Source organism: Bacteroides faecis (genome assembly GCF_020091505.1).
GTDB classification, from domain to species: Bacteria; Bacteroidota; Bacteroidia; order Bacteroidales; family Bacteroidaceae; genus Bacteroides; species Bacteroides faecis.
This window is the reverse complement of sequence record NZ_CP081916.1, coordinates 1,614,801-1,672,471: the sequence shown is the minus strand read 5'-3', so window position 1 is coordinate 1,672,471 and position 57,671 is coordinate 1,614,801. Positions and strand designations below refer to the sequence as shown.

Genomic DNA, 57,671 nt, shown 5'->3' with positions numbered 1-57,671 from the left:
AAGGGAAATTAAGAGATTTGAAGCAACTGGCACTTTACGAGGAATTCACTTCGGCTGATTTCGAACGAATCATGCCTTATATTTGTTATGACTGATATGCACCCACGTTATTTACGGTTGGCAGAAACACATTTGTTGTGATATATAAAAAAAGATGCATTCCTATCACACCAGACAAGAATGCATCACACACAAACAAAACAAACACTCTACTGACATCTTCACAGACTTACGTAGAGAAGCGACTATAAATATATAGCTAAAAGATTGAACTCACACAACCTTCTAGTGATTTGGTATCCATTTTTAGAAATTTGGTTCCCTTATTAATCTTTTTTAATTGTGCCATCCACCATATGTACCGTTCTATCGGTGATTTTAGCCAATCCCTCATCATGAGTGACTATCACGAAAGTCTGTCCCAGACGGTCCCTCAGGTCGAAGAACAATTGGTGTAAATCTTCTTTATTGTGTGTATCCAGGCTTCCGGAAGGTTCGTCCGCAAGGATGACAGCGGGGTGATTGATCAACGCACGGGCTACGGCAACCCGTTGCTTCTCTCCCCCCGACAGTTCGTTCGGCTTATGAGACGCACGCTCGGTGAGTCCCATGAAAGCCAGTATTTCCATAGCACGGTCGGTAGCTTCCTTAGACGATACTCCGGCAATAAATGCAGGGATCATCACGTTCTCCAATGCGGTAAACTCCGGCAGAAGCTGATGAAACTGAAACACAAAGCCGATATTCTTATTGCGGAAGGCCGAAAGTTCTTTCTCCTTCATCCGGCTGACGACAGTTCCGTCAATCGCTACCGTACCCGCATCCGGCTCGTCGAGCGTTCCCATAATCTGCAACAGGGTGGTTTTTCCGGCACCGCTGGGACCGACAATACTGACGATCTCTCCTTTATTTATTTCCAGATCAATGCCTTTCAGCACCTGCAAAGAGCCAAAACTCTTGGTTATTCCTTCTAATTTGATCATAATAGCTTCTTAGATTCGTTTAATGACATATTCCGCCAGATAGCAGCCGAAAACCGCCGGCATATAGCTGACCGTTCCACAGGTAGATTTCTTATTCCGTTCGTCGTCGGTGAGCAATACCGCTTTCGGGTCCGCCTGCTCGGTACTGAATACGACAGGCAGTTTACGCTTTACTCCCATCTTCTGCAAACGCTTCCGCACTGCTTTGCTGAGCCCGCAATGATAGGTATCCCAAAGATCAGCAAAACGTATCTGCGTTATATCGCTCTTCGCACCGGCTCCCATACTGGAAACAATCTTTATATGACGCTTCATCGCCTCATAAATCAGAAAACATTTAGGACTGATCGTGTCGATGGCATCCACTATAAAATCGAATCTGGCAGAGTCCAGCAATTCGGGAATATTCTCGTCTTTCAGGTAAACGGGTAAGACGGTGAGTTCAATATCCGGATTGATATCCTTATATCGTGCCGCCAGCACTTCCGCCTTCGGCATCCCCAGAGTAGAGTGCATGGCAGGAAGCTGGCGATTCATATTGGTAGGCTGCACGGTATCGGCGTCTACAATCGTCATCCGCCCGACCCCTGCCCGGCAAAGCATTTCGGCAGCATACGCCCCTACGCCTCCCAGACCGACGACCAGTACATGCGAAGCCCGGATACGCTTCATTTTATCTTCTCCCAGCAGGAGTTCCGTCCGTTGTTGCCAGTTCTCTTCCATCAGCTTTTCTTAAACCATTTATAAAACCATTTGCCCACCTTTTCATAATGCTGCGATTCGTTGTAGCCACGCGGGTCGGAGAAAGATACAATCTCCTGCGGATCACCGAACTGGTCGGGATACAGGATAATCAGACTGTTGTTCGAGAAGTATTTGCTCAACTGTGCCGGCAGACGTTCGAAAGAAGGATCATACGAGATAGAACCCCGGCGGGCCGAGATAACGACGAATAAATGATCGTAGTTCACCTGTCCGGTCAACAGCAAAAGATCGCCCCACTCTTCGAGCATGGAAAACTCGGTCGGAGTGCCGCTGAATTTCTTCTTTACCAGTTGTTGCAGGCGCATCAGTGTACGTTCGTTGGCGAAGAAATGTACGCGACAGCCAAGAATACTTCCCATCCGGCAGAAATGCTCTACCCATTTGGAGAAGCCTGTTTCAAATTCGGCTTTAGGCGGAACAGCGATGATAATACGGCGGAGCGTATTGACCGGCATCAGGAATTTGGCTATCATCACTTCGCGGTGAGTACCTTTCAGCAGACTTTCGGCAAGGTTTCCGAAAAAAGAATCGACAATATTGGCCTTGCGGTGCAGACCGATCACTACATCCGTAGCTTCATATTCCTTGATGGTATGTATAATTCCCGAAGCAATGTTCAAATCATAACGGCTCACCATCGTCACCGGGACATCGGCGGCAGCGGCAATCATCGCCGCTTTTTCCAGATTCCGCTTGCCTTGCAGTTCTTTATTCTCCGAGCTGTTATTGTCATTAATCACATTCAGGGCAATCATGCCATTCTTCTGCTTGGTATCTTTGATGACTAGCGCAAGATTGACAAGGTTCTCAATCGTTTCCGGATTGGCTACCGGAATCAAAATCTGTTCCATCGTTTTCTTCACGCCCTTATCTTCCGGCTGCGTATCTTCATTCAGTGCAAAACGACGGGCGGAGCGTTCCGTTACCAGCGAACTGATCACACAGGTGAAAAGAATCATCACGACCGTACCGTTCAGCACATCATCATTGAGCAGCCGCTCGCCGTTCTCCATGATGATTTCGTGTCCGATCAGCACCGCTGCCAGTGTGGCTGCCGCCTGCGCATTACTCAATCCGAAGATCATGCTGCGTTCATTGGACTGCATACGGTAAATCTTCTGCGTGAGCCATGCTGCCAGCCATTTGCTGAAAGTAGCTACCACCGTCATGACTATCGCCACTTTCAGCGCTTCGCCACCTGTAAACAGACTGCGGACATCAATAATCATGCCGACACCGATCAGGAAATAAGGAATGAACAGGGCATTTCCTACAAATTCCAGCCGGTTCATCAATGGAGAAACATGAGGAATCAAACGGTTCAAGACCAAGCCTGCCAGGAAAGCTCCCAAAATACCTTCCATCCCAACAAACTCCATCAGTCCGCCGCCGAGGAAGACCATAGCCAGCACGAACACGAACTGCATCACACTGTCGTCATACTTCCGGAAAAACCAACGTCCGATACGGGGGAAGAAAAAGATGATGAGAAAACCCAGAAAGGCTACTTTCGCCACAAGGAATACCCAGAACAGACCGTCGACAGTGCCTTTGAACATTCCGCCTATGACAGCAAGGATGATCAGGGCAAGAGTGACCGTAATCGCCGTACCGCCAATCGTAATATTGACACTGCGCAAACGGGACAACCCGTAACGGCTGATAATAGGATAAGCAATCAAGGTATGGGAAGCATACATACTGGCAAGCAATACGGCAGTAAGAAAACCATACCCCAGCATGCTCATACTGCTCCATATACCCAACGCCATAGGAATCAGGAAGGTAAGCAAGCCGAAGACAACACTTTTCATCCGGTTTTTCTTGAAGTCTTCCATGTCCATTTCAAGTCCGGCAAGGAACATGATATAGTAAAGTCCGACTTTACCGAACAATTCGAAACTGCTGTCACGATCGAGCACATGGAATCCGTGTTCGCCGATCAGCACACCCGCCAGAATCATACCGATAATATGAGGTATATGAAGGCGCCCCAGAATCATCGGAGCAAACAGAATTATAATTAGTACCAAAAAAAACACCCACGTCGGATCAGTTATTGGTAACGCTAAATTGAATTCAAACAGGTTCATAGGTCCGTGGTTTTAGGATTTCAATGCAAAGGAACAAAAAAGTTCGCATACCTCCAATTCATAGGTAGATAGATTGAAATAATAATTCTTCGACAAAAATGCGGTTTATATGGCAAAATGTTATAATTTTGCAGCCAAATCTATCCTATTCGTCAGAACTGGAAGATAAATACAGTATTCACATTTAACAAAAGAAAAAGATGAAAGTAGCTATTGTTGGCGTAAGCGGAGCCGTAGGACAGGAATTCCTGCGCGTGCTCGATGAGAGAAACTTCCCGATGGACGAGTTAGTTTTGTTCGGTTCTAAACGTAGTGCCGGAACAACTTATACTTTCCGCGGTAAACAGATCGAGGTCAAACTCTTACAACACAACGATGACTTTAAAGGAGTAGACATTGCTTTCACTTCTGCCGGTGCAGGAACATCCAAGGAGTTCGAGAAAACAATCACCAAGTATGGTGCTGTGATGATCGACAACTCCAGCGCTTTCCGTATGGACGCTGATGTACCTCTGGTAGTGCCCGAAGTAAATGCCGCAGACGCGTTGGAGCGTCCGCGTGGCGTCATTGCCAATCCTAACTGTACAACTATCCAGATGGTAGTTGCACTGAAAGCCATCGAACAGCTTTCTCATATAAAAACCGTGCATGTTTCTACTTATCAGGCTGCCAGCGGTGCCGGTGCTGCCGCTATGGACGAGCTGTACGAACAATACCGTCAGGTATTGGCCAACGAGCCTGTGACTGTAGAGAAGTTTGCTTATCAGCTGGCATTCAACCTGATTCCGCAAATCGACGTGTTTACAGAAAACGGTTATACCAAAGAAGAAATGAAAATGTATAACGAAACACGCAAAATCATGCACTCTGACGTGAAAGTCAGCGCAACTTGTGTACGTGTTCCTGCATTACGTGCTCACTCTGAAAGCATTTGGGTGGAAACAGAACGTCCGATCTCTGTGGAAGAAGCCCGCGAAGCATTTGCCAAAGGCGAAGGACTGGTGCTTCAGGACAACCCGGCAGAAAAGGATTATCCGATGCCGTTGTTCCTTGCAGGCAAAGATCCTGTCTACGTAGGACGTATCCGTAAAGACCTGACCAACGATAACGGACTGACATTCTGGATTGTAGGTGACCAGATCAAGAAAGGTGCCGCGCTGAATGCCGTGCAGATCGCTGAATACCTGATCAAGGTAAAGAACGTATAAGATATATAGATAAGACCAGAATAAAGGTCGGCTTGCACTGTGACGATTGTCGCGTAGCAAGCCGGCCTTCTTTGTTTGCTTTGAAGCTACACACACTTTCTTTCCACATCTTCCAGTATCATCAGGCTATTCCCTATTCCCCTGTAGTTCCAAATTCAGTTCCAACCGTTGAAACAGCGTGTTTCATGCCTTGGAACAAAGTGTTTCAAGCAATGAAACAAACTGTTTCAAGTAATGAAACAAAGTGTTTCAAGCGGTGGAACAAAGTGTTTCAAGCGCTTGAAACTTTTTGAAACACCTGTCGATAGAGTTGAATGAACCGCACCATCCGGTCAGGTTGACCGGATCTGTTGCTCCAATTCACCTGTTCTTTCAGAAGGCTTGAACCATTTATCGGCCAATAATGCATGACGTCTCAGCTATTAACGTCTGATTTATCAGTTATTAACAGCCGGGACATCAAGCATTAATAGTTAACATATCAAGCATTAACACACTAGAAATCAACAAATAACATCAGGAAAACAATATACTACAGGACAAAAACAGAGTGAGAGCAAACGCTTGCTCTCACTCTGCTACCACAGTTGCTACCATAGCTGAAACACCGATGAACAAAGGGATACAGACAGACAGTGAGAGCATGGGAGCAAAACCTATGTTTAATTCACTTGGAGAGAAAAAGCAGGAAACGGAATCAAGCTATACCTATTTATGGGTACTCATATACCTAAAATTAACCATTATTTGCGATTGTACCATTGGCGATATAGAGCGAAATTTGCACAAAATTTGTTCTATGAGATCTTCTGCACTTAAAATAATGCTTTGCTTGCTTCTTTCTTTCACTGTTTTCAGAATTGAAGCCAGCCCCAACATTTATTCTATCTCCGGTCGTATCTCCGACGAAAGGGCGGGTTCTCCATTACCCGGTGCATCCATCCTGATCAAAGGTACCTATTTGTGGGCAATATCCGATCAAAAGGGAGAATTCACGATACAAGGAGTACAGGAAGGCAAGTATAATCTGGAAGTTTCCTTCCTCGGCTATGTTCCGGCCACAGTTCAAGTGGATGTGAACCATCCTATAAAAGGATTAAAAATACTGTTGAAAGAAAATACGCTCGCATTGGATGATGTGGTGATTACCGCACAGGCTCCCAAAAGCGAACTGAATACAACTCTTTTCATCGGAAGTAATGCGTTGGAACACTTGCAGGTATCTAATGTAAGCGATATCTCTTCCCTTCTTCCGGGAGGGAAAACGAAAGTTCCGAACCTGACCAACAACAATGTATTTTCATTAAGAGACGGAGGTTCGTCTGCAGGTAACGCGGCATTCGGTACGGCAGTAGAAGTGGATGGCGTACGCATTGGCAACAATTCCTCTTTTGGTAACATGAGCGGAATAGACACCCGCAACATTAGTGTAGCAGATATCGAGTCGGTCGAAGTCGTTACAGGAGTACCTTCGGCAGAATATGGAGACCTGAACAGCGGTATGGTGAAGATACATACCAAAAAAGGCAAGACCCCGTGGAATATTCTCCTGTCTGTCAATCCCCGTACAGAACAGGTTTCCTTTTCTAAAGGACTGGATTTAGGGAATGACAAAGGTACTGTCAACATCAGCGGCGAATGGACCAAAGCCACTCAGAAATTAACTTCACCCTATACATCTTACACACGAAGAGGATTCTCTGCCGGCTATAGCAATACATTCCGCAAGGTGCTTAGATTCGATGTCGGATTCACCGGCAACATTGGAGGTATGAACACCAAGGACGATCCTGATGCATACACCGGAGAATACACGAAAGTAAGAGACAATGTATTTCGGGCAAACACCTCATTGACATGGTTGCTCAACAAGTCATGGGTTACCAACCTCAAACTTGACGCATCCGTATACTTCAATGACAATCACTCGCACGCGCATACCTTCTATTCTTACGCGTCCGAACAGCCTGCCGTTCACACCGAACAAGAAGGCTATTTCATTGCCAACAAATTACCATATACCTTTTTTGCCGACCAGATCATCGATTCCAAAGAACTGGATTACGCCGCATCACTGAAATATGAATGGAACCGACGGTTCAACCATGTGAACAGCAATCTGAAGGCCGGTGTTCAATGGAAAGGGACAGGAAACGCAGGAGAGGGAGAATACTATCAGGACCCTTCGTTAGCTCCTAACGGATATCGTCCGCGTCCGTACACATCTTATCCGTACATGCACAATGTTTCGCTTTATGCAGAAGAAAACTTATCATTCCCTGTCGGCAACACAATGGTAAGACTCATGGCAGGCGTACGTTGGGAGAATCTGTTCATCAGCGGTACACAGTATGAGAAGTTGAATACGGTATCTCCCCGTTTCAATGCCCAATGGCAGTTGAACAGCCACATTTCCATCCGGGGCGGATGGGGAATTACCGAAAAGCTGCCGTCGTACTATGTATTGTATCCCAGACAGGAATACCGGGACATCCAGACATTCGGGCTTTCTTATAATAATAATGAGTCATCCTACATCTATTACAGTCAGCCATACACGTTGCTACACAACGAAAAGCTGCGCTGGCAGCGGAATCAGAATGCGGAACTAGGTATTGACATGAACATGGGCCGGACAAAAGTTTCATTGGTCGGATATTTCAACCGAACGAAACTGCCTTATAAATATACCAACAGCTATACTCCGTTTTCATACAATGTGCTTCAGTTGCCGGACGGATTCAGCATGCCCGCCAATCCGCAGATCAATGTGGACAACCAGACGGGAATGGTCTATATACGGGAAAACGAATCCAGCTATTGGACACCGATGGACGTAAAAGTAACAGATCAGACATTTGTCAAGTCTGCTTCACCGGATAATGGAACGGATGTAGTCCGCAGAGGAGCCGAAATGATTGTCGACTTTCCGGAAATAACTCCTATCCGTACACAAATCCGGGTAGATGCCGCCTATACGTATAGCAAATACATTGACAATTCGCTATCTTACTATTATCAGAACGGATGGTCGCACACCAGCCTTGCCAACCGTTCGTACCAATATGTAGGTATTTATGCCAATGGCGACAATCCATCAGCAACAGCCAACGGCAAACGCACACACTCACTGGATGCAAATATCACAGCGATTACCCGTATCCCCAAAGCCAGACTGATTATATCATGCAGGCTGGAAGCTTCTTTGGTGAAGCGGTCGCAAAACATATCCGAGTACAACGGCAGAGAATATGCTTTCAATGTCAGTCAGGACAATCATACAAAAACAGGAGGAAGTATTTATGACGGCAATTCTTATACGGCCATCTATCCGGTGGCATATCTCGACCTGAACAATGAGGTGCATCCTTTTACCGAGGCCGAAGCCGGAAATCCGGAATTTGCCCATCTGATACGCAAGTCGGGCAACGCCTATACATTTGCCGCAGATGGATATGATCCTTATTTCTCCGCCAATATTAATATCACCAAAGAGATCGGTGACCATGTATCTCTGTCTCTCAATGCTATTAACTTTACCAACTCACGACCGTATGTGAAATCGTATGCAACCGGTGTCAGTGCCGTTTTCACTCCGGATTTCTATTACGGACTCACTTGCCGCGTTAAATTTTAAACTTATGAAGCGATCTATATACATATTATTAGTAACTGTTGTTTATGCCGTAGCCGGATGCACGGACATCGACAAGGCCAATCCTTATGATGACCAGCTGCATACGCTGCAAGTCACCGCCGTTTATCCGGATGAATACGCTGAATATCTCCGGGAGGGAGTGACTGTGAAAATAGAGGATGTGGACCGTGGCAACTCTTACCGGACAAAGACCGACAAGAAGGGAACGGCACAATTCTCACTGACCAATGGTATATACCGCATACAGGTCAGCGACAAGAATGGAACGCATATCTTCAACGGACTGGCAGACAATGTGAAACTGGCCAACAGCGACATGACCTTCAGCCTTCCATTGACTCATTCCAGAGCCGGAACAATCATTATCAAAGAAATCTATTGCGGAGGATGCAAAAAGCTGCCACTGGAAGGAGATTATCAGTCCGACAAATACATCATCCTGCACAACAACGATTCGGAAGTACAGTACCTCGACAGCTTGTGCTTTGGAGCACTCGATCCTTATAATTCACACTCTACCAATGTATGGGTGACACAAGACGAGATGACCGGAGCAACGATCTTCCCCGATTTCGCCCCCGTTATCCAGTGCATCTGGCAGTTTGGCGGTACCGGCAAATCGTTCCCCCTCCAACCGGGTGAAGATGCAGTCATTGCCATCAACGGAGCGATCGATCATGCGGCGCAATACCCGCAATCTGTCAACCTGAACAAACCCGGGTACTTTGTATGCTATAACAATGTTTATTTCCCGAATACGCTGTACCATCCGGCTCCGGGTGATCAAATCACATCGGACCACCACCTGAATGTAGTCATAAAGACAGGACAGGCCAATGCGTATTCTTACTCGATTTTTTCTCCCGCCACCATCATCTTCAAGGCTAAAGGGACTACCATACAGGACTATGTTCTTGGAGCGGGCAACGTCATACAAAAGCCCGGAAGCACAGTGGACCAGGTCATAAAGATTCCTCTGGACTGGGTGATTGACGGAGCGGAAGTATATTATGGCGGTTCTTCAAGCAACAAAAAGAGAATCTCCCCTTCTATTGATGCCGGCTACGTCACCCAAAGTGCAACGTACAGCGGACGCAGCCTATATCGCCATATAGACGAAGAGGCCACGCAGGAGGCAGGCTATGAGGTAATGGCAGATACGAACAACTCTTCTACCGATTTTTATGAACGGGATAAACCATCATTGCATGAGTAATATGAAAAGAATCTATATAGAATGTCTGCTGCTGTGTATCGTGTCCGGAATATCGGCACAGACTTATGACATAGTAGAACGACGCAACTCATGGAACGCCGGAGCCAATGTCACAGGTATCATGATGGAGAACACGAACGCCTCCTATGCCGAATTGTATGGCAGCAATAATCAGGGTGACTTCCGCAACTCTTACGAGGCAAGCAAGACGTGGAGTGCCGGAACGACAGCGAAGTCCATTACGCATCTGAAAGATTACTCTTTAATCGGATCATTCTCGTTCGACCACACTTCCGGCAAGGATATGAGCGGTTCTATGTTTATCCATCCCGGATTTTATCCTGTAGATATTCTGGAGTTCACACCCGGACGCAAAGACCTGCAAACTTACTCCTTTATGGGAGGTATAGCCACCAATTTGAACCCGAACTGGCGTCTGGGAGGAAAGATAGACTTTGCTTCTGCCAACTACTCCAAACGAAAAGATGTGCGTCATACCAATTACCGACTGGATCTGCAAGTGGCTCCCGGCATCATGTATCATTCGGGAGAACTGGCCATCGGGCTTTCCTACATTTTCGGTAAAAACAGCGAATCAGTCAAAGCGGAAGTAATCGGTACGGCAGAAAGTCTGTACAATGCTTTTCTGGACAAAGGATTGATGTACGGAGCCTACGAAACATGGAATGGCAGTGGCATTCACCTGAGCGAATCGGGCATCAACGGTTTCCCTATCAAGGAGTTATCACACGGAGGAGCACTGCAGTTTCAATGGAAGGGTTTCTATGGTGATATTGAATACACCCATTCTTCCGGCTCTGCCGGTGAAAGAGAAACCATCTGGTTCAAATTTCCCACTGACCGGCTCACTTCCCATATCAGCTATCGTTTCAGGCAAGGCAGTAACGAGCATTTTATCCGATTCAATCTGCAATGGTCTCATCTGGTCAACAATGAGAATGTGCTGAGCAAAGAGACTGTCAACGGAGTGACAAATACTCATATTCATGGTTCGAACCGTATCTTCGAAAAAGAAGTTTTCACGGCCAATCCCGAATATGAACTAATGAGCCGTCGGGGAGAAGTGCGTTTGGGAACGCATCTTTCCACCTTCAAACAACTCACTACCCAGATGTATCCTTATGTAGCTTCACAAAAGATGTTTTGCAGCCGGACGTATGTTTCCGGAGTGCTCCATACGGGAAAGTTAGATTTGAAAGCAGCCGTCTCTTTCTCGACAGGAAACTCCAGCGAGAAAAACAGGACTGCCGAAACGAATACGGAACCCGGTGATCCTCCGTATCGTCTGACAGATTACTACAATCTGCAAAACGAATATGCAACGGCTTCCCAAGCAACTTTCAATCTCGGATTACGCTATAACTTCAACCGGGGAATTTATGCGGAAGTTCAGGGTAGCTATACACACGACTTCAATCTCCGGTATATAGAAGGTTCGAGCCGCTGGAACGAAACGATTAAGTTAGGTTATACTTTTTAAATTTATTCTTTTACATAATATAAAACTATCTAATGATGAAAAAGGGGATATTATTTGTGCTGGCAGCAGCGTTTCTGGCATCCTGCCAACAAGAAGAAGAGAACGGAGTTGTATCATCGGTCGACCGGGTGACTATCACTCCTATTATTACGCGTGCCACAGAAGTCAACTTCGAGAATCAGGACCAGATTGGTCTGAGTATCACTAAAGAAGACGGTACGGAATATGCCAAGAATGAGCTTATGACTTTCAATGACGGTGCTTTTGCCGGAAGTCTGAAATGGTATCCCGAAGGGACCGACAAGTCTTCATTCGTGGCTTATTATCCGTATACCTCAGCCGGTGTACCGACTTCATTCACCGTGCATGCAGACCAGAGCGCCAAGTACGGAATCTCCGACTTTATGGCGGCAAGCAAATCCGAAGTACTTCCTTCGGCTAACTCAATCAGCATGGTCTTCAAACACATGCTTACCAAAATGGTCATTAATGTGACAAACGAAACTCATTTAGATATTTCGTCGGTAGTTCTCAGAGGGGCTGTTCCCACTGCCAATATCGATCTGGCTACCATGAAGGTAACCGCAAGCGAGAGTGCCGCGGCAGCAAACGTCACAACACAACAGGTGACAAAAAACACCACTTACCGTGCTATCGTAGTTCCACAGACGGTTGCATTCACTCTTGCTGTAACAACCTCAGACAATAAGACTTTGACGCAAAGACTCGCATCTACAACGTTAGTTCAAGGTGGTCAATATAGTGTCAATGTCCGTGTATTGTCCGATGATATCATTGTGACGCTCAGTGGTGAGATAGAAAACTGGACGGAGGAAGGAGAAATCGGAGCAGATAATACGGTTCCTTTTGAAGAGCATCTGGACGAAAACTATTTCTTATATGACGAAGTAAAGTATAATACCGTAACTCTTGCCAACGGTACAATATGGATGGCTGAACCACTTTGCTATCTGCCTAAAGGATATACTCCATCCAGTGACCCGACAGCAGATTCTCATATTTGGTATCCATACGAAATCGTAGACGGTGCAACAACCGCACTAACAGACAATGCTTCTGTAAAAGAGCTGGGCTATCTATACGATATGGAAGCCGCACTTGGTAAAACTATAACCGAAAGCAATTATAATACTTTTGAAGGAGCACAAGGAATTTGTCCGAAAGGCTGGCATATACCGACACGTATCGAATACTTCAATCTTGTTGGTAAAACTACAGCTGATGCCGATGGTAAAACACCGGATAATAGTCAAGATGCCCTCTTCTATGATAGCGGCTATGACGGAGCCAAAATTCAATCCCTGATTGATGCCGGACTCAATTACAAATTCTCCGGAACTCGTATGATGGCAAATTTCACTGCCACTCCCAGTTATCAGAAGACTGTAATATCCAGTGCTACCAGTACAAAGACAGAATGGTATAATAAACCTGCCTTGAATCATTATATGACTTCAACTGCCTATAAGCCAGTGTACAATGCATCAAACGTACTCACGAACATCCAGTTCTTTGGATTGATGAGTACATTTACATCCGCCAGATATCCGGAAGGCAGATTGTCATTAAGTTACATCAGCATGAAGTCCGGTCAGCAACTCCGTTGCGTAAGAGACAAAGCAGCAGAATAAAATTTTAAACTATATATAAAACAAGCTATAACAATGAAAACAAAAAGACTAAACATCGCAATCGCCCTACTGGCGGTTGCCCTCATCGGAACCTCTTGTGGAAACAAACAACAGAAAAGTTCCTCGGACACAACAACAGAACAGGCTACATCGTCTGCTTTAGAAATTGACTCTCTTCTTGCCAATGCCGAAAGTCTGGCAGGGCAAGAAGTAACCATCGAAGGTGTTTGCACACATACCTGCAAGCATGGTGCCAGGAAAATCTTCCTGATGGGTAGTGACGACACACAAGTGATCCGCGTAGAAGCCGGCACACTGGGAGCATTCGACCCGAAATGTGTGAACTCCATTGTCCGCGTCACCGGAACACTGAAAGAACAGCGCATTGACGAAGCTTACCTCCAGAACTGGGAAGCACAGCTCAAAGCACAAGCTGCCGAAAAGCATGGCGACGGAGAAGCCGGATGCGACTCTGAAAAGAAAGCACGCGGTGAAACTGCCAGCACTCCCGAAGCCCGCATAGCCGACTTCCGTGCCAAGATAGCAGACCGGAAAGCGAACAGCGGTAAAGAATATCTGTCTTTCTATTTCATGGAAGCTAATTCGTATGAAGTGGAGTAGCAGCATCCGTAAATGGAGTCGACTGATACACCGTGATTTATCATTTTTCTTTGCCGGAATGGTCTTGATTTATGCCATTTCCGGCATTGTAATGAATCATCGTGACACTGTCAATCCCAACTTCTCCATCGAACGGAAAGAATATAAGATTACCGGGAAGCTACCGGGCAAAGAGGGAATGAAAAAGGAAAAAGTACTTACCCTGCTACAACCATTAGGAGAGGAAGGCAACTATACCAAACACTATTTCCCGAAAGCGGACATCATGAAAGTATTTCTGAAAGGAGGGTCCAACTTGCAGGTAAACGTCAGTACGGGAGAGGCTGTCTACGAGTCAGTCACCCGCCGGCCACTCATCGGAGCAATGGCACGTTTGCACTACAACCCCGGACAATGGTGGACTTACTTTGCGGATATCTTCGCAGTCGGCCTCATCATCATCACCCTTTCCGGAGTCATCATGCTGAAAGGCAATAAAGGTATTATCGGCAGAGGAGGAATAGAAATGATTGTCGGAATTATCATTCCCGTCCTTTTTCTTCTCTTCTTTTGAACAGAATAACTGATATAATAAAATGGAACAAATTATAGAATGTAACAACCTGACGCACTATTACGGCAAACGGTTGATTTACGAGAATCTCAGTTTCACAGTCCCCAAAGGACGCATCCTCGGACTACTGGGCAAGAATGGTACCGGAAAAACCACAACCATCAACATCCTGAGCGGCTATCTGAAACCACGCTCCGGAGAATGCCGTATCTTCGGGCAGGAGATACAGACGATGGCTCCGGCATTGCGCCGCAACATCGGACTGCTGATCGAAGGGCACGTACAGTATCAATTCATGACCATCACGCAGATAGAGAAGTTCTACGCAGCCTTTTACCCGGGCCAATGGAAAAAAGAGGCTTACTATGAGCTGATGAACAAGCTGAAAGTAGCTCCCGGACAGCGTATCTCACGCATGTCTTGCGGCCAACGTTCACAAGTGGCTCTCGGACTGATCCTGGCGCAGAATCCCGAACTTCTTGTATTAGATGATTTCTCACTCGGACTCGATCCCGGCTATCGCCGCCTGTTTGTGGATTATCTTCGTGATTACGCTCGCTCCGAAGGCAAAACCGTCTTCCTGACCTCGCATATTATTCAGGATATGGAGCGACTGGTAGACGACTGTATCATGATGGACTACGGAAAGATTCTGATTCAGAAACCGATTGATGAATTACTGAAAGAAGGACGTCGCTACACATGTACTGTTCCCGAAGGTTACGAACTTCCCGCATCCGATGATTTCTATCATCCTTCCGTTATGAGGAATACGCTGGAAACATTCTCCTTCCTTCCGCCTGCAGAGGCAGAAGCGAAACTGAAATCAATGTCAGTGCCTTATACGGACTTGCATAGCGAGCATGTGAATCTGGAAGACGCCTTCATCGGTCTGACCGGTAAATACTAAGGTTTCCATCATTCACAAATCAAAATTCACCAATCAAAATTCCAAAAGAATGTACGCTATATTTTATAAAGAATGGATAAAGACCCGGTGGTATTTTCTACTTGCCGTGATCACGACACTCGGTTTTACAGGCTACTGTATGCTTCGTATCAACCGGGTAGTAGAAATGAAAGGCGCTGCGCATGTATGGGAAGTCATGATGCAACGGGACGCCATATTCATCGAGATGTTACAATACATTCCCCTGATTGCCGGAGTACTGATGGCTGTCGTGCAGTTCGTCCCCGAGATGCAGCGCAAATGTCTGAAGCTGACCCTGCATCTGCCTTATCCCGAACTGAAGATGACGGGCAATATGCTGTTCTCCGGTTTAGTGTTGCTGCTTGTCTGCTTTGCTTCCAACTTCCTGCTGATGGAGATTTATCTAAGCGGAGTGCTGGCTCACGAACTGAAGAATCATATATTGCTGACTGCCCTTACATGGTATCTTGCCGGTATTTCCGGATACCTGCTCGTCGCATGGATCTGTCTCGAGCCGGCATGGAAACGCAGAATCATCAATCTCATTATCGCCGTGCTATTACTGCGAATCTTCTTTCTGTCGCCCACACCGGAAGCTTACAACAAGTTCCTCCCGTATCTATTGGTTTATACTTTGCTGACCGCTTCTTTCTCATGGCTTTCCATAGTGCGGTTCAAAGCGGGAAAACAGGACTAAGAGAATGAAGAATGAAGAACTAAAAATGAAGAATTAAATAAAGATGAAACGTTTCAGTACCATACTATTATATGTCACCATCGCGTTCCTGCTTCTCTGGCAGTTGCCTTGGTGTTACAACTTCTTTGTCGTAAAACCGGAGAAGACTCCTTTTACGCTATATAGTTTCGTGATCGGCGACTTTGCCTTAATGGGACAGGAAGAAGGAAAAGGAACCGTACGTCGCGATGCTGCCGGAAATATTTATTCCGAAGCGGCCTTCGACAGTATCCTCCCCATGTTTTATTTCCGCCAACTGATGTCCGACGAACGCTTCCCGGATACAATTAACGGGATAGCCGTCACTCCGAAAATCGTACAGACGGAAAACTTCAATTTCCGCAGTGTACCTACGGATATCAATGCTCCTTCTATCGGCCTTTATCCTTTGTTGGAGTCCATGTCCGGACGTGTGGACCTGAAGATGCCGGATGATGTATTCCGCATTACGTCCAAAGGTATTGAGTTTATCGATATGGCTTCGAACAGTGTAAATGCAGAAAAAAGCCTTCAGTTCACAGAAGCGATGGCAAAGAAAGATTTTCATTTTCCTGCCATTGAGATTGTAGGAAATCCTACGGTGAAGAAGGAATACGATGAAGGATATCTTCTGCTGGATGCCGACCGTCGTCTGTTCCATCTGAAACAGGTGAAAGGACGCCCTTATGTCCGCGCTATTCCGTTACCCGAAGGACTGACATTAGAGCACCTGTATCTGACGGAATTCAGAAACAAAAAGACGCTTGCCTTTCTGACAGATGTCAATAATGCCTTTTACGTGCTGAGAAGCCGCACATACGATATAGTGAAAACAGGCATTCCTGCATTCAATCCCGAAACGGATGCACTGACTATCATAGGCAATATGTTCGACTGGACAGTTCGGGTGACCAGCCCGGCCTCTGATAATTATTATGCTTTGAATGCGGATGATTATTCACTGATAAAGAAATTGGAAAATGAATCGAATACGCATTATATGCCCGGTATTACTTTCACTTCTTATACAGATAAATATGTGATGCCGCGTTTTGAGTAATCGATAAAGGGTTGCCCCAAGTCTTGTTACAACAGATCTGCGGCAACTCTTTTCATTAAACGACATATGTATGCAAAACTAAAGTAGCTATCTTTTATTTATTCAACATTATACCTTATCTTTGCCTCATCAAACAATTATCCACACCGCAATTGCCTCTGCGTAACACACAAACAAATACGGTAAAAAAGATAACAACTATAATTATAACCGTATGAAAGTTTGTAAAGCCCTGATTCTTTTGAGTCTTTTCATGGTTGCATTCTACAATTGTGCACCTCCGCCCGATGAAGACACAAAGGAAGAAACAGGAGAAGACACCACTACAGCCGAACTTCCCTGGACAGGAGAAACGGATAAATTTACCATTAATACCAAAGAAGGAGTACATCTCAATGATCCGGAAGAAGATGCCGGCACAGCCTACATCACATTTCCGTCTTCTTCCGTCCATAATACCCGGTGGGAGTTTGGAGTACGTCTGACATTTAATCCTTCTGCCAACAATTATGCCCGTTTTTACCTTACTTCCTCTTCAAACGTCCTTTCCGGTGAATTAACCGGATATTTTATTCAGATAGGAGGAGCCAAAGACAACGTGGCACTTTACCGGCAGAACGGGGCAGAATTAAAACTGTTAGCTTCCGGCAGAGAGCTTATGAAGGGGAACAACTCACCTAAACTTTACGTCAAAGTAGAATGCGACAACAATGGATACTGGACTTTCTGGACACGGTTGCTGTCAGAGGAAGAATATACGAAAGAAAAACAGGTCAAAGACAGCAGTATACAAAATTCCGTCTGTTGTGGCATATACTGTGTTTACACAAAGACTCGCTGTGACGGCTTTACTTTCCATCATATACAATTGTCCAATGATGTGGAGACAACTACGGAACCGGGGGAAACACCGGATCATCCGGAAGAACCAGAAACACCGGAAAAGCCCGTTCTCCCCGATTACCCGGAGGAAGTAAAAAATCTACTATTGCTAAATGAAATCATGTATGATAACGCAACATATGGTGCAGAGTATATAGAGCTTTACAATCCATCCAACTCCACTGTTTCGGTCCCGTCATTAAAACTATTGAGGTACATTGACAATGGTTCCGGTACAACGCAAACCACGACAACTGCCATCTTGAAGCATCCGGACAAGAATCAAAGGCTGGACTTTCCTCCTCATGGGTATATCTGTCTGACAAAATCTGCTGCCACTCTTATCAACAAGCACAAAGCTGACAAAAATAATATCATACAAATATCCACTTTCCCACGAATAAACAATGATGGAGGCTATCTGGCCATAACCACCAATGAAGAAAAACCAAGAATCATAGACAAATGCATTTACTCCGACAAGATGCATAACGAAGGAGTAAGAAACCAGGGTGTATCTCTTGAAAAGAAATCACCGGAGCTAAAGTCGGCTCTAAAATCGAACTGGAGTTCCTCAAAAAACGCAACAGGAGGCACTCCGGGAAGAAAAAACGAACAAGAATAAAAGTTTATAGATTAAAATCCCTACATTTGTCAGCAAAGAAGTAAAAAGAGTTTCGGATGATTTCATCCACAAACGAATTTAAACAGCAGCTATGAGTCCAATCATCTTATCTGTTACGATTATAGCCTATTTTGTGATCTTGTTTACCATCTCCTACATAGCAGGACACAAAGCAGACAATGAAGGATTCTTTGTCGGGAATCGTAAATCAGCATGGTATATCGTTGCTTTTGCCATGATTGGTTCTACTATTTCGGGAGTCACCTTTGTATCGGTGCCGGGTATGGTACAAGCCAGCAGCTTTTCCTATTTACAGATGGTGTTGGGATTCATCGTCGGACAGTTCATCATTGCCTTTGTACTTGTCCCTTTATTCTATCGGATGAAATTGGTTTCCATCTATGAATATCTGGAGAACCGATTCGGAACTTCCTCCTACAAAACCGGTGCGTGGTTCTTTTTCATCTCCAAAATGTTAGGAGCAGCCGTACGGTTATTTCTGGTATGCCTGACCTTACAACTGCTTATTTTCGAACCCTTCGGCATTCCTTTCCTGGCAAATGTGATTCTTACCGTATTTATCGTCTGGCTTTACACATTCCGGGGAGGAGTAAAATCATTGATCTGGACTGATGTGCTGAAAACATTTTGCCTGGTCGTCTCTGTTGTACTTTGTATTTATTATATTTCTTCGAGCCTGCATTTGAATTTCGGCGGTTTAATCAGTACCATTTCGGATAGCGATTTATCCAAAATGTTTTTCTTCGACGATGTAAATGATAAACGATATTTCTTCAAACAGTTTCTGGCAGGCGTATTCACAGTGATTGCCATGAATGGGCTCGATCAGGACATGATGCAACGAAACCTTAGTTGCAAGAACTTTCGGGATTCGCAAAAGAATATGATCACCAGTGGCATTTCACAGTTTTTCGTGATATTGCTTTTCCTGATGTTGGGAGTATTGCTTTATACATTCACAGCCCGGCAAGGCATAGAAAATCCGGCTAAAAGCGACGAATTATTTCCCATGATTGCTACCGGAAACTATTTTCCCGGAATGGTGGGCATCTTGTTTATTATCGGGTTAATAGCCTCTGCCTATTCTGCTGCCGGTTCGGCACTAACCGCTCTGACAACTTCTTTCACAGTAGATATCCTCAATGCCCATAAGAAAGAGGATGCGATTCTCAGCAAAATACGAAAACATGTTCATATCGGTATGGCCGTTATTATGGGAATTGTTATTTTTGTATTCAATCTCCTGAATAATACCAGTGTCATTGATGCTATTTATACATTGGCAAGCTATACGTATGGTCCTATTCTCGGGTTATTCGCTTTTGGCATATTTACCAGGAAACAAGTTTATGATAAATATATTCCGTTGGTAGCTATTCTTTCTCCTGCACTTTGCTACATATTGCAAAGTCACTCGGAAGCCTGGTTCAACGGATATCAGATTAGTTACGAGTTGCTTATACTTAATGCTCTCTTCACCTTTTCAGGACTTTGCATACTAATAAAAAGGAAAGACAAAGTAAAAGTATCTGCAAACTCTCCCGATTAAATAAAAAATTAAAGATGAAAATTACAATCAACTGTTTCCTGCCTTTTTGCAGACAGGAAGAAACGATACAGACAGTTAAAGAATTACGCACATCGGAATTGGTAGATAAAATCTATTTGCTGGTACCGGAAGCTACCGATATCTGTCTACCCGGATGTGAACTGATTTCTATAGCGAATATCCAGTCGACAGAAGCGATGAAAGCGATCGCTTCCCATTCCAATGGAACATATACCTTACTTTACACCAAGCATACTGAACTAAAGCTGGGATTATTCGCTCTCGAACGAATGGTTCAAATAATGGAAATGACGCAGGCAGGCATGGTATATGCCGACCATTATCAGCAAGTGAATGGTATACGGAAAGCGGCTCCCGTTATCGACTATCAATTCGGCAGCCTGCGTGATGACTTTGACTTCGGTTCTGTCATGCTTTTCCAAAGCGAGGTTTTCAGAAAAATGGTAAAGGCTACCAAAGAAGACTATCAGTATGCAGGATTATATGATTTACGCCTCAAAATCTCTCAAAAGAAAAAACTGGTACATATCAACGAATATCTATATACAGAAATAGAAAACGATACCCGGAAAAGCGGTGAGAAACAGTTCGACTATGTAGACCCGAAAAATCGCCGGGTGCAGATAGAAATGGAACAGGCATGCAGCGAACATCTGAAAGCTATCGGCGGATATCTGGAACCCTGTTTTCAGTCAGTCAACTTTTCAGCCTCTACTTTCGAATATGAAGCATCTGTCATTATTCCCGTACGCAACCGTATCCGTACTATCAAAGATGCGGTCCGCTCCGCTTTGAACCAGCAAACCTCTTTTCCATTCAATGTCATCGTAATCGATAATCATTCTACAGACGGAACCACGGAAGCCCTTCGGGAGTTATGTACTGATTATCGGCTGGTTCATATAATCCCCGAAAGAAATGATCTCGGTATCGGAGGATGCTGGAACACAGGTATCCATCACGAGAAATGCGGCAAGTTCGCTATCCAACTCGACAGTGACGACGTATACAAAGACGAGCATACTTTGCAAATCATGGTAAACGCTTTCTATGAACAAAACTGCGCCATGGTAATCGGTACCTATATGATGACAGACTTCAACATGAAAGAAATGGCGCCCGGCATCATAGACCACAAAGAATGGACTCCCGAGAATGGCCGCAATAACGCTTTACGCATCAACGGACTGGGAGCTCCCCGTGCCTTCTATACTCCCCTCCTCCGGGAAATCAACGTGCCGAATACCAGCTATGGAGAAGACTATGCACTCGGACTATGCATTTCAAGCAATTATCAGATAGGCAGGGTATATGATGTCGTTTATCTCTGTCGCCGCTGGGAAGGTAATTCGGACGCTGCATTAGCCATCGAAAAGGTTAACCAGAATAATGTATACAAAGACCGTATCCGCACATGGGAATTGCAACGGAGGATTCAAGTAAATAAAATAAAGCTGAAACCTCAAAAAGCAATCCTACAATTAATTGAAGAACAGACCCACTCATGGGAACTTGCCAAACAGAACTATCAGGCATTGGAAGAGTACCGAAAGCAAATGAAAAAAATGAGTCTGGCCGGAAAGGATTTCGATATGCTTGTATATACCTTTCCTAATCCCAAACGCATACTTTCGGCTACTGCGCAGACAGACACCTCCTCCATTCATGCACGCCCCTGCTTTCTATGCCAGGAAAACCGTCCGCAGGAACAAAATTTTGTCAGCTATAAAAATTATCAGATATTGGTAAATCCTTACCCCATATTCAAACAGCATCTGACAATTATCGACAGAAAACATACACCACAATCCATCGCCCAACGTTTCGATGATATGATAGATTTCTCCAGTTTGCTGCAAGAGAACTTCATTTTATACAATGGTCCCGAATGCGGAGCATCTGCTCCGGACCATGCTCATTTTCAGGCTTGCGGAAAAGAGGAGGAACTGGAAGGTGCACTAAGTGCGGATTGGCACAAAGAATTGTTGATTGAGAAGAGTAATGTAGAAATACATTCGATTGACAATCCAGTCACTGCAATTCTTATCCAGACAAAGGACAAAGCAACAATGTCACGTACATTCAAGCAGCTTTACGATATACTCGCTGCTGATAAAAACGGAAAAGAACCAATGATGAATATCCTTACCTGGTACGGTTTGGAAAAACATAAAGATTTTTTCCAAGGATACTACGAATCTGAATTGAAAGATTTGACACTGCGTTATCACTGCATGATCTTCCTGCGTAGCAAACACCGTCCGGACTGTTATTATGCAGAAGGAGATGAACAAATTCTTATCAGCCCGGCTATTGCCGAAATGAATGGCATATTTCCTGTTGTCCGGGAAGAAGATTTTCCCAAACTGACTCCCGAGAAGATATATGAAATCCGTCGGGAAGTTTCTATGCCTCAGGATGAGTTTATAAAAATTACAGAACGCATAAAGGCAGCATTATGAAAGAACCTCAGATAACAGTCGGTATCCTTTCCGGAAAAGAAATCGAGTTCTTTCTCCCGGAAAGCTTCGTTACCCCCGATGGCACGATGGCATCAGGGATACAAAAGGCTGTTTTTCAAAAAGGAAAGATATACTGGCAAGGGAAAGCATATAATGAATTATCATTCTCTCCCATACAGGATACTGATACTTTCTTTGAGCTAAAAGATGTTACCATCGGCATCAATTTCCATTGGGAACGCAAAGAAACACAAAGATTCAAAGGGAGTCTGAAAATAATCGTTGAAGAGGAGAGGCTAACAGCTATCAATGTAATTTCCATTGAAGAATATCTGACTAGTGTGATTTCATCGGAAATGAGTGCCACTGCTTCTTTAAGTCTCTTAAAAGCACATGCAGTCATTTCCAGAAGTTGGCTGGTTCATAAATTAAGAACGAGAAACATTCTAAATGAAGAATTAAGAATGAAGGATGAAACATTAGGGATGGCTACACGAAAAGAAAACACAGTCGGTTCTTCCTCCTCTACTTCTGATGCTTCACTCATCAAATGGTACGATCATGAAGCACATACACACTTTGATGTTTGTGCCGATGATCATTGTCAACGTTATCAGGGAATTACCCGTACTTCCACCCCACAAGCTATCGAAGCCGTATCTTCTACCAGGGGAGAGGTGCTTGTATACGAAGGAGAAATCTGTGACACACGTTTTTCCAAATGTTGCGGCGGCGCTTTTGAAGAGTTCCAAAATTGCTGGGAAAATGTCAGGCATCCATACCTGACCGGTCAACGTGATGCCTCTGCAATCCACCTGCCCGACCTGACGATAGAAAAAGAAGCAGAAAAATGGATACGTACATCACCTTCCGCTTTCTGCAATACGCAAGATAAAAGAGTGCTGAGCCAGGTTCTCAACAACTATGATCAGGAAACAATAGACTTCTATCGTTGGAAAGTCAGTTATACCCAACAAGAACTTTCAGCACTGGTCCATAAACGTTCGGGAATCAATTTCGGAGAAATCATAGACTTGATTCCTGTCGAACGGGGAACTTCCGGACGTCTTGTACGATTAAAGATTGTAGGTACTTTACAAACGCTTATTATCGGAAAAGAACTGGAAATACGCCGTACCTTATCCCCTTCCCATCTTTATAGTTCCGCATTCGTGGTTGACAAAGAAGGGGAAGAGGGTCAAGTACCCACCCGCTTCACTTTCACCGGAGCAGGTTGGGGGCACGGAGTAGGACTTTGCCAGATAGGTGCGGCAGTTATGGGTGAACAGGGATACAACTATAAAGACATTTTATCCCACTATTATCCTGGTAGTGTGCTTGAAAAACAATACGAATAATTCTAAGGTCAATACCATGATGACAATAAGAGATACCAATCACAGTATGTCGGTAAAGCGTAGAAATCCCTGGAACTGGATTCCTACACTCTACTTTGCGGAAGGACTGCCCTATGTAGCCGTAATGACAATCGCCGTCATTATGTATAAACGGCTGGGATTGTCAAACACAGAAATTACGCTTTATACCTCCTGGCTCTATCTGCCATGGACCATTAAACCGTTATGGAGTCCTTTCGTTGATTTGGTAAAAACAAAACGTTCCTGGATCATTGCGATGCAAGGTTTAATCGCTGCAGGATTTGCAGGCATCGCCTTTTTTATTCCGACAACACATTTTGTACAACTAACTCTGGCTTTTTTCTGGCTGATGGCATTCAGTTCGGCTACTCATGACATAGCGGCTGACGGATTCTATATGCTTGGACTAAATAACAAAGAACAATCTTTTTTCGTAGGTATCCGAAATACATTCTATCGTTTTGCCAATATCTTCGGACAAGGTATTCTCGTCATGCTCGCCGGATGGCTCGAAACCTCACAAGGCAACATTCCTTTGGCTTGGAGTATCACTTTTTATCTGATGGCAGGATTATTTCTTGCTCTCACCCTATACCACCGGTTCATTCTTCCACATCCTGATACCGATATCAAACGAGAAGGGCTCACGGCCAGTAAGTTGCTCGAAGATTTCTTAAAGACATTTATATCTTTCTTCCAAAAGAAGCATCTGGGACTCATGTTTTTCTTCTTGCTTACCTACCGGCTCGGAGAATCACAACTAGCTAAAATAGCCTCCCCCTTCTTACTGGATGATGCAGAACAGGGAGGCTTGGCGCTTTCTACCGCCACTGTCGGAATGATCTATGGCACAATCGGTGTCATCGCTCTGCTTCTCGGAGGAATTGTCAGCGGTTTTCTGGTTTCACGTGATGGCTTTAAGAAATGGATATTACCCATGGCACTGGCTATTAACCTCCCCGACCTTCTATATGTATGGATGGCAGCAGCTACACCGGATAACCCCCTATTTATCTCCATTTGTGTAGCTATCGAGCAGCTAGGATATGGATTTGGATTCACCGCCTATATGCTTTATCTGATTTACATTGCAGAAGGAGAACACAAGACAGCTCACTATGCCATAGGTACCGGTTTCATGGCACTGGGCATGATGATTCCGGGAATGCCTGCAGGATGGATACAGGAGCATATCGGATACACGAATTTCTTTATCTGGGTATGTATATGTACGATTCCCGGTATCATAGCGTCATTAATGATCCGCAATCGACTGGACGATTCATTCGGAAAAAAAATATAGAACAGAATTACTTATAACTTAACACATTAAAAAAGTAACAGTCATGAATGTAACAAGTAACAAACGCCTATTGGCACTCGATGTAATGCGAGGCATTACCATCGCCGGAATGATTTTAGTGAACACCCCCGGCTCCTGGCAACATACGTATGCCCCTCTCAAGCACGCTGAATGGATCGGCTTGACTCCTACTGACCTCGTATTTCCCTTCTTCATGTTTATCATGGGGATTTCGACGTACATCTCTTTACGGAAGTATGATTTTACCTTCAGTATACCTGCCGGTTTAAAGATACTCAAACGAACGGTCATCATCTTCTTAATCGGCATCGGTATCAGCTGGCTTTCCATTCTCTGTTTCCAGCATGATCCTTTTCCAATAGATCAGATTCGCATTCTTGGGGTCATGCAACGGCTTGCTTTGGGATATGGAATTACTGCATTGGCCGCTCTTCTTATCAAACATAAATATATTCCGTATCTGATAGCAGTTCTTCTGATCGGTTATTTCATGATTCTTGCCGTTGGTAACGGATACGTCTACGACGAAACAAATGTCCTTTCTATAGTGGATCGTGCTGTATTGGGGCAGGCGCATATTTACGGTGGTGCCATTCTGGACCCGGAGGGGTTATTAAGTACGATTTCTGCCGTCGCTCATGTGATGATCGGTTTCTGTGCAGGCAAACTATTAATGGAGGTAAAGGATATCCATGAGAAACTGGAACGTTTATTCCTGATAGGCACTATCCTCACTTTTGCTGGTTTTCTACTAAGCTACGGTTCGCCAATCTGCAAAAAGATATGGTCTCCTTCTTTTGTTCTGATCACTTGTGGTATGGGCTCCAGTTTTTTGGCACTACTTGTCTGGATCATCGACATCAAAGGCTACAAAGGCTGGAGTAGATTCTTCGAATCATTCGGAGTCAATCCACTTTTTATTTATGTACTCGCTGACATTCTGGCAATTCTTTTTGCTATGATTCCAATGACTTATGCCGGCGAACCAACTTCTTTACACGGATACATATACAGTGCCCTTTTGCAACCGGTTTTCGGAGACAAAGGAGGCTCTCTCATATTTGCCCTGCTCTTTGTCCTCCTCAACTGGGCAATCGGCTATATACTATATAAAAAGAAAATATACATTAAGATATGATACTTATTGCAGACAGTGGCTCTACTAAAACCGATTGGTGTGTCGTACTCAACGGCACGCTGATCAAACGAATCGGAACGAAAGGGATCAACCCTTTCTTCCAATCGGAAGAAGATATTCAACGAGAACTGACCATTTCTCTCCTTCCTCAGCTACCGGAAGGAAAGCTAAATGCAGTCTATTTCTACGGAGCAGGTTGTACAGCTGAAAAGGCTCCGGTTCTCCGGCGTGCCATCGCTGACAGTTTACCAGTCATCGGTAATATAAAAGCAAACTCGGATATGCTAGGGGCAGCCCGTGGATTATGCGGACATGAGAAGGGAATTGTCTGTATTCTGGGTACCGGCTCCAATTCCTGTTTTTATGATGGAGAAGAAATCGTAAGTAATGTCTCACCACTAGGTTTCATCTTAGGCGATGAAGGAAGTGGGGCGGTTTTAGGAAAGCTATTGGTCGGAGATATTTTAAAGAATCAGCTCCCTGCCCAATTAAAAGAAGAGTTTCTAAAGCAGTTTGATCTGACAGCACCTGAAATTATCGACCGGGTTTACCGTCAGCCATACCCCAATCGCTTTTTAGCAAGCCTTTCTCCTTTTCTTGCACAGCATCTGGAGGAACCGGGCATCCGCACAATAGTGCTTAACAGCTTTATCGCTTTCATCCGCAGAAATGTGATGCAATATGATTATACACAGTATCCTGTACGTTTTATCGGCTCCGTTGCTTATTGCTACAAAGAAATACTCCAGGAGGCGGCAAAAGAAACCGGTCTCGGAATAGGAAAGATACTTCAAAGTCCGATGGAGGGATTGATAGAATATCATACTTCTGCCAACTACTTGCTATAGGCTACATTTGCAGGCAGGCAGAAAAGAATGTGCTAAAATTTCAAGCACGGATCACACGGATTTCACGGTTTTAAGAGATTAGATGGACTATTAAACCGTGTTAATTCCGTGAAATCCGTGCCTATATAATAACATTATAAAATGTTACTTTTCACATCCGGCTTATCATCTTTAGAATTCCACCAATATACGGAATACTTTTCCCGGATTAGCTACCCACTCCTGCATTGCTTCCAAAGCTCCTTCAGGTTTTGCAATCTTGGTTATCAACTCTTCCACCGGACAATTTCCCGCCTTCATATAATTGATCACCGCACGGAAATCCGCAGGTAATGCATTTCTGGAACCACGAATATCCAGTTCTTTCTGCACAAAGTATTTCGTCTGAAAAGCGACTTCGCTCTTGGCATAACCAATGCAAACAACACGCCCCGTAAAACCGACTTCATCCACAGCCATCACATAAGTAACCGGACTACCGACCGCTTCAATAACCACATCAGCACCCAATCCTTCTGTAATCTCCTGCATCCGTATATGCACATCCTCTGTTTTGGAGTTAATCACATAAGAAGCTCCGACTTTCTTCGCAAGCTCCAGTTTCTCATCATCCAAATCGACAGCAATCACTGTTGCCCCCCTTAATGCAGCACGTACAATAGCACCAATACCAATCATACCGCAACCAATCACCATCACATACTCATTATCAATAACCCGGGCACGGGAAACAGCATGGAATCCTACACTCATCGGCTCTATCAAGGCACAATCCCGGGAAGAAATGTCACCGGCAGGAATAATCTTAGTCCAAGGTAAAACGGCATATTCGCACATTACCCCATTCCGCTGTACACCCAACGTTTCATTATGTTCGCAGGCATTGACACGACCGTTACGACATGAAGCACATTTACCACAGTTGGTATATGGATTCAAAGTCACATTCATACCCTTCTCGAAACCTGCCGGAACATCTGGTCCGATTTCTTCGATCACTGCTCCCACTTCATGTCCCGGTATTACGGGTAACTTTACCATCGGATTACGTCCCAGAAATGTATTCAGGTCGGAGCCGCAAAAACCGACATATTTGATTCTTACCAATACTTCACCGGTACCAGCAACCGGTTTTTCCAGTTCAACCACCTTCATTTCGAAGGGATTGACAATTTGAACTGCTTTCATCTTATATATTTGAAATAAATTTATTAATCGATTACCTTATAACCTTTCCAACCGTAATAGGCACAGAAGACGAAACAAATCATCGGTACACAGTATGCTACATAATAGATATGTTCGTGAGCGTGCATGAAATATGCCGTCAACTGAGGAAGGCAGGCATTGCCGACAATAGCCATCACCAAAAAGGCAGAGCCACTCTTTGTCTGATCTCCCAACCCTTTCAAAGCCAAAGAGAACTGAGTGGGATACATGATAGACATGAAGAAGGAAATAGCCAGCATAGCATACAACCCGATCATCCCTCCGTATATCATTACTACTCCACAAAGAAGAATATTCATCAAAGCATAGAGGAGTAACATGTCCTGCGGACGGAATTTCACCATCAAACCCGTACCGATCCAACGTCCCAGAAGGAAAGCAAGCATATACAGTCCGAAGAAAGTGGTCGCAGTATCTTCCGGAAGTCCTGCATAGGTACAGCAATAAACAAGAAACAGGCTATTGATCGCCGTTTGTCCACCATTATAGAAGAATTGCGCAATCACACCCCAACGTAAATGCGAGTGTTTCAACACTCCAAAGTCTATCAGTTTTTCCTTTTTATCAATGGGTGCTTTCTCATCCTCATCTCCGATCTTCGGCAGTTTTGAGAATATAAATACGACAGCAATGGCCAGAAGCAACAAAGCCAATATCAAATAAGGAAGTTTCATTGCATCCGTTTCCAACTGTATATAAGCCTGCCAACCACCCGGATAATCTACAGGAAGCGTCTCTCGCGTATAATGCGATCCACTCAAAATCAGTTTGCTGAGAAACATGGCGGCAATGAAAGCGCCAAGCCCGTTAAAAGACTGTGCCAGATTCAATCGCCGGGGAGCCGTTTCGGGTGCTCCCAACACTGTCACATACGGATTGGCAGCCGTCTCCAGAAAACACATGCCTGTAGCTATGATAAAGAAGATACAGAGATAAGCCCAGTACTCTTTCAAGATAGCAGCAGGAAAGAAGAGCAAGCCTCCGACTGCCGCCAGCACCAGACCAAAGATAATCCCTGCCTTATAACTATAACGTTTCATAAACATAGCAATAGGGATAGGGAAAATAAAATAAGCCAGCCAATAGGCAGTTTCTGTAAAAGAAGCTTCAAATGTGTTTAGTTCGCAGGTTTTCATCAACTGTCTGATCATGGTAGGAAGCAAATTACTGCTGATCGCCCACAAAAAGAAAAGACTGAAAACAAGTGCGAGAGGAATGGTATATGTATTTTTCTTCATTTGTACAATTATTGTTTCATGGTATAGTTATTCTTCTTACTCGGACATATTTTTGATATAGGGAAGCGTAGGAAGATCGGCAAATCCATAGAACTCCCTCGCATTTTCTCCTAGAAACAAAGTTTTCTCGCCTTCAGATAATTCCGGAGACTTCACCACAAAGTCATAAGACATCTTGTAGGTAATAGCGGTAATGGTGCGCGGATAATCCGATCCCCACATCAATTTCTCTATTCCAACCAGACCGGCAGCTTCACGAATCGCTTTCACCGCTCCCTTGAATGGATAAAACTCATCATTGAAAAGCCAGGTAATTCCACCGGCTTCAATCATTACATTCGGATGGCGTGCCAGTTTAATCTGCTCCTTCCAGTCAGGCAGCGTAACCATCCCGAAATGGCCGATAGCAATCTTCAGCCGGGGGCATTCCTGAATTATCTCTTCCATTTCGGGAACCTGTGTTGCCCCGTCCGCCAAATCGATAGACAGTATTACATTCCGCTCTTCCATATAATGAAACATTGCCATCATCTCCTCGTTGTTCAACATCACCCGTCCTTCTTTTAGCAATAAGCGTTGAGCAGGAATCTTTATGGCTTTAAAACCTTCGGCCATAAGAGCTTTGGCTTGTTCTAAGAATCCCGGTTTACGAAACTCACACATACCGCAAACAAAAAAACGGTTAGGATAACGGGAAACAACTTCTGCCAAATACTCATTCTGAATCCCATCGATAAATTCCTGCGTGATGACAGCCGCAGCTACCTGCGCATAGTCCATGTTCGAAAGGAAAACCTCTGCACTATTGACCCCATCCACCATAAAAGGAGGAACCATCTGACGGATCTCTCCCATAAATAGCGAGCGTCCGTTTTCCAGTGTCCGGATGGGAAGATCATTCACCACAGTATCCTGTCGCAGCCATAAATGGGCATGTGCATCAATAATCGTATCATTCATAAGATTGGTCTGCTTTTAAGAGTTTGCCCAACTCACACGTTTCTGATCTCCGATAATGTCCTGTACTTCACGGACGAGTTCCCAGTCAACGGGCTCTTCGATAAAAGCGATGTTCTTTTTTACATTCTCCGGATTAGTGGTGCTGAACAGTGTAGTCGCAACCTTCGGATTACTCACAGAGAACTGCATGGCAAGCTTTTCTATCGGATAGTTTTTAGCTTTACAATGTTCCATCGCTTTCCGACAAGCATCTACCAGTGGCTTAGGAGCCGGATGCCAAGCCGGAACGCCCCGTTCGCTTAATAGGCCCATCGACAAAGGGGAAGCATTGATCACACCGATTCCTTTCAATTCGAAATAATCGAGAAAATCAGCCAGTTTATCATCGCAAAGACAATAGTGACAAAAACTGAGAACAGATTCAATAGTTCCGCTTGGTGAATGATCTATCACCCATTTCAGATTTTCAAGTTGCAAGTCAGTGATTCCGACATGGCCTACCACCCCTTTCTCACGCAGCTCGACTAAAGCAGGTAATGTTTCATTCACGACCTGATTCAAATCTGCAAATTCAACATCATGCACATTAATCAAATCGATAAAATCAATGTTCAAACGCTCCATACTTTCGTATACACTCTCCGTTGCACGCTTTGCCGAGTAGTCCCACATATTGACTCCATCCTTGCCATAGCGTCCTACTTTCGTAGAAAGATAGTAACGGTCACGAGGAATATCCTTCAGTGCCTTGCCAAGAACAGTCTCCGCCTTATAATGCCCATAATAAGGGGATACATCTATAAAGTTCATTCCTGCTTCGATGGCCGTAAACACAGCTTGAATGCCTTCCTTTTCTTTTAGATCATGGAAAACTCCTCCCAAAGAGGAAGCTCCGAAACTGAGAGATGATACCTTCATCCCTGTCTTTCCGATTTCATGGTATTGCATACGTATAGGGTTTTAAATTATTTTGTTTGCGACAAAAGTAGGTCAGGAACACCTCTCAATGGACAAGAGAAGGGCGAAAAAGCAACGTAACGGTTTACGTAAAAAATCTTTCTTTAAATGCAGCTACTTATCGGGGAATATGCTTTCTTTGTAAACGAATCAAAGTTGGAAACCTTTAATAAACCGGAGACCTTTCAATGGAATACCGAAAACATACCTCACTCAAGGATCTCGCTCAAGCATTGGGTGTCTCGATTCCTACCGTATCCCGGGCACTGAAGGACAGCCCGGAAATCAGTCGCGAGCTTTGTGCTAAAGCCAAGCAACTGGCCAAAGATATGAATTATCGTCCTAATCCTTTCGCCATGAGCCTGCGCAAAAATGCGCCGCGCATTATCGGGGTAGTAGTTCCGGACATAGTCACCCACTTTTTTGCCTCTATCCTGAACGGAATAGAGAATATGGCAATTGCCAACGGATACTTTGTAATTATCACAACTTCACATGAATCCTTCGAGCATGAGAAAAGGAATATAGAAAACCTGGTTAATATGCGGGTAGAAGGAATCATTGCCTGCCTGTCTCAGGAAACAACTGACTTTGCTCATTTTGTCGCATTAAAGGAGATCAACATGCCACTAATTCTGTTCGACCGTGTTTGCCTGACTGATCAATTCTCGTCGGTAATAGCAGACGGAGTTCAATCTGCACAGATGGCTACCCAACATCTGTTGGACAACGGAAGCAGACGGATCGCTTTTATCGGAGGTGCCAATCATCTGGATATTGTAAAGAGAAGGAAGCACGGTTATCTGGAAGCCTTACGTGACAATCGGATTCCTATTGAAAAGGAATTAGTCGTTTGCCGAAAAATTGATTATGAGGAAGGTAAGATTGCTACGGAAACATTATTATCTCTCCCCCAGCCTCCCGATGCTATTCTCGCGATGAACGATACATTGGCTTTTGCCGCCATGGAGGTGATCAAAAGTCACGGGCTTAGCATTCCCGGAGATATTGCTATCATCGGATATACTGACGAACAGCATGCCAACTATGTAGAGCCCAAATTATCTGCTGTATCACATCAGACTTATAAAATGGGAGAAACTGCCTGTCAACTGTTGATTGAGCAGATTAAGGGAGACAGAACAATTAAACAAGTGATCATCCCGACACATTTACAGATAAGGGAGAGCAGCATTAAAGAAAATAATATAAAAAGCGCTGTATCTACGTAATTATAGATACAGCACCTTCCATATATAAAGAGAGTTTTATCTTATTATTTCAACTCTGCTTCAGTAGTAGCGAAATCAAGCAATGTGATATCAAAAACAAGAGCCGAATATCCCAAAATGCCAGTAGTACCACTGCTTCCATAAGCATACTCCCAAGGGATATAAACCTTCCAGCGGTCACCAACTTCCATTCTCTGAAGCACTTCACCCCAGCCGGTAATTACCCCGCTGACTTGGAAAATAGTTGTAGGAGAATCTCCTTCACTTGGATTTTCCTCATTTACAACCGGATTATCTCCTTTGAAGTTACCATCAAAATATTCTCCTAAAATATTCGTTCCTTTATAATATACCTTCACATAATCAGTATATTTAGGACTTCCCGCCTTTACTACATGATCAGTCATTGACGGCATTACTTTATAATAGATGTAATTACCGGGAGCAGTCAACATCTCTATGCGTTCCAAGCCTCCTCTACCAGAAGCCGTAGCATAGACATTCGCCAAAGAGTCAATATATGCCTCGTTCCGCGCACGCCAATTGTCATATTTACCCACTTCTTCCGTTTCACTACAAGAAACAAATGCCAAAGTCAGTAATACTAAGGAGAATAAATAGATTTTTTTACTCATTCGTTAATGGTTTATTGTAAAGTTTTCAATAATGAAGTGATGCTCACTCTGTCTGCGATAATATTATTCAGTTCAGAGATAGCTACACGTTCTTGCTGCATCGTATCACGATTACGCAATGTTACACAGTTATCTTCCAGTGTCTGATGGTCTACAGTCACGCAGAACGGAGTACCGATGGCATCCTGACGACGATAACGCTTACCAATACTGTCTTTTTCATCATACTGACAGTGGAAATGGAATTTCAGAGCATCGATGATCTCACGAGCCTTTTCAGGCAGACCGTCTTTCTTCACCAAAGGCATTACAGCCAATTTCACCGGAGCCAGAGCAGCCGGCAATTTCAATACAACGCGGCTCTCACCATTTTCCAATTGTTCTTCGCAATAAGCTGCACTCATGATACTGAGGAACATGCGGTCCACGCCAATTGAAGTCTCGATCACATACGGAGTATAAGACTCGTTCAGTTCCGGATCGAAATATTTGATGCTCTTTCCTGAGAACTTCTCATGTTGAGACAAGTCAAAGTTCGTACGTGAGTGGATACCTTCCACTTCCTTGAAGCCGAATGGCATCAGGAATTCAATATCTGTAGCAGCATTTGCATAGTGAGCCAATTTATCATGATCGTGGTAACGATAGCTGGCATCTCCAAAGCCTAATGCCTTGTGCCATTTCAGACGGATTTCTTTCCATTTCTTGAACCAATCCAATTCAGTACCCGGTTTTACGAAGAACTGCATTTCCATCTGTTCAAACTCACGCATACGGAAGATGAACTGACGGGCAACGATTTCGTTACGGAAAGCCTTACCGATCTGAGCAATACCAAAAGGAACCTTCATACGACCGGTCTTCTGCACATTCAGGTAGTTTACGAAAATACCTTGCGCTGTTTCCGGACGAAGATAGATTTTCATAGCACCGTCAGAAGTAGATCCCATCTCAGTAGAGAACATCAGGTTGAACTGACGAACTTCCGTCCAATTCTTCGTTCCGGAGATAGGACATACAATTTCTTCATCAACGATGATCTGGCGAAGCTCATCCAGATTATTGTCGTTCAGCGCTTTTGCAAAACGAGTATGAAGCGCATCGCGTTTTGTCTGATGTTCCAGCACACGTCCGTTGGTAGAACGGAATTGAGCCTCATCAAAGGTTTCACCGAATCTCTTGGCCGCTTTTGCTACTTCCTTATTGATTTTATCGTCATATTTAGCCAACTGATCTTCAATCAGTACGTCAGCACGATAACGTTTTTTAGAATCTTTATTGTCAATCAAGGGGTCATTGAATGCGTCTACGTGTCCGGAAGCCTTCCAGATGGTAGGATGCATAAAGATGGCAGAGTCGATACCGACAATGTTTTCGTGCAACAGTACCATACTGTCCCACCAATATTTTTTAATGTTGTTTTTCAATTCAACGCCCATCTGACCGTAGTCATATACAGCGCCTAGTCCGTCGTAGATATCGCTTGAAGGAAATACAAAACCGTACTCTTTGCAGTGCGATACAAGTTTCTTAAAAACGTCTTCTTGTGCCATTTTCTTATATGTATCTATTAATTTGAATTTGCTTTTTTCCAAAAAAGTGCCACAAAGATAGGCATTTATCTCATAAATAAGACAGGGAGGGTATTAATTTATCTTATTCTTCTGTTTGTTCATCGATTTCAGGAGGCCTCATACCATTGTCTATTTCCTTCTGTATTCTGTCTGCTTTCCTCATTGGGGCTGTCAATCTGCTTTCGGGCATATACATGCTAAAAGGAATACGGCTGCATTTTATTTTTTTCACCTGCCGGCTAAATTCAGGACAAGCGACAAAATAAACACGCGAAACGGACACTTTTCCAGGTGTTACCTATTCAGGCGATTCAAATCCCGAACTGGTCAACGCTGTATGAAAGGTACCTAACCCCTCACTGGTGACAGCCTGACCGATAGAAAGCAAACTGTGAATGGCATCAACCATCTCCGTCAGTATGCCGTCTATCTGTCCGCGATGAAATCCGCTTCGCTTCTCCAGATACTCAGCAAATTCTTTTTTTCGAATCGGTTCCAAGATTTTACCGGGCACACCATACCATAACTCTTTTCTTTCTCCAGATGTTAAATCCACTTTTTTTCTCACTACATAAGGTACTGACATTATCTATACTCCTTTCTTTTTTTGTTTGCATTTCCTATACCCATGACACCCGGGTGTCAGCTATCCTGAGACCCGGGTGTCAGTTACACTTTTATTGCAACAAAATTAAGTCTTTATTGTAGGAAAACAGAGGAATTCTCATATATTTGTGAATCTGAATGCTATAATAAAGATTAGATCATGATTAAGATACTCCTATTAATAGATTACTCTAGTGAATTCGACAGAAAATTGCTCCGCGGACTTGTACAATATTCCAAAGAAAACGGACCTTGGCTTTTCTATCGGCTTCCATCCTATTACAGCGGCATGTATGGAGAAAAAGGTATTCTCAAATGGGCAAAAGAATGGAAAGCTGACGCCATCATCGGACAATGGAACAATGACACCGTCAATCTACTGAAAGAACTGAATATTCCGATTGTATTGCAGAATTATCATCATAGAAGCACTACTTACTCCAATCTGACGGGCGACTACAAAGGAACGGGCAGAATGGCCGCCCAATTCTTCGCCAAGCGGATGTTCCACAACTTTGCTTATTTCGGCATAAACGGAGTTGTCTGGTCTGACGAACGTTGCGAAGGCTTCCGTCAGGAAGTTAAACGGATAGGCGGCAACTTTTATTGTTTCGAATCCGATAAGCATGAAGACGAAATCAGAATAGAAGTAAGCCAATGGCTGCAAGAGCTTCCTAAACCCATAGCGTTGTTCTGCTGCGACGACTCACACGCACTATTCATTTCGGAAACCTGCAAGATAAGTAACATACACATACCGGAAGAAATCTCCCTGTTAGGAGTCGACAATGATGACTTGATCTGCAATATTTCCGATCCTCCCATCTCCTCCATAGAACTGGAAGTAGAAAGAGGAGGATATTCCATAGGCAGGCTCATTCATCAACAAATCAAAAAGGAACATGAAGGGACCTTCAATATCGTCATCAACCCTATCCGCATAGAATTGCGGCAATCCACAGAAAAACATAATATAAAGGACCCTTACATTCTCGAAGTTGTAAAATACATAGAGAGTCATTACAATTCCGACCTGACCATAGAGTCTTTGTTGGCACAGATTCCGCTCTCACGCAGAAATTTTGAAGTGAAATTCAAAAATGCGATGCATACTTCCATCTATCAGTATATCTTAAATTGCCGGGTCAACCATCTGGCCGATTTACTTCTTACTACAGATCGTTCATTGGCAGACATTGCAACGGAAGCCGGATTCAAAGACTATAATAATATCTCCCGGATTTTCAAAAAGTTCAAAGGATGTTCCCCTTTGGAATATCGGGAGAAAAAAATCACGAACAGATAAAAAATAAATTATTCGTTTTTCGAATATAGCTTTTCGTTTTTAGTACCGGAGGCATTACTAAAGTGGCATATCTTTGTTCGGTAAATGTTAACTCTCAAAGTCAATCTACAACTTATGGAGCAAAAGAAAATCGTGCTATTCATCCTGATCATTCATCTGGCAGCATTTCTAGCAGGATGCAGCGGAAACAAAAATAGCGGAAATAATGACTCCTCTGATCTATGGAATAAGTTATCGAGCTACTTCCGCCCGCCCGCAGAATACGAAAATGTATATGGGAATTTTCGCTCTCCTTTATTATATTATAATGGGGATACAGTCAGAACCGTTGAAGACTGGCAAAGACGACGAACTGAAATCAAGGACAGATGGATGAGCCTGTTAGGACAATGGCCGCCTGTCATTACCGGACAAACATTTGAAATTCTGGATACTCTCCACCGTGAAAACTTCATGCAATACCGTGTCCGCTTCTACTGGACTCCCAACGAACAGACTGAAGGTTATTTGCTGGTTCCGGACAAAGAAGGCAAAAAGCCTGCCGTTATCACTACCTTTTATGAACCCGAAACAGCTATCGGATTGGGTGGAAAACCTTATAGAGACTTTGCATATCAATTGACGAAAAGAGGATTTGTCACATTATCAATAGGAACAACGAAGACCACAGAGAATCAGACATATTCCATTTATTACCCCACCATTGAAAATGCAACTCTCCAACCACTTTCAGCATTAGCTTATGCAGCCGCAAATGCATGGGAAGTATTAGCCAAAGTACAGGACGTCGATTCTACAAGAATAGGCATCACAGGGCATTCTTATGGTGGGAAGTGGGCAATGTTTGCCTCATGCCTATACGAAAAGTTCGCTTGTGCGGCATGGGGAGACCCCGGAATTGTATTCGACGAAACAAAAGAGGGATATATCAATTACTGGGAACCCTGGTATTTGGGATATTATCCGCCACCATGGGAAAATATATGGAGTAAAAATGGGCATGATTATGCTAAAGGCATTTATCCGAAGCTCCGCAAAGAAGGATATGATTTGCATGAATTGCATGCGCTGATGGCACCTCGCCCATTTCTTGTTTCCGGAGGATACTCTGACGGAACAGACCGGTGGATAGCGCTAAACCATACAATAGCGGTCAACCGGCTCTTAGGATACCGCAATAATGTCGCGATGAGCAACAGAGTCAATCATGACCCAACCCCTGAATCAAACGAAATTATATATGATTTTTTTAAATGGTACTTGCATTCAGCAAATAAATCTACCAAAGAGTAGAAAGATGCGTTTTTTGAATACACTTTTTCGTTTTTTTGCGCAAAAAATCAACTCTGGATGCCTAACTTTGTTCTATCAATTCATCCAAGTAACCTAAATTACTTGACTAAAATGATTAGCCTATGAAAAATATACACTAGAAAACATAAAATGCCCCATCTGCGAATGGGGCAATATTAATGCCATATTAATAAAACTAATCATAAATTATCGCCCAATTAATAAATAACACAATAATAAATTCATAATTAATAAATTAAAAGTGCTAACTCAAAGGAATTAATAAAGCTAGCAAATCATTCCGAGTTAGTAATAAATATTAAACTATTAAAAATTCAATAGGTTAAATATATACTAAAAAGAGTAGAAACTAAAAAAAGTAAACTATGGAAGCGAATAATCGCAGAGATTTCTTAAAGAAAGCCGCATTAGCGGGAGCCTCCGCCCTAATGGCTCCCACACTACTGGCCGCTGAAGGCAAAGATGGAAGTGAATTCGTTCTCTCTCCGAGCAAAAGGACGGACAGCAAATTAATTGTACCGAAGAATAATGGTCTGAAAATCACAGGCACTTTTCTAGATGAAATATCTCACGATATTCCACACCAGAACTGGGGAGAAAAAGAATGGGATCTCGACTTTCAGCACATGAAAAGGATTGGCATCGATACCGTTATTATGATCCGTTCCGGATATCGCAAGTTCATCACTTATCCGTCCAAATATCTATTAGGAAAAGGATGCTATATGCCTTCCGTGGATTTAGTAGATATGTACTTACGACTGGCTGAAAAATATAACATGAAGTTTTATTTTGGGCTGTATGACACCGGTCATTATTGGGATACACGTGATATGTCGTGGGAAGTGGAATATAATAAATATGTGATTGACGAAGTATGGAATACTTACGGTGAAAAGTATAAGAGTTTCGGAGGCTGGTATATTAGCACGGAAATCAGCCGCAATACCAAAGGAGCTATCGGTGCATTTCATACCATGGGTAAACAATGCAAAGATGTATCGAATGGCCTCCCTACTTTTATATCCCCTTGGATTGATGGTAAAAAGGCAGTCATGGGAACCGGAAAAATGACAAGGGAGGATGCTGTATCCGTAGAACAACATGAGAGAGAATGGAATGAAATTTTTGATGGTATACACGATGTAGTAGACGCTTGTGCTTTTCAAGACGGACACATTGACTACGACGAACTGGATGCTTTTTTCACTGTAAACAAGAAACTGGCAGACAAATACGGAATGCAATGTTGGACAAACGCGGAAACATTCGACCGCGATATGCCCATCCGGTTCCTGCCGATCAAATTCGACAAACTCCGCATGAAACTAGAAGCGGCAAAACGTGCCGGATATGATAAAGCAATCACTTTTGAGTTTTCTCACTTTTTAAGTCCGCAATCAGCTTATCTGCAGGCAGGACATTTATATGACAGATACAGAGAATACTTTGAAATCAAATAAACTATATGAAAACAACAATTAATCTGGGTTATATCATATTCCTTTCAGTCGTTGCTGCTTTAGGAGGCTTTCTGTTCGGTTATGACACAGCTGTCATATCCGGCACAATAGCTCAGGTGACACATCTGTTTCAGTTGGACACCTTGCAACAAGGATGGTATGTAGGATGCGCATTGATCGGATCGATTGTCGGTGTTCTCTTTTCCGGAATATTGAGCGACAGCATCGGACGTAAAAGAACAATGATACTTTCTGCCATTCTGTTTTCTACATCAGCAATCGGCTGTACTTTTTGCATTGACTTTAACCAGTTAGTTGTTTATAGAATCATAGGTGGCATCGGAATTGGTGTTGTTTCTATTGTATCTCCTCTTTACATTTCCGAAGTTTCCGTCGCACAATTCAGAGGCAGGATGGTCTCCCTGTATCAACTGGCCGTAACTGTCGGTTTTCTAGGAGCTTATCTTGTCAACTACCAGTTATTGGCATATTCAGAGAGTGGAAACCACTTACCTATCGCCTGGTTAGAAAAAATAGTAGTTACAGAAGTGTGGAGAGGCATGTTAGGCATGGAGACATTACCAGCCGTAATATTCTTTATTATTATCTTTTTCATACCCGAAAGCCCCAGATGGCTGATACTAAAAGGACAAGAAAGGAAAGCCACTTATATTCTGGAAAAGATCTACAATTCATTTAAAGAGGCTGATTTCCAACTAAGCGAGACAAAATCCGTCCTTGTTTCCGAGACCCGTTCAGAATGGTCTATCCTTCTGAAACCAGGTATTCTGAAAGCAGTCATTATCGGTGTATGTATTGCTATTCTGGGACAGTTCATGGGGGTTAATGCAGTTCTTTACTACGGGCCTTCCATTTTTGAGAATGCCGGTCTTTCAGGAGGGGATTCTCTGTTCTATCAGGTTCTTGTAGGACTTGTGAATACACTGACCACTATCTTGGCACTTCTCATCATTGACAAAGTAGGACGCAAGAAACTGATATATTATGGGGTATCCGGAATGGTCGTTTCATTGATACTCATTGGCAGTTATTTCCTCTTCGGAAATGCCTGGAATATTTCCAGCCTGTTTCTGTTAGCCTTCTTTCTGTGTTATGTTTTTTGTTGCGCCATTTCCATTTGCGCTGTGATATTCGTACTTCTCTCTGAGATGTACCCTACCAAAATACGCGGATTAGCAATGTCCATTGCCGGATTCGCTCTTTGGATCGGTACCTATCTGATCGGACAGCTAACCCCCTGGATGCTCCAGAATCTTACTCCAGCCGGAACATTCTTCCTGTTCGCCATCATGTGTGTACCGTATATGCTCATTGTCTGGAAACTCGTACCGGAAACTACCGGAAAGTCTCTGGAGGAGATTGAAAGATACTGGACCCGTTCGGAACGGTAAAATAGACCTTATTAAATAAAAAACTAACAATTATGGATTTAAAAAAATTAGCAAACCAATACAAAGACGAACTACTGAATAATGTTCTTCCATTCTGGTTAGAGCATTCTCAGGATCACGAATTCGGTGGCTATTTCACTTGTCTGGATCGTGAAGGCAACGTATTCGATACAGATAAATTTATTTGGCTGCAAGGACGCGAAGTTTGGTTATTCTCAATGCTTTACAATAAAGTTGAGAAAAAACAGGAATGGCTGGATTGCGCTATTCAAGGCGGTGAGTTTCTAAAGAAATACGGACATGATGGAAACTATCATTGGTATTTTTCTTTGGATCGGGCAGGTAATCCTCTGGTAGAACCATACAACATCTTTTCCTATACATTTGCTACAATGGCATTCGGACAACTCAGCCTGGCTACAGGCAATCAGGAATATGCTGACATTGCAAAGAAAACGTTCGATATTATTCTCTCAAAGGCAGATAATCCGAAAGGTAAATGGAACAAAATCCATCCGGGCACACGTAATCTGAAAAATTTCGCCCTCCCGATGATCCTTTGTAATCTGGCACTTGAAATAGAACACCTGTTGGACAAAGAGTATCTGAAAAAAACAATAGAGACTTGTATCCATGAAGTGATGGAAGTGTTCTATCGCCCGGAGCTCGGAGGAATTATTGTTGAAAATATAGGAGTGGACGGCAATCTCGTAGACTGTTTTGAAGGACGGCAAGTGACTCCCGGACACGACATCGAAGCGATGTGGTTTATCATGGATTTAGGAAAACGCCTGAATCGCCCTGATCTAATCGAAAAGGCAAAAAATGTAACCTTGACGATGATTAACTACGGATGGGACAAAGAATATGGTGGCATCTACTATTTTATGGACCGCAAAGGTTGCCCTCCCCAACAACTGGAATGGGACCAAAAACTTTGGTGGGTACACATTGAAACACTTATTTCCCTACTAAAAGGTTACCAATTGACAGGTGACAAACAATGTATGGAGTGGTTCGAGAAAATACATGAGTATGTATGGACGCACTTCAAAGATGCTCAATATCCTGAATGGTTCGGTTACTTAAACCGCCATGGAGAAGTACTTCTGCCACTTAAAGGAGGCAAATGGAAAGGCTGTTTCCATGTCCCCAGGGGCTTATATCAATGCTGGAAAGTACTAGAAGAATTACAATAAATCTAATACCCAAAAACTTTTTTATTAACCAATTAAATTTTATCTTATGATGGAACAATGCTTTAAGCAAAAAAGTAGTTTCCGAACAATCAGAATCATACTATTCTCATTGTCGATGCTTTTTGCGTATGCCACAAATGGCTATGCCCAGAACATGGTTAGGGGAGTCGTCACAGACGTGACCGGTGATCCGTTGCCAGGAGTCAGCGTCGTTGTCAAAGGTACGACCACAGGTACCACTACCGATATTGACGGTAGATACTCTATCAATGTACCTTCCACAGGTACATTAATCTTCTCATACATTGGTATGGCCAAACACGAAGTTAAAACACAAGGACAAACAACCATCAATGTCAGCTTGTCAGAAGATGTATCAAGTTTGAATGAAGTTGTTGTAGTAGGCTATGGAACTCAAAAGAAAGTCCACTTGACAGGTTCTGTCGCTTCCGCTTCCTCAAAGGAAATATTAAAAACCACAGCAAGTAATATTTCACAAGCCTTGGTCGGGAAATTACCAGGTTTAGTAAGCCAACAATCTACCGGGCAGCCTGGAGCTGATGATGTATCTTTCTTAGTACGAGGTTATTCATCTTACAACGGTGCTAGTACCCCATTAGTATTAGTTGATGGAGTAGAACGTGAAATGGCACGTATAGATGCGTCAGATATAGAATCTGTTACTATTTTAAAAGATGCTTCGTCTTGTGCTGTGTACGGTATGAAAGGAGCCAATGGAGTTATATTAATTACAACCAAACAGGGAACAGAAGGTAAGCCTGTAATCACTTATCGAGGCAGTGTTACTTTCAACCATGCGACTAACCTCCCTAAAATGATGAATGGTACACAATACATGCAATACTACAACTTAGCACGTCAACTAGACAATATAGCAAATGGCTTGGAACCTGGTGAGGGATTTTTCACTGATGAAGAGATTGCAGCAACCTACAATGGGGACCCGACGGACGGATATGAAAATACAGACTGGACATCGCCCATATACAAAACTACTATGATGCATCAACATAACCTTTCTGTCAGTGGAGGTACAGATAAAACTAAATACTTTATCAGTGGTGGATTCCTACGCCACAATGGTATCATCAAAGACCATAAAAATCAACGTGGTAACTTCCGGTCCAATATCACAACAGAAATCAATAGAAACCTCAATGTTCAGTTAAATATTGCTGGCAATATACAAGATTACTATCGGCCAGGAGGATATACTTATGAAAACCAAAAAGGTTACAATCTCTTCCATTTAATGTTATATTCACTACCTTATGTTCCTCAAGAATATAATGGGTATCCCACCTCCGGTTACCGTCAATCCGGTAGTGCAGCCAATGCTGTATATGGATCAGCTAACTCAGGATTTGAAAAAGCACGTAATGTCCGACTGGAAACATCTGCCAAAATAGAATACTCATTCCCCTTCTTAAAAGGTCTAAAAGCAAGTATGTTTGCAAGTTGGGACTACTATGATGGAGATGGCAAAACATTTACTTATGCCTATGATATAATGGCATTCACTCCAGCAGATAAAAACAACGCCAACAAAGGGAATGGATATTCACTGGTAAAAAGCGCAAATCTTTCACCAGAAGGAAATATGTATGTAGGGAATAACAAGAGACAAAAGGTAATGCTGCGTCCTTCTATCTCTTATAACAACAAAATTGGTTTGCATGATATAGGAGCATTATTTCTTTACGAACAAAAGAAAGAAAACTCAAGTTCATTTTCAGGAAGCCGCAAGGATTTTGATATATTTGACCTTCCTGAATTAAACTTCGGTGATGCCGCAACAGCTATCATTAACGGGTCATCTGGTAAATCTGCATATGCCGGATACGTGGGACGTTTAAATTATGCCTATGACAACAAATATCTTGTAGAAGCTTCTTTCCGCTACGATGGTTCCTACCTTTTCGCTGAAGGTCAGCGATGGGGATTCTTTCCTTCCGTCTCTTTAGGATGGGTTGCCTCTGAAGAAGACTTCTTCAAAGACTTATTTCCAAAAATCGATTACTTTAAACTTAGAGGTTCAGTCGGAATATTAGGAAATGATAATGTAGATCCTTTCTTATATCGTAAACTTTATGAACTAAACAGCAATAATGTAGCATTCGGAACCAGCCCATCTTCACAAAGCACATTATCCAATAAGGTCGCTTATCCAATGACCGACCTAACGTGGGAAAAATGTCGCACAATCAATCTCGGATTTGAAATGAATGCCTGGAATGGATTATTAGGAGTAGAATTTGATGTATTCTATAAATATACTTATGACATTCTCCAGAACATTACTTCCATCTATCCGGCATCTCTAGGAGGTCATGTACCCACCCGAATGAATGACGGAACTTTCGACAACAAAGGTTTCGAATTAATACTAAAACACCGCAATCAAATTAGTGATTTTAACTATAGCTTAACCGGAAATTTAACATATGCACATAACCGTATATTAAGCAAAAGACAAGCTGACGGTACATTACCTTGGCAAAGCACCTTGGGGAGTTCAATAGGAGATGTATGGGGGTTGAAATCGATGGGGTTATATCAAACTCAAGAGGAACTAGATAATGCTCCCAAACCTATTGGAACTAAACCACGCTTAGGTGATATCCGCTATATGGACATCAATGGAGATGGCCAGATTAATTCACAAGACCAAGTGAAGATTGCACGTAATTCACGTCCTGAACTGATGTTTGCCCTAATGGCCGATGCCAATTATAAAGGATTCGACTTATCTATTCAACTACAGGGAGCTGCCCTTTGCGACAAAATGCTGCAACAAAACTGGTATAATCTAAACGGTGTTACAGACCAAACTCCTTTAACCAAGCCTTTCTACGCAGGAGTAGACAATGCTCCACTTTATTTAGTAGAAAACAGTTGGAGACCTGACAACATTAATGCAGAATATCCACGGCTATCAATAAGTCCTGGAACCAATAACGCCCAGATTTCAGACTACTGGAAAAGAAATGGCGCATACCTACGTTTGAAAAACGTTGTGTTAGGATACACATTCCCTAAACAATGGATGAATAAACTTGGCGTTGGTAGCCTCAGAATATATGCAAGCGGTCAGAACCTACTAACTTTTACAGAATTTAAATACCTGGATCCTGAAAGTGCCAACGTAATTACCGGTTATTATCCGCAACAACGTACTTTCAGTGTAGGTGTTGATGTTTCATTCTAAACAGACTATTCATATGAAAAATATAAAAAAATACATATTAGGCATGGCTACAGCTTTATGTTTATGCCAGTCATGCGACGTATTGGATATTGATCCTACTGGAAATTACAGTGAAACTACCGCTTTTAATTCTATCAAAAATCTAGACTTATATGTAAAAGGTTTTTATAGCATATTCTACGTAAACTCACAATTATACGTAGATGCGAGTTGTTTGATGGATGACGGAGCTAGTGATTTGATCAAATATTCATGGTATGGAGTAGATGGAGGTAAAATGAATCGTTTCTTCTATCAAAGTAACTTCGTAACTCCTCAAGGCAATTTCCGTTCTAACTGGAATGATATGTATACTCGTATCCGCCAGTTGAATGAATATTTTTATGACTTAAAAAAATATGGAAACGGATTAAATCCGGAAGAAGTAGCTGCACGTACTGCAGAGGTCCGTTTCATGCGTGCTTTTGCTTATCAAGAATTAGTTATTCGACATGGAGGCGTAATTCTACGCACATCTGAGGAGTATATAGACGGCCCAGAAGAAAGAGCAAAAGCTCGTTCATCAGAAACCGAATGCTGGGATTTCATATTGGAAGAATACAAAAAAGCCGCTAATGATTTACCTGAATCATGGGCAAATAGTGACGCCGGACGTTTAACTAAAGGAGCAGCTTATGGCATGCAAGCACGTGCAGCCTTGTATGCGAAACGCTGGGATAAAGCAATTGAAGCGTGTGAGGAAGTATTAAAACTAGACTATACATTACTTCCTGGCACGAGTTATGAAAGCTATTATAAGATATTCACATCTGTCAATAACAAAGAACTAATATTGCCCGTATATTACGAAAAAGGACAAAATAAGAAACAACATAATTTTGATACATATTTTTGTCCGCCATTTGACTCTAAGCCATGGACGGGTGGAGCTAATAACGGAGCTGCAGCTACTCCTTCAGATGAATATGCATCATCTTTTGACATTAAAGTTAATGGTGTGTATCAAGCTTTTGACTGGGATAAGCTTAACGTTTATGGAAACAAACCTTTTGATAATCGCGAGCCTCGCTTTTACGCTTCTATTTTATATAACGGGGCTTCATGGAAAGGACGCACTCTACAGCTATATGTTGACGGTGATGACGGATATATGGACTTCTCCACAGCTGGACAAGACAATGTTCATAGATCAACTACGGGCTATATCTTTCGCAAATTCATGAGTAATGACCCTGAATACAACTTCACTAATGTCTTAAGTGGCCAATATTGGATAGAAATGCGATTGGCAGAAATATATCTGATCCGTTCAGAAGCATATGCTCGCAAAAATGAGTTCGAAAAAGCATATGCTGATTTAAAAACAATTCGTGACCGCGTAGGATTACCCCAATTAGAACAAAAAAATAATTGGAGTGACTACCTAACTGATTTAGCCAAAGAACGTATTTGTGAATTAGGTCTGGAAGGTCATCGTTATTTTGACTTGATCCGTTGGGGGATTGCCGTACAAACGCTTAACCAAAAACGTCTGCATGGTATCAAGATAGAGAAAAAAGGTAATGATTTCGCTTATGAAAAAGTAGAATGTGACACACAAGATCGTTTGTTCCCGGAAAGATATACTATCTTCCCTATTCCTTTTAGCGAGTTGCAAACTAACATTCTTTGCGAACAAAATGATTTGTGGAAATAATATTATTTAAAAAGAAGAATTATGAAAATGAAATATTTATTTCACGGTTTATTAGCTTCAATCCTTCTCATTACTGCATGTCAAGAGCCAGATGATTTGGTAAGAAGCGATAGTGAAAACATTAATATTCTTTCTGTTAAAGGATCTCTAATATCCGATGCAGACAAGCAATATGATGCTATTGTCGATGAAGCAAATGGTACTATCACAGTACAGGTCCCTTATTATATCTCGGATACTGAAAAAATTCAAGGAGACTTGACTCAAATGAAAGTTACTGCAAACATGCCCACAGGTGCAAGATTCGAGCCTGAAATCTCTGGCATTCATGATTTGGTTGCAGGCTTCCAATCTACATTAATCAAAGAAGATGGAACAAAAACCCTTTACACTTTCAAAGCAATTTATGCTAAATCAAAATCAGCGCTCATTACTAAAATAGTGTTACCGGATATACCAAATCCATTGATCACAATCAAATCACCTGAGAACGAAGGTGAAAATGGGATTATCGTTATTTATAAAACATCTTCCTCTATTGATGCTGCTATACGTTCGGCACAACTATTTACCTCACCATGGGCTACTATTGAATCAACAGCTATGGATTCAGAAGGTTATATTGATTTAAGCCAAATGGCAGACATCTATGTTATCGCACAAGATGGAGTTACCAAGCAGAAGTATACTGTCGAAATCCAAACTCCTTCTTTCGTTGCTCCGGGAAGAATCGGCTATAAATCCTTATTATTCGGATTCCAAACAACCCCTGCTGATCCTAGAGGTTTCGTTCCTACAAATAACCGTAGTCTAGCCATAGTTAACAATTATTTGATAGTAAGTAGTACAACCTTAGACTTTGTAGTCCTAAACCGTTATAGCGGTGAACATCTGAAAGATATACAAGTTAATACGACAGGATTGCCTACCGGACTTATCCATGCAATCACACAAGATGATGCCAATCACATGGTAGCCATAACTTTCTGTGCAGCTAATAACCCATGGAGCAAAAATCAGTTATTCGAGATTTATGTTTGGAAAAACGGCATTACCAATCCACCAACAAAAATTATGTCCGAAGATATTCTCACTAGTGATGTTTTTGCTCAGTTCCGTAGTACCAATGCTAGTGTTGCAACTACAGGAACGTGGGATATGGGACGTACCGTATCTATAAAAGGAGACATTACAAACGGAACTGCCATATTAATGTCATTAGCAAATAGTGTAATGAACCGGGTTCTTCGGGTAAAAACAGAAGATGGAAAAGTTATCTCCGTACATGGCTCAGCCAAAGGTCTCTATAGCTGGTACCTGCAAAGTAAACCTATTCCTATGACAACAGAAGACGAATGTGATTATATTATGAGCTCCAACAATGCCCGAAAGAATGTGATCTATACTCCCAAAGAAGGAAGTCAGATAATATTTGATCCTAAAGGTAATTGGTGGGGTGGTAGTCTGATTGGTACAGCATATACCGAATTTAATGGTGTAAAACTAGTGGCTGTCCAAAATTCCAACACAACTTCCAAACCTCAATATTGTCGCCTTTGCATAGGAAATATAACTTCTATGACTACGACGGCAATGGCAGACGCACAAATAATGGATTCACGCTTGGACAATTATGACCCTGCATTCGGACCAACTGGACCCAATGGGAATAACAGTTCTCTAACCGGAATGACTTCATTCTATAATGCAATCGGTGAAAATCCAAACTCAACAGGCGACATAGCTATCGGTCATAGTGCTGACGGTAACTCTATACAAGTTTACATGTTAACTACTGACCATGGTATTATAGCATATGAATTAACGAAGTATAATCTATAATCATTGTTTCAATCAAAAGTCGATATTGCCCCAAAAGCTTATCGACTTTTGATTTCCTAAAATTGGAATTGTTTATCTATATTCCTGTAAATATTATAATTGGTCATGAAAATAAAAGTTGGTCTGATAGGTTTTGGGCGCATGGGACAGTTTTATCTAAAAGAAATGCAAAAAAGCGGTCAATGGGACATTGTATACATCTGTGATGTAAATACAGATGCTCTAGAACTTGCCAAATTATTATCACCCGAATCCAAAACCATCACAGATGAACGTATTGTCTTCGCAGATAAAGATGTACAGGTAGTAGGTCTCTTTGCACTCGCTGACTCTCGAAAAAGACAAATCGAGCAAGCTATTCAAAGTGGAAAACATATCATATCAGAGAAACCAGTGTCTGATACCATTGATAAAGAATGGGAAGTAGTAAATCTCACAGAAAAGTATGATCGCTTCTCCACTGTCAATTTATATCTACGCAATTCTTGGTATCACCAGACTATCAAACAGTTTATTGAACAAGGTGAAATCGGAGAATTAGCAATTCTTCGTATTTGCCATATGACTCCCGGACTTGTTCCTGGTGAAGGCCACGAATATGAAGGTCCGGCATTCCACGATTGCGGAATGCATTATGTAGATATTGCCCGATGGTATGCTAACAGTGAATACAAAACCTGGCATGCACAAGGAGTCAACATGTGGAACTATAAAGAACCTTGGTGGATACAATGTCATGGGACCTTTCAGAACGGAGTAGTATTTGATATTACACAGGGGTTTGTATATGGCCAATTATCAAAAAACCAGACACACAATTCCTATGTTGATATTATTGGTACAAAGGGAATTGTACGCATGACGCATGATTTCCAAACTGCTGTAGTTGATCTTCACGGAGTTCACGAAACACTACACTTAGAAAGACCATTTGGCGGTAAGAACATAGATGTATTATGCAAATTATTTGCTGATTCCATCAAAACAGGAAAACGTAATCCCCGACTACCATTCATACGAGATTCCGCTATTGCCTCAGAGAATGCATGGCTCTTTCTGAAAGATGCCCACCAGCATGTTCTTCCGGCAATTGGTGAACTACAAACTCTTGAAGAAATCCGTGAACGAAGGAAACACCTGAAAAATGGATACGGATTACTACAGAGCCATAGGTATAATCTTATTAAATAAATACAATAATACTATGTCAGATTTTTCAAGAAGAAAATTCCTAAAAACTGGAGCTGCCGCATTAGCCGGTATCACAATAGCTCCTAATTCAATTCTAGGTATGAGCCATGACCATATCTCACCCAGTGATAAGTTAAACATCCTTGGCATTGGAATTGGTGGACGTGGTGCTAGTGCAATCCGCAGCATGTCCAGCCAAAATATTATTGGGCTTTGTGATGTAGACTGGAAATATAGCGGACATGTATTTGATGAATACCCTAAAGCAAAACGTTATTATGATTATCGCAAAATGTTTGATGAATTGGGCAAATCAGCGGACGCTGTAATGATAGCAACCCCTGACCATACCCATGCTCTTATTGCGGCAGAAGCCATCACAATGGGAAAACATATATATTGTGAGAAGCCATTAACACACACCGTATATGAATCACGCCTATTAACCAAACTCGCAGATAAATATAATATTGCTACCCAAATGGGAAACCAAGGCGCTTCAGGAGCTGGTGTCCGCAAGATCTGCGAATGGATATGGAACGGAGAAATTGGTGAAATCACTAAAGTAGAAGCATTTACTGATCGTCCTATCTGGCCCCAAGGACTTAGTCGACCAGACAAGGCAGAAAGAGTACCCAAGACATTAAATTGGGATTTGTTCCTCGGTCCTGCTCAGTACCGTGATTATAATCCTATTTATACTCCTTGGAACTGGCGAGGTTGGTGGGATTTTGGTACAGGTGCATTAGGTGATATGGCATGTCATGTTCTTCATCCGGTATTTAAAGGATTAAAATTAGGATATCCTACTAAAGTACAAGGTAGTTCGACATTGCTTATGACAGATTGTGCTCCCAATGCTCAAATGGTTAAATTCACATTCCCAGCTCGCGATAATATGCCGAAAGTTGCAATGCCAGAAGTGGAAGTTTATTGGTATGATGGCGGCATGAAACCAATGCGTCCAAAAGGTTTCCCTCAAAACAAAAATTTGAATGTAGATGGTGGAGGTGTCATTTTCCACGGAACAAAAGACACATTGATCTGCGGATGCTACGGAAGAAAACCTTGGTTACTCTCCGGTAGAGATCCTAAATGTCCACCAGTATTACGTGAAGTTAAAGAAACTCATGAAATGGACTTTGTACGTGCCTGCAAGGAAAATGCCTCAAGCCGTATTCAGACTACTTCTCCCTTCAAAGAAGCAGGACCTTTCAATGAGATGGTAGTAATGGGAGTACTTGCTATCAGGCTTCAATCACTAAATCAAGAATTGTTATGGGATGGTCTCAACATGAAATTCACAAACATAGACCCTAATGCTACCATCCAAACAGTCATCAAAGATGGCTTTACGATTAAAGATGGGCATCCAACCTTCAATAAACAATGGACAGACCCAATAAATGCTCAAGCATTTGCTCAGGAATTAATCAAGCATACTTACCGAGATGGATGGAAGTTACCGGATATGCCCAATAATTAACTATTAAACATTAATTTAGAATCATGAGAAATCAATTTTATCCACTAATTTATAGTCTTATAGCCGGAGTTTTGGTATCTTGCAACGGCAATAAGAAAGTTGCAGTATCACAAGATGACACCTCATCTAACTTCATAACTTTATCGTGTTCCAAATCATTAAAAGCTTCTGAGATTGACAGTATACAATTTCCCATTGACAAAGATGGCTATATCACCCTTTTTGACGGAGAAACGTTCAAAGGTTGGCGTGGATATGGTAAAGAACAAGTTCCATCTAAATGGACCATCGAAGACGGTAGTATTAAATTCAATGGGAGTGGTATTGGAGAAGCTCAAAATAGTGACGGTGGTGACCTAATCTTCGCACATAAATTTAAAAACTTTGAACTGGAATTAGAATGGAAAATATCCAAAGGCGGTAATTCCGGAATTTTCTACTTAGGACAAGAAGTCACATCTAAAGACAAAGATGGAAACGATCGATTAGAAATGCTTTTTATGTCTGCACCTGAATACCAGATATTAGATAATGCAGTTCACCCAGATGCTCAATTAGGCAAAAGCAATAATCGGCAATCAGCTTCTTTATATGACTTGATCCCTGCTATTCCACAAAATGCCAAACCTGCCGGAGAATGGAATAAAGCAAAAATTATGGTATACAAAGGTACGGTTGTTCATGGCCAAAACGATGAGAACGTTCTTGAATATCATCTATGGACACGAGAATGGACAGATTTACTGCAATCCAGTAAGTTTAGCGAGCAAGAACGTCCTTTAGCATTTCAATTATTAAATAACTGTGGTGGTGACAACAGAGAAGGATTCATTGGCTTTCAAGATCATGGTGATGACGTATGGTATCGTAACATCCGCATAAAAATCCTTGATTAATTATTATTAGCATTATCAAGAGAGGATTTCTATTACAAAAATTTATAGTGACCTCTCTTGATATAAAATATAAAACATTTATTTATACTATGCCATCTTTCTTCCAAAAAATACAAGAGCAACTGCATCATTACTTAATTCATATAAGATCCCGACATATGCTCTGAAAACAGGAGAATTATTGCATTATCAAATTTCATTAATAAGCTTGGAAGCGTTGATTATATGTATTTCGCAGTCTGAAAAAAGCTACGAAGTAATCAAACTAATAAAAAAGATACAAAGAGAAAAAACAAAAGAAGTCGTAAATCCGGTATTCTGGAGTGATAACTTCATTTCATTGTTCCCTAATGAGACCCGTACCATCACTGCGACAGTATCCATAGAGGATTTACATGGAGAAAATCCTATAATTATTATTAAATAACTAATAAAACCAAGAAACATGAAACTATTACTTACAACCTTGGCAATAGTCTATCTAAGTTTGTTCATGAGCCTGCAAGCACAAGAACAGGTACGGGTTATCCCCTATCCTGCTGAAGTCACCATGCAAGCAGAAACGTGTAAACTCAAATCGGGTCAGAAAATCCACTATCTGGATGCCAGTTTATATAAAGAAGCAGCATTCCTTGAAAAGAAACTCGCAGATTTAAACTATAAAATGAAAGTAATCCCCGGCAAAAAAGCTGCGAAAGGAATCAACTTATCATTAGACAATAGACTCCAAAACAAAGAGGGCTATCAGCTGATTATCGCCCCCAAACAGGTCCTAATCAAAGGAGGAAGTCCAGCTGGAGTTTTCTATGGTATTCAAACGCTATTACAGCAGTTAACCAACGGAGATCTAAGATGTGGAACGATAGAAGACGCCCCGCGTTATGAATGGAGAGGATATATGCTTGATGAAGCACGTCACTTTTCCGGCGAAAAAAGGGTAAAACAAATCCTTGACCTGATGGCATATTATAAGATGAATCGCTTCCATTGGCATCTGACAGACGCACAAGGATGGAGAATCGAAATTAAACAATACCCTAAACTGGCAACTATAGGAGGAGAAGGTTGCCATAGTGATCCGGATACACCGGCACAATATTATACACAAGAGCAGATCCGTGATATCATAGCATATGCCAAAGAACGTCATATTGAAATTATACCCGAAATAGACATGCCCGGACATGCCACAGCAGCCAATAAAGCTTACCCGGAATACTCAGGCGGAGGAACGGAAGAACATCCGGAATTCACTTTTAACGTTGGCAAAGAAGAAACTTATACTTATCTGACTAATATACTAAAAGAAATAGCTGCCTTATTCCCTTCTCCATATTTACATATCGGAGGCGACGAAGTAGCTTACGGAATCAAGGCATGGGAAACAGACCCACATGTACAAGCACTATTGAAACGCGAAGGGTTACAAACTGTAAAGGAAGCAGAACGCTACTTTATGCATAGAATGACAGATGTAGTAAACTCACTAAGTAAAACTTTAGTCGGTTGGGATGAACTTCTCGACTTGAATGTAAAGCAAGATAATACTATCATTATGTGGTGGAGGCATGATAAACCCGATTACCTGCGCAGATCACTGACCAAAGGATATTCGACTATCATGTGTCCGCGCAAACCGCTTTATTTTGACTTCGTACAATATAAAGACCACAAATGGGGACGAATCTGGGACGGATTCTGCCCAATAGAAGATGTATATGCTTTCCCCGACAAATGGTTTGCCGAATGGGGAGTGTCAGCCTCTGACCTCTCACATGTCAAAGGCATACAGGCCAATACATGGACGGAACTAATGCATACTAAAGATCGGGTAGATTTCATGATCTTTCCCCGCCTCTGCGCACTGGCAGAATCAGCTTGGTCCGCACCGACAGTCAAAGACTACGACAAGTTCCTGTCACGTATGGAAGATGCATTCACCTTATTTGATAAGCTGAATATTTATTACTTTGATTATCGTAATCCTCAGCACCATCCGGAACCGGCTGGTCCTGTCATCAAAAAGAAAGAAAAAATACAAATGGATTTCCGTGACTAAAAAAAGAAATGCTACATGAAGATTCTTATCTACTTTTTAATAATTGTACTGTGGAGCATCAATATGGAGGCAAAAGTCAAATTGCCTCCACTACTTAGTGACAATATGGTCTTACAGCAAAAAAGCAATGTACGAATCTGGGGAAAAGCGACTCCAAATTCTACTGTTGTAGTAACTCCTTCATGGGCAAATAAGGAAGTCAAAACCCATGCTGACGAAAAGGGGTGTTGGGAATTACAGATCACAACGCCTGCTGCCAGTTTCGAAGAATATACATTAACACTGACGGATGGAGAACAATCTGTCACTTTGCAGCACCTCCTGATCGGAGAAGTCTGGTTATGTGCCGGACAATCAAATATGGTAATGCCTTTGAACGGATTTGATTATTGTCCCATAAGCGACTCCAATAATGTCATAGCAGATGCTCCCAATCATCCGGGAATACGAATGGTAACCATAAAGCCGACAGTAAAACTATCTCCACAGGAGTATGCAGAAGGAAGCTGGCAGCAACCAACTACGGAAAATGCTCCGAAGTTTAGTGCAGCCGCCTATCATTATGCATTAACTTTACAACGGACCTTGCAGATTCCTATAGGAGTTATCACCTGTGCATGGGGAGGCTCAAGAGTAGAAGGTTGGCTACCTAAGGAAATACTACAAACCTACAAGGATGAAGACCTGACTTTAATAGGAAGTGACAAGACACCAGTCTATTTACAATCGATGTTAATGTATAATGGAATTTTATACCCCTGTCACAAATATACAATAAAAGGTTTTATCTGGTATCAAGGAGAAAGTAATGTAAGAAGTAGCAGAACATACGCCGAACGCCTAGCTACAATGGTAAAACATTGGCGATCAATATGGAAACAAGGAGACCTGCCTTTCTACTATGTTGAGACAGTCCCATTTGCCTGTGAATATAAAGAAGATGGCTACATAGGAGCATTATTGCGGGAAGCTCAACAAAAGGCGCTTTCACTCATTCCCAATAGTGGTATGATCGGAACAAACGACTTAGTAGAGACATACGAAGCTCCTCAAGTGCATCCTCACAATAAAAAAGGGATTGGAGAACGCCTCGCATATATGTCCTTAAATAAGACATACGGATATCAGGGAATAGAATCCGAATATCCATCTTATAAAAGCATGAAAATCAACGGAGAGACAATTGAAATCTCCTTTTCCCATGCAGAAAAAGGATTAAGCCCCTGGATGAATATCTCCGGATTTGAGATTGCAGGTTCAGATAAAGTCTTTTATCCGGCAGAGGCCTCTTTAAATCAGAAGGATCATACAGTAATTGTCAAATCCCCAACAGTCAAATCTCCCGTTGCCGTTCGTTACTGTTTTCGGAATTTCCTGAAAGGAAATCTGATTAATACACGCAATCTGCCGGTCAGACCATTTCGCACAGATAAGTGGTAATAAAAACATAAAATAAATGATGAAAAGAATATATTATACATATCCGGTTTTATTAGTCTGGCTTGTGTCGACATTGTTGCCACAATTTTGTATAGCTATGCCTAATGAACAGAAAGAAAACAATGATGTGGTCATAGAGAACGCGGAAATGCGTCTAATTATTAGCAATGACGGAAAAGCACGCAGCCTGATACACAAAGCTACGGGAGAGGAATGTCTGATAACAAATGCAGATGTACCTTTATGCGCTATTACCCAATACCGTCCTTACGATAATGAAAACTTCCTAATGTTTCCTGCAAAGCCACGCACCTTCCCGTCCAATAAAATTGAACGTAACGGAAATGAATTACGTATAGAATTTCAGGATACCTATGACATTGCCATCATAGAGTTAAATATCACAGATTATTATATAGGTTTCACTCTGAAGCAAATTGATTATCGTATCGAAGATTTTGGGGTAAAACGCAAAACTGAAATAGATGAAATCTCATTATTACAATTACCAGTACGTAAACGTGAGAACTTTGGTGAGTGGCTGAATGTATCATGGGATGAACAGACAGCCATATGCCTGCTAGGCACCCATCCGACCACCTATATCGATGCTTTTGCAAACAAGGAATATACTACGATGTATGCAGGACTTGATTTTCAAGTGAAACTTTTCAATTCCGGTGCAGCACTGATTACTACTTCAAAAGAAAAACTGCTAACCTGTATTGATAAAGTAGAACGTGACTATCATATGCCTTTAGGAGTAGAAAGTCGCCAACGTAAAGAATATCAGTACTCCTATTATGAGCTACGTGATGTCACGACTAAAAATATAGATGAACATATTGCATATGCTCAAAAAGGTGGTTTCAAATCCATTGTCGTCTATTATGTTGATTTCGCCAAAGCTTGCGGACATTATGAATGGAGAAAAGAATATCCGAATGGAATGAAAGATTTACAGGAAATCACTAATAAAATCAAAGCAGCAGGCATGATACCCGGCATTCATATTCATTATTCCAAAGTAGCAGTGAATGACCCATATATCAACAACGGCATACCGGACTCCCGCACCAACCATGTACGCGAATTTATTCTCTCGGAACCATTAGATGATTTAAGTACTATCATCACTATAGAAGGTAATCCGGAAGGCGTACGTATGGAGAAAGGACGACGTCTCCTGCAAATTGACAACGAGCTTGTCACTTATGAGAACTATACCACCGAACCACCATATCAATTTACGGGATGTGTACGGGGAGTATTTAACTCAAAAGCAGCCTCACATGACAAAGGACAACATTTCAGACTATTGGATGTAGATGACTGGCCCCTGTTTATCCGTGTCAACCAAAATACAGGAATCCAAAAAGAGATTGCCGAACGTTTAGGAAAAATCTACCACGAAGCAGGCTTTCGTTTTGTCTATTTTGATGGTGCGGAAGATGTACCGATGCCTTATTGGTATAATGTCTCCCGCTCTCAGATGATAGTA

43 protein-coding genes and 1 pseudogene (2 of these 44 cut by a window edge) are annotated in these 57,671 nt (G+C 42.4%); 34 read left to right on the top strand and 10 right to left on the bottom strand.

The window, feature by feature from the left end; all coding sequences use genetic code 11:
* On the top strand, positions 1-95 hold the end of the coding sequence (locus K6V30_RS06700) for a ComEA family DNA-binding protein (RefSeq protein ID WP_055269105.1). Its footprint begins 835 nt before the window's first position; the window shows 95 of its 930 coding nt (coding positions 836-930); the start codon falls outside the window, past its left edge; the stop codon is at positions 93-95.
* Between the two features lie 231 nt (positions 96-326).
* On the opposite strand, the gene K6V30_RS06695 is transcribed toward K6V30_RS06700, so the two are convergent.
* The 3 genes from K6V30_RS06695 to K6V30_RS06685 are packed head-to-tail and all read right to left on the bottom strand — an operon-like array spanning position 327 to position 3,841.
* Positions 327-983 carry an ABC transporter ATP-binding protein gene (locus K6V30_RS06695; protein ID WP_010536319.1) on the bottom strand — a complete coding sequence of 219 codons (657 nt, stop codon included), beginning with the start codon at positions 981-983 and terminating at the stop codon, positions 327-329.
* A 9-nt stretch (positions 984-992) separates the two neighbouring features.
* Positions 993-1,706 (bottom strand): tRNA threonylcarbamoyladenosine dehydratase, encoded by a 714-nt coding sequence (locus tag K6V30_RS06690; protein WP_010536318.1) that lies wholly within the window; start codon positions 1,704-1,706, stop codon positions 993-995.
* Positions 1,706-3,841 (bottom strand): cation:proton antiporter domain-containing protein, encoded by a 2,136-nt coding sequence (locus K6V30_RS06685; RefSeq protein ID WP_010536317.1) that lies wholly within the window; start codon positions 3,839-3,841, stop codon positions 1,706-1,708. The genes K6V30_RS06690 and K6V30_RS06685 overlap by 1 nt, the downstream gene beginning before the upstream one ends.
* A 200-nt stretch (positions 3,842-4,041) precedes the next feature.
* Here K6V30_RS06685 and K6V30_RS06680 point away from each other — a divergent pair, with 200 nt between their 5' ends.
* The 17 genes from K6V30_RS06680 (at position 4,042) to K6V30_RS06600 (ending at position 27,205) form a co-directional block, all read left to right on the top strand.
* Positions 4,042-5,049: an aspartate-semialdehyde dehydrogenase gene (locus tag K6V30_RS06680; RefSeq protein WP_010536316.1), complete on the top strand. Its 1,008-nt coding sequence runs from the start codon at positions 4,042-4,044 to the stop codon at positions 5,047-5,049.
* A gap of 823 nt (positions 5,050-5,872) precedes the next feature.
* The gene (locus K6V30_RS06675; RefSeq protein ID WP_055269171.1) at positions 5,873-8,686 is read left to right on the top strand and encodes a TonB-dependent receptor; all 2,814 of its coding nucleotides are present in this window, start codon (positions 5,873-5,875) and stop codon (positions 8,684-8,686) included.
* 4 nt (positions 8,687-8,690) lie between these two features.
* Complete coding sequence (locus K6V30_RS06670; RefSeq protein ID WP_055269104.1) at positions 8,691-9,923, top strand: DUF4876 domain-containing protein; 1,233 nt, start codon at positions 8,691-8,693, stop codon at positions 9,921-9,923.
* Positions 9,916-11,424, top strand: a complete 1,509-nt coding sequence (locus tag K6V30_RS06665; RefSeq protein WP_055269103.1) for a DUF6850 family outer membrane beta-barrel protein — start codon at positions 9,916-9,918, stop codon at positions 11,422-11,424. The genes K6V30_RS06670 and K6V30_RS06665 overlap by 8 nt, the downstream gene beginning before the upstream one ends.
* A 32-nt stretch (positions 11,425-11,456) precedes the next feature.
* Positions 11,457-13,076: a fimbrillin family protein gene (locus tag K6V30_RS06660; protein ID WP_224207268.1), complete on the top strand. Its 1,620-nt coding sequence runs from the start codon at positions 11,457-11,459 to the stop codon at positions 13,074-13,076.
* Between the two features lie 33 nt (positions 13,077-13,109).
* Positions 13,110-13,697 (top strand): hypothetical protein, encoded by a 588-nt coding sequence (locus tag K6V30_RS06655; protein WP_010536311.1) that lies wholly within the window; start codon positions 13,110-13,112, stop codon positions 13,695-13,697.
* The gene (locus K6V30_RS06650) at positions 13,684-14,250 is read left to right on the top strand and encodes a PepSY-associated TM helix domain-containing protein (RefSeq protein WP_055269102.1); all 567 of its coding nucleotides are present in this window, start codon (positions 13,684-13,686) and stop codon (positions 14,248-14,250) included. The genes K6V30_RS06655 and K6V30_RS06650 overlap by 14 nt, the downstream gene beginning before the upstream one ends.
* A gap of 22 nt (positions 14,251-14,272) precedes the next feature.
* Positions 14,273-15,160 (top strand): ABC transporter ATP-binding protein, encoded by an 888-nt coding sequence (locus K6V30_RS06645; RefSeq protein ID WP_055269101.1) that lies wholly within the window; start codon positions 14,273-14,275, stop codon positions 15,158-15,160.
* Between the two features lie 49 nt (positions 15,161-15,209).
* Positions 15,210-15,878: a hypothetical protein gene (locus tag K6V30_RS06640; protein WP_022301295.1), complete on the top strand. Its 669-nt coding sequence runs from the start codon at positions 15,210-15,212 to the stop codon at positions 15,876-15,878.
* Between the two features lie 43 nt (positions 15,879-15,921).
* Positions 15,922-16,956, top strand: a complete 1,035-nt coding sequence (locus tag K6V30_RS06635) for a DUF4857 domain-containing protein (protein ID WP_022301296.1) — start codon at positions 15,922-15,924, stop codon at positions 16,954-16,956.
* A 214-nt stretch (positions 16,957-17,170) separates the two neighbouring features.
* Positions 17,171-18,463 carry a lamin tail domain-containing protein gene (locus tag K6V30_RS06630; protein ID WP_022301297.1) on the top strand — a complete coding sequence of 431 codons (1,293 nt, stop codon included), beginning with the start codon at positions 17,171-17,173 and terminating at the stop codon, positions 18,461-18,463.
* 91 nt (positions 18,464-18,554) lie between these two features.
* Entirely contained in the window at positions 18,555-20,033 is a 1,479-nt protein-coding gene (locus K6V30_RS06625; RefSeq protein WP_010536305.1) for a sodium:solute symporter, read from the top strand.
* A gap of 14 nt (positions 20,034-20,047) precedes the next feature.
* Positions 20,048-22,516: a DUF4922 domain-containing protein gene (locus K6V30_RS06620; RefSeq protein ID WP_055269100.1), complete on the top strand. Its 2,469-nt coding sequence runs from the start codon at positions 20,048-20,050 to the stop codon at positions 22,514-22,516.
* On the top strand, positions 22,513-23,874 hold the full coding sequence (locus K6V30_RS06615) for a SpoIID/LytB domain-containing protein (protein ID WP_010536303.1): 1,362 nt from the start codon (positions 22,513-22,515) through the stop codon (positions 23,872-23,874). The genes K6V30_RS06620 and K6V30_RS06615 overlap by 4 nt, the downstream gene beginning before the upstream one ends.
* 16 nt (positions 23,875-23,890) lie before the next feature.
* On the top strand, positions 23,891-25,198 hold the full coding sequence (locus K6V30_RS06610; RefSeq protein ID WP_055269099.1) for an AmpG family muropeptide MFS transporter: 1,308 nt from the start codon (positions 23,891-23,893) through the stop codon (positions 25,196-25,198).
* Between the two features lie 43 nt (positions 25,199-25,241).
* Entirely contained in the window at positions 25,242-26,357 is a 1,116-nt protein-coding gene (locus tag K6V30_RS06605) for an acyltransferase family protein (protein WP_055269098.1), read from the top strand.
* Positions 26,354-27,205 carry a hypothetical protein gene (locus K6V30_RS06600; RefSeq protein WP_055269097.1) on the top strand — a complete coding sequence of 284 codons (852 nt, stop codon included), beginning with the start codon at positions 26,354-26,356 and terminating at the stop codon, positions 27,203-27,205. The genes K6V30_RS06605 and K6V30_RS06600 overlap by 4 nt, the downstream gene beginning before the upstream one ends.
* Positions 27,206-27,376: 171 nt before the next feature.
* On the opposite strand, the gene K6V30_RS06595 is transcribed toward K6V30_RS06600, so the two are convergent.
* The 4 genes from K6V30_RS06595 to K6V30_RS06580 are packed head-to-tail and all read right to left on the bottom strand — an operon-like array spanning position 27,377 to position 31,581.
* Positions 27,377-28,393, bottom strand: coding sequence for a zinc-binding alcohol dehydrogenase family protein (locus K6V30_RS06595; RefSeq protein ID WP_055269096.1), 1,017 nt, complete (start codon positions 28,391-28,393; stop codon positions 27,377-27,379).
* A 23-nt stretch (positions 28,394-28,416) separates the two neighbouring features.
* Entirely contained in the window at positions 28,417-29,673 is a 1,257-nt protein-coding gene (fucP, locus tag K6V30_RS06590) for an L-fucose:H+ symporter permease (protein WP_055269095.1), read from the bottom strand.
* Between the two features lie 36 nt (positions 29,674-29,709).
* Positions 29,710-30,633 carry an amidohydrolase family protein gene (locus tag K6V30_RS06585; protein ID WP_055269094.1) on the bottom strand — a complete coding sequence of 308 codons (924 nt, stop codon included), beginning with the start codon at positions 30,631-30,633 and terminating at the stop codon, positions 29,710-29,712.
* Positions 30,634-30,648: 15 nt separating this feature from the next.
* A complete protein-coding gene (locus K6V30_RS06580) occupies positions 30,649-31,581 on the bottom strand; it encodes an aldo/keto reductase (protein WP_055269093.1) in 933 nt (310 codons plus the stop codon).
* Between the two features lie 197 nt (positions 31,582-31,778).
* Here K6V30_RS06580 and K6V30_RS06575 point away from each other — a divergent pair, with 197 nt between their 5' ends.
* A complete protein-coding gene (locus K6V30_RS06575; RefSeq protein WP_055269092.1) occupies positions 31,779-32,822 on the top strand; it encodes a LacI family DNA-binding transcriptional regulator in 1,044 nt (347 codons plus the stop codon).
* Between the two features lie 44 nt (positions 32,823-32,866).
* Here K6V30_RS06575 and K6V30_RS06570 read toward each other — a convergent pair whose 3' ends face one another.
* From K6V30_RS06570 to K6V30_RS06560, 3 genes and pseudogenes are all read right to left on the bottom strand, one after another.
* Positions 32,867-33,457 (bottom strand): BamJ family beta-barrel-assembly machinery protein, encoded by a 591-nt coding sequence (locus K6V30_RS06570; RefSeq protein ID WP_010536294.1) that lies wholly within the window; start codon positions 33,455-33,457, stop codon positions 32,867-32,869.
* 11 nt (positions 33,458-33,468) lie between these two features.
* On the bottom strand, positions 33,469-35,010 hold the full coding sequence (locus K6V30_RS06565) for a glycine--tRNA ligase (RefSeq protein ID WP_010536293.1): 1,542 nt from the start codon (positions 35,008-35,010) through the stop codon (positions 33,469-33,471).
* 103 nt (positions 35,011-35,113) lie between these two features.
* Positions 35,114-35,617, bottom strand: a pseudogene (locus tag K6V30_RS06560) (HU family DNA-binding protein).
* A gap of 180 nt (positions 35,618-35,797) precedes the next feature.
* On the opposite strand from K6V30_RS06560, the gene K6V30_RS06555 reads away from it, so the two are divergent.
* The 15 genes from K6V30_RS06555 to K6V30_RS06485 form a co-directional block, all read left to right on the top strand.
* A complete protein-coding gene (locus tag K6V30_RS06555; protein WP_008767092.1) occupies positions 35,798-36,943 on the top strand; it encodes an AraC family transcriptional regulator in 1,146 nt (381 codons plus the stop codon).
* Positions 36,944-37,057: 114 nt separating this feature from the next.
* Positions 37,058-38,236 (top strand): prolyl oligopeptidase family serine peptidase, encoded by a 1,179-nt coding sequence (locus tag K6V30_RS06550; protein ID WP_055269091.1) that lies wholly within the window; start codon positions 37,058-37,060, stop codon positions 38,234-38,236.
* 386 nt (positions 38,237-38,622) lie between these two features.
* Positions 38,623-39,720, top strand: coding sequence for a DUF4434 domain-containing protein (locus K6V30_RS06545; protein WP_008762555.1), 1,098 nt, complete (start codon positions 38,623-38,625; stop codon positions 39,718-39,720).
* Positions 39,721-39,725: 5 nt separating this feature from the next.
* On the top strand, positions 39,726-41,132 hold the full coding sequence (locus K6V30_RS06540) for a sugar porter family MFS transporter (RefSeq protein ID WP_055269090.1): 1,407 nt from the start codon (positions 39,726-39,728) through the stop codon (positions 41,130-41,132).
* A gap of 32 nt (positions 41,133-41,164) precedes the next feature.
* The gene (locus K6V30_RS06535; protein ID WP_055269089.1) at positions 41,165-42,331 is read left to right on the top strand and encodes a n-acyl-d-glucosamine 2-epimerase; all 1,167 of its coding nucleotides are present in this window, start codon (positions 41,165-41,167) and stop codon (positions 42,329-42,331) included.
* 49 nt (positions 42,332-42,380) lie between these two features.
* The gene (locus tag K6V30_RS06530; RefSeq protein ID WP_055269169.1) at positions 42,381-45,560 is read left to right on the top strand and encodes a SusC/RagA family TonB-linked outer membrane protein; all 3,180 of its coding nucleotides are present in this window, start codon (positions 42,381-42,383) and stop codon (positions 45,558-45,560) included.
* Positions 45,561-45,573: 13 nt separating this feature from the next.
* Positions 45,574-47,256, top strand: coding sequence for a RagB/SusD family nutrient uptake outer membrane protein (locus K6V30_RS06525; protein ID WP_055269168.1), 1,683 nt, complete (start codon positions 45,574-45,576; stop codon positions 47,254-47,256).
* 21 nt (positions 47,257-47,277) lie between these two features.
* On the top strand, positions 47,278-49,098 hold the full coding sequence (locus tag K6V30_RS06520) for a DUF5018 domain-containing protein (protein ID WP_055269088.1): 1,821 nt from the start codon (positions 47,278-47,280) through the stop codon (positions 49,096-49,098).
* A 105-nt stretch (positions 49,099-49,203) separates the two neighbouring features.
* A complete protein-coding gene (locus K6V30_RS06515; protein WP_055269087.1) occupies positions 49,204-50,289 on the top strand; it encodes a Gfo/Idh/MocA family protein in 1,086 nt (361 codons plus the stop codon).
* A 13-nt stretch (positions 50,290-50,302) separates the two neighbouring features.
* A complete protein-coding gene (locus K6V30_RS06510; RefSeq protein ID WP_055269167.1) occupies positions 50,303-51,775 on the top strand; it encodes a Gfo/Idh/MocA family protein in 1,473 nt (490 codons plus the stop codon).
* 23 nt (positions 51,776-51,798) lie between these two features.
* Positions 51,799-52,671 (top strand): 3-keto-disaccharide hydrolase, encoded by an 873-nt coding sequence (locus tag K6V30_RS06505; RefSeq protein ID WP_055269086.1) that lies wholly within the window; start codon positions 51,799-51,801, stop codon positions 52,669-52,671.
* 181 nt (positions 52,672-52,852) lie between these two features.
* The gene (locus K6V30_RS06500; protein WP_055269085.1) at positions 52,853-53,098 is read left to right on the top strand and encodes a hypothetical protein; all 246 of its coding nucleotides are present in this window, start codon (positions 52,853-52,855) and stop codon (positions 53,096-53,098) included.
* A gap of 18 nt (positions 53,099-53,116) precedes the next feature.
* Positions 53,117-54,730 (top strand): beta-N-acetylhexosaminidase, encoded by a 1,614-nt coding sequence (locus K6V30_RS06495; RefSeq protein WP_055269084.1) that lies wholly within the window; start codon positions 53,117-53,119, stop codon positions 54,728-54,730.
* Between the two features lie 15 nt (positions 54,731-54,745).
* On the top strand, positions 54,746-56,170 hold the full coding sequence (locus tag K6V30_RS06490) for a sialate O-acetylesterase (RefSeq protein ID WP_008767100.1): 1,425 nt from the start codon (positions 54,746-54,748) through the stop codon (positions 56,168-56,170).
* A 16-nt stretch (positions 56,171-56,186) separates the two neighbouring features.
* A protein-coding gene (locus K6V30_RS06485; protein ID WP_055269083.1) for an alpha-amylase family protein crosses the window boundary here: on the top strand, positions 56,187-57,671 show its 5' portion. It continues 765 nt past the right edge of the window; 1,485 of the gene's 2,250 nt are visible here — the first part of the coding sequence; its start codon is at positions 56,187-56,189; the stop codon falls past the right edge of the window.

What these genes read in the sequence shown, in the direction of transcription:
- fucP (WP_055269095.1), bottom strand. Translation starts at nt 29,673, where the DNA reads ATGAAGAAAAATACATATACCATTCCTCTCGCACTTGTTTTCAGTCTT.
- K6V30_RS06555 (WP_008767092.1), top strand. Translation starts at nt 35,798, where the DNA reads ATGATTAAGATACTCCTATTAATAGATTACTCTAGTGAATTCGACAGA.
- K6V30_RS06640 (WP_022301295.1), top strand. Translation starts at nt 15,210, where the DNA reads ATGTACGCTATATTTTATAAAGAATGGATAAAGACCCGGTGGTATTTT.
- K6V30_RS06535 (WP_055269089.1), top strand. Translation starts at nt 41,165, where the DNA reads ATGGATTTAAAAAAATTAGCAAACCAATACAAAGACGAACTACTGAAT.
- K6V30_RS06630 (WP_022301297.1), top strand. Translation starts at nt 17,171, where the DNA reads ATGAAAGTTTGTAAAGCCCTGATTCTTTTGAGTCTTTTCATGGTTGCA.
- K6V30_RS06570 (WP_010536294.1), bottom strand. Translation starts at nt 33,457, where the DNA reads ATGAGTAAAAAAATCTATTTATTCTCCTTAGTATTACTGACTTTGGCA.
- K6V30_RS06540 (WP_055269090.1), top strand. Translation starts at nt 39,726, where the DNA reads ATGAAAACAACAATTAATCTGGGTTATATCATATTCCTTTCAGTCGTT.
- K6V30_RS06530 (WP_055269169.1), top strand. Translation starts at nt 42,381, where the DNA reads ATGGAACAATGCTTTAAGCAAAAAAGTAGTTTCCGAACAATCAGAATC.
- K6V30_RS06620 (WP_055269100.1), top strand. Translation starts at nt 20,048, where the DNA reads ATGAAAATTACAATCAACTGTTTCCTGCCTTTTTGCAGACAGGAAGAA.
- K6V30_RS06510 (WP_055269167.1), top strand. Translation starts at nt 50,303, where the DNA reads ATGTCAGATTTTTCAAGAAGAAAATTCCTAAAAACTGGAGCTGCCGCA.
- K6V30_RS06660 (WP_224207268.1), top strand. Translation starts at nt 11,457, where the DNA reads ATGATGAAAAAGGGGATATTATTTGTGCTGGCAGCAGCGTTTCTGGCA.
- K6V30_RS06495 (WP_055269084.1), top strand. Translation starts at nt 53,117, where the DNA reads ATGAAACTATTACTTACAACCTTGGCAATAGTCTATCTAAGTTTGTTC.
- K6V30_RS06585 (WP_055269094.1), bottom strand. Translation starts at nt 30,633, where the DNA reads ATGAATGATACGATTATTGATGCACATGCCCATTTATGGCTGCGACAG.
- K6V30_RS06515 (WP_055269087.1), top strand. Translation starts at nt 49,204, where the DNA reads ATGAAAATAAAAGTTGGTCTGATAGGTTTTGGGCGCATGGGACAGTTT.
- K6V30_RS06655 (WP_010536311.1), top strand. Translation starts at nt 13,110, where the DNA reads ATGAAAACAAAAAGACTAAACATCGCAATCGCCCTACTGGCGGTTGCC.
- K6V30_RS06685 (WP_010536317.1), bottom strand. Translation starts at nt 3,841, where the DNA reads ATGAACCTGTTTGAATTCAATTTAGCGTTACCAATAACTGATCCGACG.
- K6V30_RS06610 (WP_055269099.1), top strand. Translation starts at nt 23,891, where the DNA reads ATGATGACAATAAGAGATACCAATCACAGTATGTCGGTAAAGCGTAGA.
- K6V30_RS06520 (WP_055269088.1), top strand. Translation starts at nt 47,278, where the DNA reads ATGAAAATGAAATATTTATTTCACGGTTTATTAGCTTCAATCCTTCTC.
- K6V30_RS06505 (WP_055269086.1), top strand. Translation starts at nt 51,799, where the DNA reads ATGAGAAATCAATTTTATCCACTAATTTATAGTCTTATAGCCGGAGTT.
- K6V30_RS06690 (WP_010536318.1), bottom strand. Translation starts at nt 1,706, where the DNA reads ATGGAAGAGAACTGGCAACAACGGACGGAACTCCTGCTGGGAGAAGAT.
- K6V30_RS06635 (WP_022301296.1), top strand. Translation starts at nt 15,922, where the DNA reads ATGAAACGTTTCAGTACCATACTATTATATGTCACCATCGCGTTCCTG.
- K6V30_RS06680 (WP_010536316.1), top strand. Translation starts at nt 4,042, where the DNA reads ATGAAAGTAGCTATTGTTGGCGTAAGCGGAGCCGTAGGACAGGAATTC.
- K6V30_RS06545 (WP_008762555.1), top strand. Translation starts at nt 38,623, where the DNA reads ATGGAAGCGAATAATCGCAGAGATTTCTTAAAGAAAGCCGCATTAGCG.
- K6V30_RS06670 (WP_055269104.1), top strand. Translation starts at nt 8,691, where the DNA reads ATGAAGCGATCTATATACATATTATTAGTAACTGTTGTTTATGCCGTA.
- K6V30_RS06490 (WP_008767100.1), top strand. Translation starts at nt 54,746, where the DNA reads ATGAAGATTCTTATCTACTTTTTAATAATTGTACTGTGGAGCATCAAT.
- K6V30_RS06675 (WP_055269171.1), top strand. Translation starts at nt 5,873, where the DNA reads ATGCTTTGCTTGCTTCTTTCTTTCACTGTTTTCAGAATTGAAGCCAGC.
- K6V30_RS06650 (WP_055269102.1), top strand. Translation starts at nt 13,684, where the DNA reads ATGAAGTGGAGTAGCAGCATCCGTAAATGGAGTCGACTGATACACCGT.
- K6V30_RS06645 (WP_055269101.1), top strand. Translation starts at nt 14,273, where the DNA reads ATGGAACAAATTATAGAATGTAACAACCTGACGCACTATTACGGCAAA.
- K6V30_RS06665 (WP_055269103.1), top strand. Translation starts at nt 9,916, where the DNA reads ATGAGTAATATGAAAAGAATCTATATAGAATGTCTGCTGCTGTGTATC.
- K6V30_RS06625 (WP_010536305.1), top strand. Translation starts at nt 18,555, where the DNA reads ATGAGTCCAATCATCTTATCTGTTACGATTATAGCCTATTTTGTGATC.
- K6V30_RS06615 (WP_010536303.1), top strand. Translation starts at nt 22,513, where the DNA reads ATGAAAGAACCTCAGATAACAGTCGGTATCCTTTCCGGAAAAGAAATC.
- K6V30_RS06550 (WP_055269091.1), top strand. Translation starts at nt 37,058, where the DNA reads ATGGAGCAAAAGAAAATCGTGCTATTCATCCTGATCATTCATCTGGCA.
- K6V30_RS06575 (WP_055269092.1), top strand. Translation starts at nt 31,779, where the DNA reads ATGGAATACCGAAAACATACCTCACTCAAGGATCTCGCTCAAGCATTG.
- K6V30_RS06600 (WP_055269097.1), top strand. Translation starts at nt 26,354, where the DNA reads ATGATACTTATTGCAGACAGTGGCTCTACTAAAACCGATTGGTGTGTC.
- K6V30_RS06695 (WP_010536319.1), bottom strand. Translation starts at nt 983, where the DNA reads ATGATCAAATTAGAAGGAATAACCAAGAGTTTTGGCTCTTTGCAGGTG.
- K6V30_RS06595 (WP_055269096.1), bottom strand. Translation starts at nt 28,393, where the DNA reads ATGAAAGCAGTTCAAATTGTCAATCCCTTCGAAATGAAGGTGGTTGAA.
- K6V30_RS06565 (WP_010536293.1), bottom strand. Translation starts at nt 35,010, where the DNA reads ATGGCACAAGAAGACGTTTTTAAGAAACTTGTATCGCACTGCAAAGAG.
- K6V30_RS06580 (WP_055269093.1), bottom strand. Translation starts at nt 31,581, where the DNA reads ATGCAATACCATGAAATCGGAAAGACAGGGATGAAGGTATCATCTCTC.
- K6V30_RS06525 (WP_055269168.1), top strand. Translation starts at nt 45,574, where the DNA reads ATGAAAAATATAAAAAAATACATATTAGGCATGGCTACAGCTTTATGT.
- K6V30_RS06605 (WP_055269098.1), top strand. Translation starts at nt 25,242, where the DNA reads ATGAATGTAACAAGTAACAAACGCCTATTGGCACTCGATGTAATGCGA.